Origin of the sequence: Limosilactobacillus coleohominis 101-4-CHN (assembly GCF_000161935.1) — a bacterium.
In the GTDB taxonomy this organism is placed as follows: Bacteria; Bacillota; Bacilli; order Lactobacillales; family Lactobacillaceae; genus Limosilactobacillus; species Limosilactobacillus coleohominis_A.
The window spans coordinates 21,966-79,636 of the sequence record NZ_GG698807.1; the positions used below are offsets into that span (position 1 = coordinate 21,966).

Below are 57,671 nucleotides of genomic sequence, written 5' to 3' on the forward strand. Positions count from 1 at the left end.
ACCACCCGCCTTTTTTATTGGGTCTTATTTAATTTGATGATTACTCTTGAATTGTTTTAGATTTGCCTTAGTTGGATTCAGGTTTAACCATTCCTTAGAGAGAAATGCATCATTCATATGATACTTAGGTTTCGGCTGGGATTGTTCTAAGAACGGTGCAGTTTGACGATCAAAGTCAACCCAACCTGCCCATCCGATATGGATGGTGTCTTGCATGAACCCATCTTGATTACCCTTGTGGGAGTAATCAATGATGTTATTAAATCCTTGAGAGCGCAACTGCGTTTTAATCTTGCGCACTGTGCGGTAATACATCGGCATGGACATCCCTGTGTGTTTTTCCCATTTAGCATTCACCGGTGTAATCATAAAAATTACATTTGTATTGGTTTTATGGAACTGATTTAATACCACTTCCAGATCCCCATATTCTGGTGACTTTGTGTAGTCAAAGTTCTTTTGGGAATTAGCAGTACTCTTGATATGACCACGCATCCGTCGGTTATAGAATGAATTTAATACCCCAAAGTTATTGTTACTAGAGGCCCGGTCATGTTGCTTAATCGCTGCCGCTGTTAAATCAGCATAATTAAGTTGTTCAGGAAGGAGCCGTGCTTTCGGCTTGATTCGCCGACCGTAGTTATCTTTGATAAAGAATCCAGAGAAGAGATTATCCTCATGGTGCAAGAGTGTAATCTTTGAATTGATGACCCAGCGATCCCACTTACTCAGGGATTGACCCTTGCTAATCTTATTGGCGTAGCTACTAATTGATCCATCATCACCAAGCAATTGGATTAGACGTTTGGCAGTATAACGATCGTAGGCCGATTGTGGGTTAGCTTGACGCAACCACATTAAGTTAGCATAGGCACCGTTGTAATATTTAAAGGCTGATGGCATTACCCCACGCTTAACAAACCATTGTGGGGAAATAACGTAAACTGCTTTTTTACCTTGCATTTGTTGAGGCATCATTGTCATGTTAAACAGTTGAGGCAATGATTGTGTCCCCCGGGAACCAAACATAAACGGACGATAGGAATGATACCTTTCAGCCATAACCGCAGGGTGGTAGCGATCCATCCGATTAAATTCGCTAGAACCAAAGAATGGAGCATATTTTGAGCGACGACCACTGAGGGCCTGAACCTTTAATGAACGATTTTTAAAAACCGTTGGACTTAAGGAAACCGCAGCCCGTTGTTCAGTCGCAGCAGAGTGGTGACCAGACCATGGCAAGCAAAAGAAGATGAATGCTAATAATGCCGCAACAATCACTGGGCCAAAAATTGACCACAGCTTTTTCTTGTTAGTCATTTTGTAATTCCTTTACCCGATCCTCAATCTTATCAACAGAACTCCAAGCACTCCGGTCAAATTCTGAAACAGGAACTTGAATATCAAATTCATCTTGAAGAGATAGTAAGAATTGAACAGTGGCCATGGAGTCTAACAGACCATCGGCGTATAAATCAGCAGTGGTATCAGAGAAGTCGCTTGCGTCACGACCAGTTGCTTGTGCTAATAAATCTTGAATTTGTTCTTTCATGATAATTCCTCCAGGTATTTTTATATCAAGTTATTTCATTGCTGCGGGACTGAACCATAATGTGTTCAAGAAACCACAGAAGATTAAAAATCCGAAAACGACAAAATTAAAAGTAATAAATCCGGCAATAAACTTAGTCAGTTTAGTTGATTTAAGGTTTTTATAGTGTTTTCGCTTATAGCGAAGCCACCAGTCATTGATCACTAAGGCTAAGCCATGTAAGAATCCATATAGGATATAATACCATGTTACTCCATGCCAGAAGCCCATGACTACCATGTTTAACATGTAGGCAATGGATGATAAAACATTCCGATTTTTAAACCAACGTTTTTTGGTAGCTAGGAACACAAAACGCATGAAGATGTAATCACGGAACCAGAATGATAGAGACATATGCCAACGGTTCCAGAATTCCTTAATGTTCTTAGAAAGAAACGGCTTATTAAAGTTCATTGGGGTTTCGACACCCATGATGTAACTAATGGCGACTGCAAATAATGAATATCCAGCAAAGTCAAAGTATAAGTCACCGGTATAAACATAAGCAACGCCGACGACCCACCATGAGAGGTGTGGGGCATGTGCCATTGCTTGGCGTTGGAAATAGGGCAGCCATTGTTGAGCAAAGAAATAATCCACAATAAACTTATATACAAACCCGATAAATAAGTACAGGACTGCCTTTTGCAGTAAACTGAGGTATTTTTCCCGACTAGGAACTTTTTGGTAGTCTTTTGAAAAACGACGATACCGATCAATTGGTCCGGAAGTAATGGTTGGCATAAATGCCATGAAACGGACAAACTTCCACCAATTAAGATCCTTAACGGCACCATCCCTTGTTTCAATGATTGTTCCTGCAGCTCGGAAAGTTAAGTAAGAAATCCCTAAGAAGCCGAGGAGCGAATTATGACCAACCATTGCGGGAGTAAATTTAACAATGATGATCGGCAAGAGCGATAAAAAGACGGTTACATAAAAAACCATACTGTTATTTTGCTTTTGCCGGTAATGGAAGTACCACATTACTAAGCAAGTTTGGTAAATGATATAAACAATCAACGAAGCAGCTTGTTTGTAGCTTTGACCATCGAACATGAAGAAGATGAAGATAAAGCTAATGAGTGCTTCATACCATTCGAAACGTTTACCAAAGTAAAGGCCAATGCCCATCGGAATGAGGGCAATTAACAAGTAAATAAAATACGAAGGAGTTCCATAGGCGGAGAAGTTTGGTAAGCTTGCAAACCAATTAATCATTATTTATTAGCCTCCGCGATGAGTTGCTTAACCGCAATCTTGCCATTTGCTGATGTTGGGTAACTATCAACATAGATGAATTGGGTTGGCATCATGTAATCCATAATTTTATCTTTTAAGCTTTCCCGAATGGCCTTTGTTAATTCGGTATCGCTGGCGAAATCGTTTGGTTCGGCGATTACATAGGCAATCAAATGCGTTGCTTTACCATTTTTGTCATACTTTGGTACCGCTACGGCTTGCTTAATGTATTGACTTAACTCCAGACTAGAGCGAACTTCGTCGAGTTCTACCCGGAAACCGTGTAATTTGATTTGGAAGTCCATCCGACCGATGATATGACGAAGACCATCAGCACTGATGTAGCCAGCGTCCCCGGTACGGTATGATTGTTGGCCATTGAACTTAAAGAAGTTTTTGGCAGTCTTTTCTGGATTATTGAGGTAACCAGCGGCAACACTATCACCGGAAATGATGATTTCACCATGCTTTCCAGGTTCAGTGATTTGTTGGTCGCCGTCCCAGATCGTAGTAGTAACTCCAGGTTTATCGTAACCAATCGGCAGCCGTTTAGCATCCTTGAGCATATCTCTTGTGATTTCACAGCTAGTAACTGCTACAGTTGCTTCCGTTGGGCCATAGGTGTTGTAGATGTGGGCATCTGGAAACTTTTGGAACAGCCGTTTAACGGTTGAAACTGATAATTCTTCACCACAAAAGACAAACTTCTGTAAATCAGGCATCTTTTCAGCGTTAAAATCAGGACTGAGTAGTAGCAATTCTGCAAATGATGGAGTACCAAAGAAGACATTGATCTTGAGATCTGGTAAGACTTTAAAAAGCTGACCGAAGTTTTGGACTACCTTAACCGGAATGGCTTTGACAGAAGCGCCCGAGAGCATTCCAACTAACCAGTAGAAATGGGAAATATCAAAAGAAAATGGTGGTTGACCAAGGAAGGTCGCTTCCCGAGGAAGATCAAAATCATCGCCCAACATCCAATTAGCGAAAGTTGTAATATTGTTAGCGCTAATTTCAATGCCCTTTGGCGAACCAGTCGTTCCAGAAGTGAAGAGAATATAGAAAGTATCATCTCCAGCGACTTCATGATCCATATTATAGGAGACTTGCTCGTCCATGATTTTACGTAATTCAAATCGGTTTAGGATTTGTCCATCGTAGTCTAAATCTTGGTCTGGGAAGTCATCAACTGCAATCACCAATTTAGGATCAGCGGTGTTAATGATTGACTGCATTCGGGGAAGGGCCGAACCAGTTTCTACTGGAATATATGCGTGACCAGACTTTAAACCACCAAGAAATCCAGCAACCATTTCAAATTGGTGGTCGCCATAAAACATAATCGGGCTACCAGCCGGAATGTTACTGTAATCAAGCCAGGCCGCAAGTGCATTGGATGCGTTGACTAAATCTTGATAAGTATGGGTCGTCCCCATTTCATCGAAATAAACCTTATCAAGGTGTTGTTTGGCGATTTGATCGATTTCAGGAACAATATTTGTAACCAAAACTCTTTCCTCCATTAAAATTCGTTATAAATGAATGGGGCTTGTCCAGCACCAAAGTAACCATAAAGGTAAATTAAGGCAACTAGAACGACGAAATAAAAAAGCGTCTTTAAGATAAACGTGTACGTTGGATGATCTTTGAGCGCTTTAATCATTAAATTACCATCCTTTCTGACTGGCGAAGACAGCCTTCATAAATAATCGGCATGACCTAGTATAGTCATCATTTCAAATTAAATAATAATTTGAAATTAGAAATTACCTAATTTTAAAAATATCAAACGAAATTATACAACATCTTACAAGGCAGTGTAAACGAATTGGTGTTAAGAAGGTTTAGTTAATTGTAATTAATGAATTATATTTCCTATTAATGATCGTCTTTGATATAATCGATTGGAAACGCAAACAAACGTTTGGAGGACGAAAATGCGATTTTTACATACTGGAGACTGGCATATCGGGAAACACTTGGCTGGCTATAATTTACTGGCGGATCAACATGCGACTTTTGAAAAGATTCGCCAAATTGCTAAAGCAGAACAAGTCGATGCAATGGTCATCGCTGGTGATTTATATGATCGGACAATTCCAAGTGAGGCCGCTACCCGAGAATTGACTAGTGAACTAGCAGAGTTAAATATTCATGATCAATTACCAATTTTTGCGATTAGTGGCAATCATGATTCAGCTACCCGACTAGGTGTAGGGAGTCAGTGGTTTACAAGTAACGATTTCTATTTAAATACAAAATTTAGTCAGGCGTTTATGCCAATTGAATTTGCTGATACCCAGTTATTTTTGTTGCCTTTTTTTGGTTTACAAGAAGTCCGCAATTATTTTGCGGATGATCAAATTAAAGATATCAATACTGCAATGAAAAAGATTGTTGCTGCAATGAAAAAGCGATTTGTAGATGGCAAGCGGCATGTATTAGTTGCCCACTTCTTTGCGGCCGGGAGTCAGCGAACCGCCGATTCAGAGACGATGATTGAAGTAGGGGGATTGAGCGCCGTCAATACTGATCTATTAACTGATTTTGATTATGTTGCCCTTGGCCACTTACATAATAAAAACGCGTTGCAGGAGGCACGGATAAAATATAGCGGCTCGCCAATGAAATTTTCAGTTTCCGAAGCTAATATGGAAAAAGGAGTCTGGATTGTGGATACAGCTCCGTTTAATATTCGCTGGGTTGAGCTTCCTGCGATCCATGAGATTCACGTGATCGAATCCTCAATGGATCAATTGACTGATCCAACATTTGCCAAGCAGTACTCCAAAGAAGATTATTATGCAATTAAACTTACGGATCGACAAATTATTCCAGATGTTATGAATCGTTTGCGGCAATATTACCCGCAAATCATAAGTCTCGGTCGTAAGTATGGGTTTGCAGGGCCTCATGAAAATTATCATCATCTAAACCAACGTCAATCACCTAAGCAATTATTCGCTAATTTCTTTGAAAAAACGGTGGGTACTAAACTGAATGCAGAACAAGAAAAGATTGTTGATACTACATTAGCAGAAATGCAAAAGGGGGATCGCTAGGATGCAACCATTAAAACTACATCTGCAATATTTTGGTCCTTATAAAGATGAAGTAATAGATTTTCAAAAGTTGACAGGAACAGCAGTCTTTTTGGTAAGTGGTAATACCGGAAGCGGGAAAACCACAATATTTGATGCAATGTGTTATGCGCTTTTTGGTCAAACAACTAATGATCAAGACCGTGATGCGACAGCGCTACGTTCGGATTTTGCACCAAAAAATCAAGAAACGTGCGTTACTTTTACCTTTAGCCACAAAGGACAAACTTATCAAATTACCCGCCAGCCGAAACAAACGATTATGGGGCGTGGTAATAAATTAGTCGAACATGGGACAAAAGTTAGTTTAATCTATCCGTTGGAGAATTCAGAGCCAAACGAAATTAGTAAAATCGGTCCAGCTAATCAATTTATTGAACAGTTGTTGAATTTAACTCGAGATCAGTTTAAGCAAATTGTGCTCTTGCCGCAGGGAAAGTTTCGTCAATTTCTAGAATCGAGCAGTTCTGATAAAGAAACATTATTACGCGATCTTTTTAATACTCACTTTTATGAACAGTGGGCAGCAACGTTAAAGAGCCAGCTCACCGAACAGCAACAGGCTTATAAGCAAACGTTAGATAAACTGTCAGTTACAAAGGCAAACTTAGCAGATGTTAATGGTGATCAGTCAACGGCTGAGTGGTTAAGCCAGGTAGAACAAAAAATTAAAGATCGACAAAGTGATATTGAAAATATTTCCCAGGAAATAACCAGGCAGCAATTAGTGACGAATCAACTAAATCAGCAATTAACCAACCAACATGCTTTAGTCCAGGCAATGGGTGAAAAAAAGAAAGCGGCTGCGGATCTTCTGGATTTGCAAGAGCAGGCGCCACAAATTAATCATTGGCGACAAATCATTGAACGGCTAACTTGGTATCAGGAACACCAGGCTGACTATTTAAATTACCAAAGCTTACATACAAAACTGGCGGAAAATCAGCGGCTTATAGCTGACAAACAAGCTGAAGTAAGAAAACTGCGTATTGAGCAAAAAGAGGTCGATACAGTTGCAGAACAACTGAAACAGCAGAACGAACGAATTCGAAAGCTACAGGAGCGGAAAAATGTTTTAGAAAACCAGCTACCACAATATACGCGTCGTGATCAGCTTAAGCAGGCCGTTCAAACTGGAGAAAAGCAGTTCAATGGACAACAACAATTAGTTACAAGTCAAAAAGAAAAATTAGAGTTAACCCAACAGCGGCTACAAAGGGTTACGGATGAACTTGACCAGTTGGGCGAAGTGCACGATCATGAATTAAAATTCGAAAATCAGCGGCATCAACTACAGAAGCTTCAGGAAATAGTTGCGGATCTTCAAAAACACCAGCGTAAATCAAATGAATTATCTAAACAGCAGCGGACTTTACAAAAATGGCTAGACCAGCAACAACAATTAATTACGCAGTCACAAACGACTTATGATGATTTGAAAGATGCTTATCTGCGTGGAGAAATTGCACGACTGGTTCACCAATTAAAACCGGGTTCGCCATGCCCAGTTTGTGGGGCAACTGATCATCCTCACCCTGCACCTTTGCCGAAAGATGATCGCGTGGTATTAAATGATGAAGTTGAAGCCGCTAATCAACGATTAAGTCAATTACAAAGGGAACAAGCAGCTAAAAAATCGCAGTTCGATGATCAAAAACATCAAGTTAATGAAGAAATGGCTACTATCAACGAATTGTTAGTACAGTTAAGCCAATTAATGAATGATGACTTTGCAACAATTGATGAGGCAAAAGAGAAAGTTCGAAGCTTTTCTGAAACTGTTAATAAATTGCGGCAAAATTTACTAAATGAGAAACGGCAAACACAAAAATTACTAACAGAACAGTCTGATTTGAATCAACGTCAAACGGAAGAACAGCAACAATTTACAGAAGCCCAACAAGAGTTAGATAAACTACAGATGCAATTGACGACTGATCGAGCGACCTATCAAGCGGTCGTCAATGATTTGCAAACTGAATATGAAGATGCCCAGAGTGCAACGGCTCAGGTCGGTGAATGGCAAGATGAAATTAATCACTTCCAACAACACCAGCAAAATACTCAACGTAAACAGGTAATGTTAGCAGAACGGGTAACAAATAATCAACAAGAGCTAACGGGACTGAATCAATTAGTTCAAACACTTCAAAAACAGATCATGGAGAGCCACCAAAAGTTACAGCAGCAGTTAGCAGATTATTCTCCAGAATTGGATGATAGTTTTTGGACTTGGGCTGGTGGGCATATCAATGAGTTGACGACTTTGCAAAGTCGTGTGCAAGATTTCCACACTAAACAAACTCGTCTTCAAGCGCTTATTCAGCGCCTAGAAAAACAAATTGGCACTCAATCGATGCCGAATGTTGAACAAACTAGTCAGGAGTTAGCAGAAGAACAGCGACGATTAGCGGAGTTGCAACGACAGAGTGGCCAACTTAGTAATGAACTGCAAAATATTTTAAAAACTCACGATCAAGTTGCGAAAATTAATCGCCAACAAAATTCAGAATTGAAGCGAGTCCAAGATTTGCAGACCGTTAGCGACGTGATGAATGGAAATACTGATAATAAACTTAGTTTAGAACGTTATGTACTGCAAAGTTATCTAACAGAGGTACTGCAGGTAGCAAATGGACGACTAGCAAAACTGACGAATGGACGTTATGCTTTTAAACTCAGCGATGAAGCTGCAAGGGGCAACGGAACGAAGTGGAGCGGTCTTGAAATTAACGTTTATGATGATAATGCAGGACAAGAACGCAGTGTCCGGACCCTTTCTGGTGGAGAAAGTTTTATTGCGTCATTGGCATTAGCTCTGGGACTGGGCGAAGTCATTCAAGAACGTAGTGGTGGCATTAAAGTAGAAACACTATTTATTGATGAGGGCTTTGGATCACTAGATCAAGAAGCGTTGGAGCAGGCGATGAATGCTTTACAGTCAATTAAAGGCTATCAGATGATCGGCATTATTAGTCACGTGACTGAATTAGAAAATCAAATTCCCAACCAACTGCGGGTGATTTCACGCAATGGTGTGAGTCATGTTGAATATCGTCAAGAAATTTCCAGCCTCGAAAATTAGGGATTGCTAATTTAAATTTAATGTAATATGATTAGCATGATTAATAAACACGGGTGCATTTAAAGTAGATTTCCAGAGAGGCAACGGGTGGTGGAAGTTGTCAGTCGAAACTCCGGTGCATGAAATGTGGGCGGGTAATGCCGCACGGTCAATGGCCGTTATCCATTTCGAGGGTGACAGATTGTCAAACTTGGGTGGTACCGCGGAACTAGAGCCATTTCGTCCCAAAATATGAGGATGAAATGGCTCTTTTTGATTGGAGGAAACGTTATGTTAGATATTAAGAAGATTCGTCGCCAACCGGACTGGTTTAAAGAGAAGTTAGCAACCCGGGGGATTGACGCATCAGAAATTGATGAAGTCCTGGAATTGGACCAAAAGCGGCGTGAATTATTACAAAAAGTCGAAGCGCTGAAAGCACAACGCAATGAAGCTTCTAAGAAGATTGGTGAAGCAAAGCGCAATGGTCAATCTGCTGAAGAAGCTATTAAGGAAACACGAGACTTGGGTGACCAAATCAAGGGCCTTGATGAAAAGGTAGAAGCTAATGATGAAGTTTTCTACGATAAAATGTCACGGTTGCCAAACGTTCCACATGATGACGTTCCAGTCAGCTTAACAGAAGATGGTGCGGTTGAATTACGGAAGGTTGGTCAAGTTCGGGACTTTGACTTTGAACCAAAGCATCATTGGGATGTTGGTGAAAATCTTGGGATTTTGGACTTTGATCGAGCGCGGAAGGTTTCCGGAGCACGGTTTGTTTACTACCTTGGTTTAGGTGCGCAATTAGAGCGGGCCGTTTACAATTTCATGTTGGATGAACACATGAAGGATGGCTACACTGAAGTGCTGCCACCATATATTGTGAATGCAAAATCCATGTATGGAACTGGTCAATTCCCGAAGTTTAAAGAAGGAGTTTACCAAGTTAATGGGGAAGACATGACGTTGATTCCGACCGCAGAAGTGCCGTTGACTAATTATTATCGTGGTGATGTAATTCCAGAACAGGAATTGCCAGTTTACGTTACTGCATTAACACCATGTTTCCGTTCAGAAGCAGGGGCTGCGGGTCGTGATACGCGGGGCTTGATTCGGATGCACCAATTCAATAAGGTGGAAATGGTTAAGTACACGAAGCCGGAAGATTCATGGGATGAATTAGAGAAGATGACTGCAAATGCAGAAAATATTCTCAAAAAGTTAGGATTGCCATATCACGTAATTACATTAACCAGCAGTGACATGAGTTTCACGGCTTCTATGACGCATGATTTGGAACTTTGGATGCCAGCGCAAAACAAGTACCGTGAAGTCTCAAGCTGTTCTAACTGTCTTGATTTCCAGGCCCGGCGGATGCATACGCAGTACCGTGATGCGGATGGTAAATTGCATTATGTTCACACCCTGAATGGTTCAGGACTAGCCGTTGGACGGACGGTGGCCGCGATTTTGGAAAATTATCAAAATGCAGACGGCTCCGTTACCATTCCAGAGGTCCTGGTACCATACATGCATGGGGTTAAGAAGATCACAAAAGAAAATGCAGTCCCATTTCGTAATAAACTGAATAAGTAAGATCAAAAAAGACTAGTATGATACACTAAGGGTGGATCATCGGTTAATGATTGGATGAATAAATAGAATGGCGCCGGTGGGCGTCATTTTTTAGGTTAAGGAGCAATTGAAAATGCAAACCAAGTCGCTGCAATTAAAGTGGGTTGTGGCAGCCAGCCTATTTAACAATACGGGAGCCGCTCTACTGTGGCCCTTAACGACTGTCTATATGCATGAATATTTGGGCGAATCAATGACGATTGCTGGGGTCGTTATGTTTGTAATGTCACTGTGTATGATGATGGGCAATTATTTAGGTGGAGTGCTGTATGATCGTTGGAATCCATACTTGGCGGCTGTGATCCCAGTTATTTTTGCCACTGGAGCTGCTTTTCTACTGATCTTTTTCCATCAGTGGCCGTTTTTTGCCATTTGGTTATGTTTAATCAGCTTTGCGGATGGTTCCAGTATTACAGTGATTAACTCATATGGGACCAAGATTGAGGGAAAATCAACCCGGTATGTTTTTAATATGCTTTACATGGCAATGAATATTGGAGTTGTTGTTGGTACCTTATTGGTCGGGGTACTTCTACCAATTAGTCCGGTGCTGGTGTTTATTACTACGGCAGCCTTTTATGCCATTTTTCTATTAATTACAGTACTATTCTTTAACGTACAACTACCGAAAGCGACCCATCAACGAAGACTCAATCGACAAAGTCATCGTGGTGATCGGCGTGGCGTCCGCATTGTATATGCGCTTTGTGGGTGTTTAATGACGGTATATTTAAGCTATGTGTTATGGGAAACGGTCATGTCAGTGCGAATTACCAATATGCATATTCCATTTTTTGCGTATAGTTTACTTTGGACGATCAATGGTGGAGTCATTATTGTTGGTCAGCCAATCGTCAATCAATTAGCTGGTTATATCAGAGTGCGCACACAGATTATTTGGGGAATTGCGATTTTTGCGAGTTCTTTTATCATCTTAATTTTTGCCCGGAACTTTACTATGTTTGTAATTGATTTTTTGATTTTAACGGTAGGTGAAATGACTGGAATTCCAGCCGTTCCTGCGTATATTGATCAGCTAACCGATCCACGCGATACTGGATACTATCAGGGACTCCCGAACATCGCAATGTCGATTGGTCGAGCAATCGGACCATTATATGGTGGATTAATTATCGATTATTTTAATTATGAAGTATTATTTATCACCGTCAGTGGAATGATGTTGACCACCTTGGCGTATGTTGTTTTTTTGACACGATCAAAATAAAGTCAAAAAAATTTAGCGAAAAGGGTTGTATTTTTTTTGACCTATGATATTATTATAGACGTCAAGAGGAATTGACCCGTTGGTCAAGTTGGTTAAGACACCAGCCTTTCACGCTGGTAACGTGAGTTCAAATCTCGCACGGGTCATTAGTAAAGGCTACTTGTTATTACAAGTAGCCTTTTTTTACGAATTCATCATTTTGTGAGTTTTAGGAGAATATAGGAGTATATCAATGAAATCGACAAAAAATCTACTAGGCCGTAGTGCCTTTGACCTCAGCGAGACAAAGTATTTTGAGTCCGTTTCAGTAAAAGACATTGCCTCACACGCCCAAGTCGAGCGGCAGACTTTTTATTACTATTTTTCAGATAAATACCAATGTCTCAGTTTTTATCTTCAGCAATGGGGGACTCTGTTGGCGGAACGGGATGGATCTACTAATCTCCAGCAACACTTACTGAATTTATTGGATGTAATTCGTAAACATAAAGAAGCAATTATTCATATTACATACGGTGACCAAGGATATTCACTACTAAGTGCCTTTTTGGATACTGCATTAAATCAATTTATTTTACAAAGCGAAGGTAAAAAGGCCGCTGATCAACTTGATAAGGGTGCGCAGTTCTTCGCGTACGGTATTCGGGGAATCATTATTGAATGGATTAAAAAAGGGATGGACGACGATCCGTCAACTTTATTAGCGAAAACGTTACCATCATCGACAGAAAGCGTCGATCGTTTGTTTTCAGAAGTATAAAATTATACACATTCCATAAAATGTATATTTCATCTCAAATAGAGACCGTTTACAATGAACATGTAATCAGAACGGATCCCTGATTAGTTTATTATTCCTGCGATCACAAATAGCGCTCACGTGATGGTAGTCAATAAAAAGTAGGAGATGGATTATTTTGGCTGAAAATAAACAAGAAGCCAAAGACCTGAAGGCAGTTAACCAGATTACTGGGTTCCAACTGTTCTCTATGACCACTTCAATGGTTATGACGGTCTATGGATTTGCTTCATTTGCTAAGCAAGGCGCTACGGCGTTCTTCTTCCTGTTCTTAGCTGGTATTTTATGGTTCTTACCTGTTACCCGTGCAGCTGGTGAAATGGCATCAGTTGATGGCTGGTCCAAGGGTGGTGTCTTCACCTGGGTAGGTAAGATGTACAGTGAAAACTCTGGGTTCTCTGCATTGTTCTATCAATGGGTCCACATTACCGTTGGTATGAACACAATGATGATGTTCATCATCGCATGTTTCTCAGCTAGTTTGAGTTTACCTGCAATGTATGACAACCTTTGGGTTCGTTACATTTTAATTTTGATTATTATTTGGGGATTAATTGCCCTTCAACAACGTGGGACAAAGTTTACTGGTAAGATTGCTCAATGGGGATTCACACTCGGTGTTATTATTCCTGTATTCTTCTTACTATTCCTCTTTGTTGCTTACTTGTTAACTGGTCACCACATGTTGATTACAATCAACTGGCACACAATCTTCCCACAAACTTGGTCTGGTAGTGTTCTGGTTGGATTTGTTCCATTTATCCTAGCATTCTGTGGTGCTGAAGGTTCTGCTCCTCACGTTAAGAACTTAAAGAACCCACATGCTTATGCTAAGGTTATGTTGGCATTATGTATTGCTGCGATCTGCTCCGATATCATTGGTTCAATGTCAATTGCCGCTACAATTCCTAACGATAAGATTCAATTGAGTAACGGAATTGTGTTTGCTTATGGTTCATTAGCTTCGATGTTCCACATGTCTGGTGAATTTATTCAACGCTTAACTGGTATTCTGTTAGCACTTGGTGTGTTGGCCGAAATTAGTAGTTGGGTTGTTGGTCCAAACGCCGGGATGCACGAAGCTGCTAAGAAGGGTTACCTTCCAGCACGGTTCGCTAAGTCAAACAAGAACGGTATTGGTACTAATGTCATGGTTCTCCAAGGAATCATCGTATGTATCGTTGGTGCATGGTTAACCTTCGGTGCTGGTGGTTCAAAGAACGACATCAGTTTCCAAACTGCAATGAGTTTAACGGTTGCAATTTACATGTTAATGTACTTAATGATGTTTGCTGCTTACTTCCGTTTGATCAACAAGCATGATGATTTACACCGGACATGGGTTGCTTCACGTTCTAAGTTCTTGAAGAACTTATACGCAATTGTTGGTTTTGTTTTGACCGCATTTGCTTTGATTGTTACGTTCTTCCCACCAAAGGGATACTCAGTAGCACAACAACACACTTACCTAATGCTGTTGATTGTCGGATTCGTAATTGTCTTCTTCGTTCCATTTATCATGCTTCGTTACCACAACAAGTGGACGAAGGAAGTTAAGGACGCAGGGCTTTACGACGAAGATTAATTTATTACAAAATAACATATCGACTATCGTCAAGGTCCCTGAAAGGGGGAATTGGAGAACGAAGTTAGTAGTTGTCTGATTTAGTAAAGTAGTAGTCATATATTTTGTAGCGATAGGTTTTTAACACAAAGGAGGGGAAGGAATTAGTTGGCTGCTAATTCCGAAAACTAATATGGCTGATATTAACGATGCTTTAGAGCAAAACTGGTTAGGTAGCGTTGAATCTGGCGAACATTTACCAGAAGAAGAAATGCCTGAAAAGGCAATGAACCCAAACGTTGCTGAACAATTAATTCAACACTTCCGTTTGAACGAAGCAAAGGCTAACCAAAACTTGGCAACCTTCTGTTCAACTCAAATGGAACCACAAGCTGACAAGTTAATGGCAAGTGCCATGAACACTAACGCCATTGACAAGTCAGAATACCCAAAGACGGCTGCCATGGAAGACCGTTGTGCTGCCATGATTGGTCACATGTGGGGTATTCCAGAAGATGAAAAGTTCCGGAAGGACTTCATCGGTACTTCAACTGTTGGTTCATCAGAAGCATGTATGTTAGGTGGACTTTCCATGTTATTCTCATGGAAGCACCGTGCTAAGGCTAATGGCATCGACATCGATGACTTACACAACCACAAGCCAAACATGATTATTGGTTCTGGTTACCAAGTTGTTTGGGAAAAGTTCTGTACTTACTGGAATGTTGAAATGCGTCAAGTTAAGTTGGAACACGGTACCAACGAATCAAGCTTGAACATTGAAAAGGCAATGTCATTAGTTGACGAAAACACGATTGGGATTGTTGCTGTCTTTGGTATTACCTTTACTGGTGAAATTGATGACGTTCAAGCCCTTGATGCTGAAGTAACTAAGTACAACGAAGCTCACAAGGACATGCCTATTAAGATTCACGTTGACGCTGCTTACAACGGATTCTTCGCTCCTTGGGTTGATGGCTTCAAGCCATGGGACTTCCGTCTGAAGAACGTTGCTTCAATCAACGTTTCTGGTCACAAGTACGGAATGGTTTACCCTGGTTTAGGTTGGACTATTTGGCGTAAGAACGATTACGAACACCTTCCAAAGGAAATGCGGTTCTCTGTACCATACCTTGGTGGTTCAGTTGACTCCATCGCTATTAACTTCTCCCACTCTGGTGCTCACATTGTAGGTCAATACTACAACTTAATCCGGTTTGGTAAGGAAGGCTTCCGTGCAGTTATGGAAAACGTACGGAAGGTATCAACTCACATTAGTGAAGTTTTGAAGGCCACTGGTTACTTCGAAATGATCACCGATGGTTCACTTCTTCCAATCAACACTTGGAAGCTTCGTGATGATGTTGATGTTAAGTGGAACCTTTATGACATGGAAGATGCCCTTCGTTCATACGGTTGGCAAGTTCCTGCATACCCACTTCCAAAGGATCGTGACGACGAAACTGTTGAACGGATCGTTGTTCGCCCAGGAATGAGCATGACGATCGCTGATGACTTTGCTGAAGACCTCAACCAAGCCATTGACGACTTAAACAAGAAGTTTAACTAATTATAATTAATATTCCAGGTGGAAAAGTACCTTGGTTTTTACCAGGGTACTTTTTTTGTACGCCTGGCATGATTAATTAGGGCGACGATGAAAGTCAGTTATGGACCATAATATCAGGAACTATGAGCCGAGAACAAGTGGATCCGCTGTGAGGTGAGATCTTGAAGGAAGCCTAGCAAAGTGCTGCTCCGAAAGTTTATATTCTTACCCGAGGAGACCTGATTTACACGTTTCCGACAAGAGGAATAAATTAATTTCTACAGAAATAAGCGATGCAGTGATGTATAGCTCAGAAGTCAATGAGGCATAGTAGTCTGATTAAGTAGATGAAGGACTGAACGGCGATAACCCATAACCTATATTGGAGGTTTAATTAGGTGCGACAATCACAGGAAATAGAACTGCATGCTGACCGTTTGTCGAGGATAGGTTTGGAAAACAGAAAATAAGGGCACGTATTAATAGCTATGGTGAAGATAAAAATATGAGTGTTACTATTCAAGAACCGTAATAACCTCAATCATGCTTATTTGTGAGTTAGGAGAACGATGACTATTGTTACTTATACCGTACCTTAGAGAAGACGAAATAGAATTAATTGCCAGCCTGCGTGACCGATATAAGCCAACACCAGTCAAATGGGCTAAAATTCCGAAACTCAATGGTGGAATGAGAAAGTTGGGGGATACCAATGGTGGCAGACCGGACAATCCAGCAAGCATGGTTCTAAGTATTTACACTTATAAAAAACTTAATTATCGAGCACCTCCTGAGATATTTATGATTGATGATCAACTTATTTCTAACTTAATTTGGCATTTCAGGAATTATTAAACTAACAATGTGGAGATATCCATAGAATGTTGAAAACAATCAATTATTAGGATTATTATTTATATTAGGAATTATTATAATATATCAAGCTATTAATTATATTAATGTTATTGGAATTTATTTGAATTGATTGAAAATAGAAAATTAGTAATATAATGATATCTTTAAAGTCTATACGGTCGGGGCTATTTGTCGGTTGATAGATCGTTTTTTTATGGAATAAATGCCGAAATGACGGGATCTTTATATTCATCCCTCAAAAATATAAATTACATATTATTTGAAGAGTCATCACTAATTAATATACAATATATATGATGATTAATAAATGATATATAAGGAGGGATTTTAAATGATTTTGTTGTATATTTCGGTTAATTCATCGTCGTGTCGTAAAGCTCGTTTGTGGTTTAATGATCATCATATTAGTTTTACAGAACATAATGTTACATCGGAAGGTATATCGCGAAAACAGCTTTTACGAATCATGGGAAAAACGGTAAATGGAACTAGTGACATTTTATGTACAAGATCCAATGCTTATAAAAGTTTAAAAATTAGAGTTAATAATTTGAGCTTTAATGATTTTGTTAGCTTGATTTGTCGAATCCCTGAATTACTCAAAACACCTATAATTTTAACTAATGATAGTATTCAAATCGGTTTCAATCAGGATGAAATTCGTAGTTTTATTCCACACAACATTCGTGCAGAAGAAATTATGGATCTTGAAAGGAAAAGTGTGGTTTAATTTTATAGCAATTTTAATTGGTTATTTATTATATACAATTTATTCAATCATCAATCGGTTAAAGAATGAAAGAGAAAATGACTTTGATTAGCAATTAAAGCATTGACTAGTTTATAATTATCTATTATTTACAGTATAAGTTGCTTTATGGTTAATTAAGTTACTTGATAAATAAGTCAGTGTTGGTAAAACGCTGGCTTTTTTAAGTTATGTTACCTGAGTATGTAAGTGATAGCGGATGTGCAAGGTAAAAAACTTTTTGTTCTTATAAAGATATATATCTTTAAATCCTAGAAGTGTTCATAACGACTAATCATCATATCAATTTGAGGTAAAAATATGGGAATTGTCATTTCTTGGTAGAAGAATATTACGTTCGTATAATTGAACTAACCTAATCTAGGATTTTAAAGATAAAAAAACATCATCAAGTAGTAACAGTTATATATTTCATAACTTTTAATGGCGGGGAAAGTATTATAAACGCTGACTCCTTGCATCAATTTATTCACTATGTAACTGATGGATTTATTAGTTATGTAGTAATCAACGAAATGGTGATCGGCAAACTTTAACTATCTTAAGACATAATCGATAATCAACGACTGCTGCTTCATAGTGATCAAAGCTTTCAAAGATGCGCGTATAATAATCCATTACAACATGCTATGACCAAGACATGCTATGACCAAGACAGATCTACCAGTTATGAAGCACTTGTCCAGTCCATTGATAAATGCCTTAATTTATGTAATTATCATCGTTATTAAGCAAAATTAAACAGCCTTCATTCAGCTTAATTAAATTATATATTTACTTGTCTATTTATTAACGGAAGCGGGTTCATAAATGCTACTGCTAAGTTAAAATACGAACACATAGTACGTAACGTAAATAGGTTCCAGTGCTCGATAAACGAACTCTGGAACCTATTGTGCTTGTGAGAGCATGAGAAAGAAACTGTCACGCTCTCGATAATTTAAAGTAGGAGAAAAAGAGATAGATTATTCAGAATGAGTCTTTGATTGTTGATCCAATAATCCAGTGTGATGTTTCCGTGTTGCATAATAAATTGCAAACGGAATGATAACGACAATAATAAAGCAAGAAATTAAAATTGTCATGTAAGTACCTGCGGAAGAGGCAGGAAGTGAAGTAGTTGGGAAGAAAGAAATAATAAACGCAAAGAGGGTTACTAAGAATCCGCAAACAGCGATGATCGTCTTACCAACTGTACCACCAGGAACATTGTAAGTTCGTGGTAAATCACGTTTCTTAAATACTAAAACTAAATAACCAATAAAGAATAAGAAGTAACCAACTAGGTAGATAACGACAGTTAAGCCCATTGCTGCGAAGAATGAAACATTACCGCCTCCGCCGCCAAGGGTAAGAACAGCGTCCCAGATAGAAACAATAAGTCCTTGAACCATAATTAAACGGACAGGAATATTATGCTTATTAGTCTTTTGGAAGTATTTTGGAATAATGCCAACTTTAGCAGTATCATAAATTGCTCGAGATGGACCAGTAACCCATGAACTAATTTCAGCAATTACACCACAAGCAAGCATTAAACCTACAATTCGAGTAAGCCAGCCTAGCTTGCCACCGCTTAAATGAATAAATAATTAAATGCTTGTACAACACCAGCACTTAAAGAGAGTTCTTTTTGTGGAATTACAGAAGCAACTGTTAAACCACCAAGTGTATCAAGGCAAATTGCCAAGATGACCAGAATAAACATAACTAATGGATAATTTCGATTTGGGTTCTTTAATTCATTAATGTAGGAAGCAGATGCTTCACCGCCCATGTATGCCAGAATAAATGATACAAAGACAACTAATGTCGTCACTTTAGTGAAGTCCGGAATGAATGCATGTGGAGTAAAACTAATTAGTAGTTTACCGCCAGAGCAAAGATACCAAATTGCGAGAATGAATAAAATTGCTGATGGAATTAAAATCCCAATCATGAAGCCAAATTTGGCAATTTTTTGGGTATATTTAGTACCGCCTAATTGAGAAAATGTTACTAACCAGAAGACAATTAGAACGCCCAAAAATTTAACCCATGGGTTACTTGCTAGTGCAGGCCAACTAACAACGAACGATAAGGCCCCAAGAATGAAATAAATCATTGTACAGAAGTTAACGGTGATTTGGAACCATTGGAAGAAAATAGCAGCGAATCCAAACCGTTGACCGAGAGTATGACTAACCCAGCTGAATTCACCTCCTCCATTATCATTCCATCCTTTTACAGTAGCCATTTCAGCAGCATAAAGGGCAACCGGAATGAACCAAAAAATACCTCCAAGAATGAGGAAGAATACCAGGTGCAACTTTGAAGTAGCAAAAGTTGGGTATTCATAGACGGTTAGAACCATCGCTGCAGTGATGGAAAAGAAGCCCCACATTGTCAGGGTTCTTTTATTTTGCAAAGCACTCATAACATTTCTCCTTTCAGTTATTTAATCATTGACTTTCAATGATTCATTCTCATCATAAGGCGGTAGAAGAAGTTTTACAAAAATAATGTAAATTTTAAATTTAGTATCATTAATTAACAAAAATAATTAATGGATATTGTTGAAGAACGAGATACTTATTATTTGCCTTTTTAAATTTATGCTTGTTACACTCAGGATGAATCATGATTTAAATTCAAGGTATACCTGAATGCGATATGTTTGAAAGGAGGTTGAGGAATTAGCCAGCTACCAATTCCGATACAGATCAATGACAGAAAAAGATCAAGCGTTAGAACAAAACTGGTTGGGGAGTACTGAATCAGGAGAAGACTTACCGGACCAAGATATTCCTGAACAAGCGATGAATCCGACGGTGGCTAAACAATTGATTCAACACTTTCGTTTAAATGAAGCTAAGGCCGATCAAAACTTAACAACGTTCTGTACCACCCAAATGGAGCCGGAAGCCGATGAATTGATGAAGGAAGCAATGAATACTAACGCGATTGATAAGACAGAATATCCTAAGACCGCGGCAATGTGTGATCGTTGTGTGGCAATGATTGGTCATATGTGGGGAATCCCGGAAGATGAAAAGTTCCCTAAGGATTATATTGGGACTTCAACTGTGGGCTCATCAGAAGGATGTATGCTTGGCGGCTTAGGAATGCTGTTTACGTGGAAACACCGTGCTAAGGCTGCTGGAATAAATATTAACGATCTAGACCATCATCGGCCAAACTTGATTATTGGGTCCGGATACCAAGTGGTTTGGCAAAAGTTCTGCACTTATTGGAACGTAGAAATGCGACAAGTACCCTTGAAGAAAGGGTCTGATGAACTGAACCTGAATATTGATGAAGCGATGAAACTGGTTGACGAAAATACGATTGGAATTGTGGCAATTTTTGGGATTACCTATACCGGAGCAATTGATGACGTTCAAGCACTCGACCAGCGCGTTTCAGAATATAATCAGTCTCACCCTGACTTACCATTACGAATCCACGTCGACTCAGCATATAATGGATTCTTTGCTCCATGGGTCTCAGGCTTTAAGCCATGGGATTTTCGCCTGAAGAACGTTGCTTCAATTAACGTTTCTGGTCACAAGTACGGCATGGTTTATCCTGGCATTGGCTGGATTGTCTGGCGCAAAAACAATTATGATTACTTACCAAAGGAATTACGCTTCTCCGTTCAATACTTAGGCTAGACAGTTGATTCGATTGCAATTAATTTCTCCTGTTCTGGAGCTAATATTGTGGGCCAATACTATAACTTAATTCGCTTTGGTAAGGCTGGATACCGAGCATGTATGGAAAATGTCCGGAAAGTTTCAGAAAAGTTAAGTAAAGCAATTAGCGACACAGGCTACTTTAATGTCATTACAGATGGTTCCGAATTGCCAATTATTACTTGGGAGTTTAAGAAAGATACCAACGTAAAATGGACATTATATGATGTTCAAGATGCATTGAAGATGTTTGGCTGGCAAGTTCCTGCCTACCCGCTACCGAAGAATCGTGATGATGAAATTATTCAACGGATCGTTGTCCGGCCGGCGATGGACATGACAATTGCCAATGACTTTATTGATGACTTAGGGCATGCACTTGACTATTTAAATCATAAATAGTGGACAGTTTAAGATAAACTTGACGTTATGGCTTTTAATTTTTCTTACACAATGGTAAAATAGTCATAAGTCTTAGGGATGGGGATTCGCTAGGAGACCCATCTTTTTAGTAAGATTAATTTCTGATGGAGAGAGGATATTACTATGGATAAAAAGGTTAGAGTACGTTATGCTCCAAGTCCAACGGGCTTCTTGCATATCGGTAATGCACAATCTGCACTTTTTAACTATCTGTTTGCTCGTCACTTTAATGGAACAATGGTTCTTCGGATCGAAGATACTGATATTGCACGGAATGTGCCACACGGTGAAGAGTCGCAGATGGAGAACTTGCACTGGTTGGGTGTTGACTGGGATGAAGGTCCAGATAAGCCAAATCCTAAGTATGCCCCATACCATCAAACTGAACGTAACAAGGAAGGTATTTACCACAAGTACGTTCAAAAGTTAATTGACGAAGGCAAGGCCTACTATGACTACACCACTGAAGAAGAACTTCAAAAGATGCGTGAAGAACAAAAGGCCAAGGGTGAAACTCCTCGTTACGGTGGTCACTGGTACAACGCTAGCCAAGAAGAAATTGACGCTGCCAAGGCCAAGGGAATTAAGCCTTCTGTTCGTCTGCACTTACCAAAGGATCACACTCTAGAATGGGATGACTGGGCATTAGGTCACATTTCATTCAACTCTGACAACCTTGGTGGTGACTTTGTTATCGAAAAGAACAACGGAATGCCTACTTATAACTTTGCTGTTGTTATTGATGACTACTTGATGGACATTACCGACTGTCTCCGTGGTGCTGACCATATTGCCAACACACCAAAGCAAATTGCGGTTTACGAAGCCCTCGGTGTTGACCACCCACACTTCTGTCACATTTCACTGATCTTCAACCCAGCAACTGGTAAGAAGTTGAGTAAGCGTGATAAGAATACTCTGCAATTCATTAGCCAATACCACCGTCATGGTTACCTCAAGGAAGCTATCTTTAACTTTATTGCCTTCCTTGGTTGGTCACCAGTTGGTGAAAAGGAAATTTATTCTAAGGAAGAATTAATTAAGGCTTACGATCCTAACCGGATGTCTAACTCACCAGCTTACTTCGATCAACACAAGCTTGATTGGATGAACGCTGAATACATCAAGAAGATGTCAGTAGATGAATTAGCTGACCGGATTATGACCTTAGTTCATGAAAATGATTCTGAAGAAGCTAATAAACTGAATGATTTGAAGATGAGTGATGATGATCTTCGGGCATTGCTCAAGAAGGTTATTCACATTCACCAACGTGATGTTTACAAGTTAATCGAAATCATGGATTACGCTTGGTTCTATGCAACGATCTTAGACCAAGATCTTTCATACGATGATTTTGCAAACTTCGATAAGGATGAAACGCTTGCTGTATTGAACGGCATTAAGGATGCAGTAAAGGACTTGTCTGATGATACGACACCAGATGCTTACAATGACCTGATTAAGAAGGTTGGTAAGGATGTCAATGTTAAGGGACAAAAGCTTTACTTCCCATTGAACATTGCCTTCACTGGTAAGAGTTCTGCTCCACAAATCAACGAAATCATGGCAGTTTACCCAGTAGCTACTACTGTTAAGCTCCTTGATAAGGCAATTGCTTCATTGAACTAATTGCTTAAGGTAGTGAAATAGGCGATCTCAATTTTGAGATCGCCTATTTTTTTGGCATTGCTGCCAGGAGTATAATCTTAGTTTTTTATTCGTTAAAATGTTACATAATTTCAATAGCTATTGAAATTATGTAACAAAAGGATATAATGAAAATGATCAATAATAAAGGAGGAAGCTAGTCATGGAATTAAATCGGTACATTGATCATACTTTATTAGCACCTGATGCAACTGAGGAGCAAATTGATACAGTTATCCAACAGGCGATTGATAATCATTTTCATACGGTGATGGTCAATCCATATTGGGTAACTAAAGTTCATCAAGCATTGCAAGGGACAGATGTTGTAACGGCTTGCGTAATTGGCTTTCCACTTGGGGCCAATACCACGAAGATTAAAGTGGCAGAGGCACAGGACGCAATTGAAAATGGTGTTGACGAAATTGACATGGTTATGAATATTGGTGAACTAAAGTCAGGACATGATGATAAAGTTGCTGCAGATATTCAAGCCGTTGTGAATGCTGGTCATCAAGCAAATAAAATTGTAAAAGTGATTTTAGAGACCTGTTTATTAACGGATGACGAAATTACACGTGCTTCACAAATGGCTGCTGATGCTGGGGCTGATTTCGTTAAGACTTCCACCGGCTTTTCTACTGAAGGAGCAACGGTTCATGCAGTGGAAATTATGGCAGCTGCTGTTAAGGGAACTCGCACTGCGGTTAAAGCCTCAGGTGGCATTCACAGCACGGCGGAAGCAGAGGCGATGATTAAAGCTGGTGCAACACGATTAGGTGTAAGTCATAGTATGGAAGTAATCGGGAAAAAATAACTTATTCACAACACCAGCCAATTTAAGGTATGATAAAACATAGTGATAAGAGGCGGGGTGGAATAAGATGGTATCGCAAAAGCAAATTCGACAAGCAGTAGAAGTTAGCAAATTGTACTACTTAAAAGGCATGACCCAAGCGGAAATTGCTCGTGAATTGAAACTTTCACGGCCAACGGTGTCTCGGGCCATCCAATTTGCCCGTGACCAACGAATTGTTCAAATTAAGATTGATGATCCGTTACATTATGTTCATAGTTTAGGCCAACAGTTAAAGCAAAAGTATCATTTGTCTCAAGCGATTATTGCTGAACCTATTGATGATGAGCCACAATCGATTTTAACGGCACTTGGGGAAGCAACTGCCCAACTTCTACCGACACTTGTCCAAGATAATGATATTATCGGGGTTAGTTGGGGTCAGACTTTGAATGCGGTGGCGAAATATTTACAGCCAAGTGATCGTAAACACATTCAAGTTGTTTACCTCAAGGGGACGGTCGCTAACTCTACTCATAATAATTTTGTGGTCAACGTTACTAAAGCCTTCAATAAGAATTTTCATACACAAGCACAAATTTTACCGTTACCGGTCATCTTTGATAATGCTAAGATTAAATCAATGGTGGTGCAGGACCACTTTATTGATCAAATCCTAACGACGGCTAGGCACGTTAATGTGGCCGTGTTTACCGTTGGTACGACTGAAGATAACGCAACATTATTTAGTTTAGGCTATTTGAATACATCTGAAATAAAAAAGTTACAAAGAACGGCGGTTGGTGATATCGTTTCACAATTTGTTGATGAACAGGGACAGATTGTTGATCCGGAATTAGCCAAACGAACGATGGCCATTCCGCTTGACGTTTTAAAAGCAACCCGTCAATCCATCCTGGTTGCTGGTGGAATGAACAAGTTACCGGTGATCCAAGCAGCCTTAAATGGCAGATACGCTAATGTTCTAGTAACAGATTTACACAATGCTCAAGCATTATTAGATGAAAATGAATAGGAAAATGGCGATCATCTGCTCTGATGATCGCCATTTTTCATTCACGATTAGGTTAATTATTCAAAGTAGTTCAAGCCCATGGCTTCCTTAACTTCATGCAGGGTCTTGTTAGCTACTTGATTAGCTTTTTCAGAACCATGCTTCAGCATGTCGTAAACGGCCGGGATGTCCTTAGCAAATTCTAGACGCCGTTCACGAATTGGGGTTAATTCTTTATTCAAAACTTCAAACAGGTATTTCTTGATCTTTACGTCACCAAGGCCGCCTGCCCGGTAATGGTCCTTGAGTTCTTGCACCTTTTCCTTATCGTCGTCAAAGATGTCTAGGTAAGTGAAGACAATGTTACCTTCAACTTGGCCGGGATCTTCAACGTGGATATGGTTCGGGTCAGTATACATTGACATTACTTTTTTACGTAACGTATCCTCATCATCGGATAGGTAAATACAGTTACCAAGCGACTTGCTCATCTTGGCATTACCATCAAGTCCAGGGATTCGCCCTTGTCCTTTTGGTGGAAAGACCCCTTCAGGTTCTACAAGTACATCACCGTAAATGGAGTTAAATGTTCGAACGATTTCACGTGCTTGCTCCAGCATTGGTTCTTGGTCATCGCCAACCGGAACGAGCTCGGCCTTAAATGCAGTGATATCACATGCTTGGCTAACCGGGTAAGTTAGGAATCCAGCGGGAATGGAACGATTGAAATTCTTTTGCTGAATTTCTGACTTAACAGTTGGGTTTCGTTCCAACCGGGAAACGGTAACTAAGTTCAGATAGTACATGTTGAGCTCAGAAAGCGCCGGGATTTGTGACTGAACGTAGATGGTTGATTTTTCTGGATCAAGTCCCACCGCCAAGTAATCTAGTGCAACTTGGATGAGACTATTACGGATTTTTCTGGATCCCGGGCGTTGTCGGTCAGAGCTTGTTGATCCGCAATCATGATATATGGATCATACTTGCCACTGTTTTGCATTTTGACCCGTTCGCGCAGTGAACCAACGTAGTGACCGATGTGAAGGTGACCAGTTGGTCGGTCACCAGTCAAAATTACCTTTTTTTCTGTCATAATGATCAATCCTTTCGAATAAAACTGGGTAAAAGAAAATCGCCCCATTTTCCACTTGGAAAATAGGACGATTAACCGCGGTGCCACCTAAATTATGTACAGGAGCTGTACATCACTCATTCAATATTTAACTGCTTCTGGCGGCTCCACTTCGCACTTCCGTTGGCTTCTTTCAGCGGGTATCAGCCATCTCTGTTGTTTGGTCATGCTACTATTACCACGTCATTGAATTACTTAAATTGTAACTGATTTAAAAAATCTTGCAACCCTTACTTTGTAACTTTGGCTAAAGTGTAGTGCTTCTTACCACGACGCACCACGACGTACTTACCATCAAAGTGATCTGCCGGGTTAATTTCAGCTTCGATATCCGTAACTTTTTCACCGTTGACGGTAATGGCGCCGTTCTTAACGTCTTCACGAGCCTGCCGCTTGGAAGGTTCAATATTGGTATTGACCAGCCAGTCCACAATGTTAACCACATCTGCCGAAATATCTACTGATGGGGCGGACTTGAAGGCCTGCTCGATATCTTCGGTGGTTAGATCTTTAATGTCACCCTTGAATAACAATTGAGAAATTTCTTCAGCGTGCTTGGTGGCAGCTTCGCCGTGGACAAAAGTAGTGACTTCCCGTGCCAATGTCCGTTGAGCTTCCCGCTTCCAAGGTTCCTTCTCAACCTTTTCAGCCAGGTCATTAATTTGATCTTGATCAAGGAATGTGAAGTACTTGAGGTATTTCACAACGTCGCGATCATCTTGGTTCAGCCAGAATTGGTAGAATTCGTATGGTGACGTCTTCTTCGGATCTAGCCAAACTGCGCCACCAGCAGTTTTACCGAACTTTGTACCGTCGGCCTTGAGCATCAGTGGAATTGTTAGTCCAAAGACCTTGGTTTCGGGACCTTCCACCTTATGAATTAAGTCAATTCCAGAAGTAATGTTACCCCATTGGTCTGATCCACCGATTTGGAGTTGGACGTCATTGTTGCGGTAGAGGTGGAGAAAGTCAACCGCTTGAAGAATTTGGTAGGTAAATTCAGTGAAGGAAATTCCGTTATCCAGCCGACTAGCAACGACTTCCTTATTTAACATCGTATTAACATTGAAGAGTTTACCGTAATCACGCAGGAATTCAATCATAGAAATCTTGGAAAGCCAGGTGTAATTGTCCACGATGGTAAAGTTTTCGGTCCCAAATAACTTTTTCATTTGTTCAGTGAGGGCCTTTTTATTATGTTCCAACTGCGATTCAGTCTGCAGAGTTCGCTCAGTCTTTCGTCCGGAAGGATCCCCAATGGCACCAGTACCGCCACCGATAATGATTACCGGGTGGTGGCCAGCGAGTTGGAATCGTTTCAGCATCATGAATGGAATTAAGTGTCCAATGTGGAGACTATCACCTGTTGGGTCCGTCCCACAGTACAAACTAATTTGTTTTTCATTCGTTAATTCGCGGAGGCCGTCTTCATCAGTAACTTGATTAACTGCACCACGCCATTTTAATTCATCAACAATGTTCATCTAGAATCCCTCCATTTGTTAGTAACAACGAAAAAACGTCCCAAGACACTCAAGTCTTGGGACGAAGTGAACCGTGGTACCACCCATTTTCGTACGTTACGTACCTTAATTAACATTATTTAAAAGATTGGTGATTAATAATGATCAGTTGTAATTCGTCAACCTCCTATGCATTAGCTTCCACATCACCGCTAACTCTCTGCACCAGGGAAGAGGTTCCTACTAGGACTGTTAATCAACCGTTGATTGCATTAAACAATGAATTAACTTAAAAGTCAAGGTAGATAAATCGAATTTTTTTAAATGAAACCGATTTAATGTTCGGAAACGTGTTGACAGGTTATGAGATTTCAGTATAATTATCATTAACTTTTAATAAGAGCGACCAACAGAGAGACTAATCTGAGCTGAAAGTTAGTCGTCGTTCATGGCATTAATTCACGCGTGAAATGGGTGGTTCCATTATTGACCGAGAGGTAAGTCCAAATGGCTTATAAAGATGGGTGGAACCGCGTTGACAAACGTCCCTGGTATTTGTAGTACCAGGGGCGTTTTTTTGTGAAAGGAGATTAAAAGATGGATGAACAACAAGAACAAAAATTATCACGCTCACTAAAAAGTCGTCATATCACGATGATTGCAATTGGTGGTGCCATCGGTACTGGACTCTTCTTGGGATCCGGGAGTGCCATCAAAGCCGCCGGGCCATCAATTATTTTGACATATTTGATTGTCGGAATCTTCTGTTTCTTTATGATGCGCGCCCTTGGTGAACTTTTGCTCGCTGATACTAGTAAACATTCCTTTATTGATTCAGTGAAGGAATATCTTGGCGATCGGATGGAATTTATTGCTGGCTGGACGTATTGGTCGTGTTGGTTGAGTCTTGCGATGGCAGATTTGACCGCGACCGGGATTTACTTAAAGTACTGGTTTCCTAATTTACCACAGTGGATTGGTCCGCTCGTGATTATTATTTTGCTGATGTTGGTTAACATGGTTAACGTGGGGTTATTTGGTGAACTTGAATCCTGGTTTTCCACGATTAAGGTTTTAGCAATTGTCGCACTAATTGTTGTTGGTTTAGTGATGGTGATTTTACAGACACCAACGAAGACAGGTCACGCTAGTTTAGTGAACCTAGTAAGCCATGGTGGATTCTTCCCGAAGGGGCCAATTGGTTTCTTGATGTCGTTTCAAATGGTTGTTTTTGCCTTTGTTGGAATTGAAATGGTTGGTTTAACCGCTGGGGAAACTAAAAACCCAGAGACAGATATTCCTAAGGCAATTAATACTCTGCCAGTTCGGATTGGGTTATTCTACATTGGTTCAATGCTCGCAATTATGTCGGTCTACCCTTGGACGGATATTAAGACGAGCTCGAGCCCGTTTGTTCAAGTCTTTGCGGGAATTGGGGTGACAGGTGCAGCCGCCATTTTAAACTTTGTGGTACTGACTGCTGCTATGTCAGCCACTAATAGTGCTATCTTCTCAACTAGTCGTTCGTTGTACTCACTGGCTGCTGGTGGGAATGCACCAGCTCGTTTCCAAAAATTGAGCGCTAAGGCAGTACCAAATCAGGCGTTGCAATTCTCTTCACTAATCCTATTTGTGGTGGTTATTTTAAACTACGTGATGCCTGCGGGAATTTTCGAATTAATTTCCGGAGTGTCAACCATTAACTTTATTTTTGTATGGCTCTTTATTCTGTGGTGCCATATTAAGTACCGCCAAGCTCATCCAAAGGGAGTGGCTGGGTTCTCAATGCCAGGATTCCCAGTAACGGATTGGTTAACCATTATTTTCTTTGTTGCGGTCCTGATTATTTTGCTCTTTATTCCATCAACGCGTCCAGCGTTATTTGTTTCGGTGTTGTTTTTTATTTGTCTATTTATTGGGTATACGTTTGTGGAACGTTCGCGACAACACAAATAAATCATAACGCTTTCATTACCGTAATGAACGGATTCAATTGCTATTTTAATTCATGAGAATTATAATAAAGATGTGGAAAGATCAGTACCGTTGCCTGATAACAACCTGTAAATAACAGGAATCACTCTTACCCCCACATCACATCAACTAAATAAGGTCAAAAGACTAGTTGTCGAATTATTTCGGGATCTTCGGACCCCCTTAGAACACTAATTTAAGTTACTTAATTGAGATACAGTTTAAAATTGGAACAATGAAGTACGCAACGGCAGATAGTCTTTCCAAAATATAGCACCAAGCAATTGCTTGGTGCTTTTTGTTTATTCGGTGATGTAAAGCGTTATACTTTTGATATTTATTCAGTTCGGTGAATAAATGAAGGGGGACGGCGGAAATCGCTTTACACGGTATCAATCGTCAGGTATAATTATTACAAAGTCGATTGCAAAATCTATGTAATTAGACTCGTTGTGCAATTATTCGATTTCTATACAGAAAGGTGCTGACATAATGTATCTTGCGATTAATATCGTTGGACTATTAGTTTTCTTGCTAATTGGGTTCCTTTTCTCCAAGGACAAGAAAAACATTAATTGGAAAGCTATTGCAGTGATGGTGGTTATCAACATCATCCTGGCAGCCTTTTTGATTGGCTCGCCAGTCGGTCGGCGGGGTGTTCAAGCTGCTGCGGATGGCTTTGTTTGGCTAGTAGACGCTTCAGCTAAGGGGACCACTTTTGCGCTTGGTTCCTGGTATAATGCCAAGAATTTGAACTTTATTTGTTCTGCGCTGATGCCAATCTTGATGGTTGTTCCATTGTTCGATATTTTAACCTACATCGGTTTCCTGCCATGGATAATTAAATGGATTGGTCGGGGGTTGTCATTTATTACCGGTCAACCGAAATTTGAATCGTTCTTCGCAGTTGAAATGATGTTCTTAGGGAACACCGAAGTATTGGCCGTTTCCGAATTACAATTGCGGAAGATGTCTAAGGCACGGAACTTAACGATTGCCATGATGTCAATGTCATGTATTACCGCAGCAATGGTTGGCTCATATGTTGAAATGATGCCTGGTCGTTACATTTTAACGGCGATTCCGATTAACATCATTAACTCACTGATTGCCACTAGTTTGATGAACCCAGTGAAGGTTGATCCGGCCGAGGATACGATTGTGACGGTTAATGACACGGATGCTAAAAAGGAACCATTCTTTAGTTTCTTGGGTGACTCAATTTTGGGCGCCGGTAAGCTGATTTTGATTATCATTGCTAACGTGGTTGCGTTCGTTGCATTAGCCGCATTGATTGATAAGATTTTAGGGCTCTTCTGGAAGCCACTTTCACTAGAAAGTATCTTAGGGGTCATCATGTTCCCGTTCTCCTGGCTAATGGGATTAAATGTCCACGATGCGTGGATTCTTTCTCAAAATATGGGGATGAAGTTGATCACCAACGAATTTGTTGTCATGGGTAGCATGACAAATAAGATCGCGCATTTCGATCCGCACTTCCAAGCAGTCCTGACAACGTTTGTAACTTCATTTGCTAACTTTGGGACGCTTGGAATGATCATTGGTGCCTTTAAGGGACTAGTTGATAAAGATACGAACAACTACATTGCGCGCAATATTGGTTACCTAGTTCTTTCAGGGATTTTGGTCTCTCTGTTGTCAGCTGCAATGGTTGGTTTATTCGTTTGGTAATTAAAAATGATTGATTGGAGGCTGGCGGGAACGACAGTCTCCTTTTGTTACTTAATAGGAAAGGATGCCAGAAAATGACTACGAAAATTATTATGGATACGGATCCAGGAATTGATGACGCAGCTGCTTTGACGATGGCAATCAATAACCCAGAAATTGATTTAAAACTAGTGACTGCAGTTGCTGGAAATGTCAAAGTTGATAAAACAACGGCGAACGCACTTAAAATTGTGCATTTCTTTGGAAAAAACGATACTATTCCCGTGGCTGCTGGGGCGGCTGAACCATTAATCAAACCATTTGAAGACGCTGCTCGGATTCACGGTGAGTCTGGAATGGAAGGGTACGACTTTGGTGATGATTACGGTCAACCAATTGCTAAATCAGCGGTACAAGCACTTCGTGATACAATCATGGCTGAAGATGAAATTACTTTAGTGCCAACTGGTTCATACACTAACATTGCGTTGCTTTTCAAGGAATACCCTGAAGTAAAGAGTCATATTAAGCAGATTGTGGCAATGGGTGGTTCCCTTTCTGGTGGCAATATGACGAGTGTGGCCGAATTTAATGTCTTTACCGATCCGGATGCGGCACGAATTATGTATAATTCTGGCATTCCAATTGTGATGGTTGGTTTAGATGTAACATTGAAAGCGTTGCTGACAGATGACAGTCTCAATCAGCTTAAAGATATGAACGAAACTGGTAAAATGTTGTATGGTTTAATCAGTCACTATAATGATGTCAGCGGTGGAGCCAAGGGTCGGCCAATGCATGACGTCAATACGATTTTCTACTTATTGCACCCTGAGGCCTTCACTACTAAGAATTTATGGATTGACGTCCAAACTAGTGGCCCAGCAATTGGGGCAACGGTCGGTGACATTCGTGGTGCGTACCATGATAGCAAAACTAATGCCAAGGCGTGCGTTGATATTGATGCCGACTTCTTTAACCAATGGTTCCTAGCACAAGTTGCTAAAATGAAATAAAGCCAATTGAAACAATGAATTAGCTCCCGTGAATGCTTGAAACGGGGGCTTTTTTAAGGTAAAGTAAAAAGGTAACGTGAAACAATTTCGTGTTTCACGGAAAGGACGGTAGAATGACTCCAGAAGAATTTCGTCAAGCGTTAGCTAACCAAGGGATTCAATTGACTGATCATCAAATGAATCAATTTGCTCAGTATTATCAAGATTTAGTAGCTACCAATCAGGTTGTTAATTTAACCCGTATTACGGATGAAAAAGATGTTTACTTGAAACACTTTTATGATTCCATTACCGGTAGTTTTGCTCTGCCAGCATTACGGACCGAAAGTCTGAGTTTATGTGATATTGGAGCTGGGGCTGGTTTCCCATCATTACCATTGAAGATTGCGTTTCCCCAATTAAAGGTAACGATTGTTGATTCATTGAACAAACGGATTAACTTTTTACAAGAATTAGTTGCTCGTCTTAATCTGGATAACGTGACGTTAGTCCACTCAAGAGCGGAAGATTTTAGTAAAAAGGGAAGCGCCCATCGGGAAAACTATGATGTGGTAACAGCGCGTGCTGTTGCACGTTTATCCGTACTGAGTGAGCTGTGTTTACCCGCTGCCAAAGTGGGAGGCATTTTTCTGGCATATAAGGCACAAGCAGCCGCGGATGAATTAACTTCAGCGACGCGGGCAATCGCTAAGTTGGGTGGCCAAAAACGGAATGTTTACTCATTAGAATTGCCAACTAAACCAGAACCAGAGGAACGAAACTTATTAATTATTGATAAACTAACCGCAACGCCTCAGCAATATCCGCGACGGGCGGGGACACCTGCGAAAAAACCATTATAGTTATTAAAATGAGGGAGAATGAGTATGGCATTTTCAATTTTTGGCATTGGTAAAAATCATCACGATACAAAAAATGAAGTGGTAGAGATTCCGTTAGATCAAATTGAGCCCAACCGTTATCAACCACGGCAGGTTTTTGATGAAGAAGGAATTCAAGAATTAGCCGCAACTATTGATGCACATGGCTTGCTCCAGCCGATTATTCTCCGTGAATATGAACCAGCAAAATATGAAATTATCGCCGGTGAACGCCGCTTTCGGGCGATGAAGTTATTGCAATGGGAAAAGGCACCGGCGATTGTGGAGAAGATGAACGATCACGAAACCGCATCGTTAGCCTTGATTGAAAATTTACAACGATCTGAATTAAGTTCAGTGGAAGAAGCCCAAGCCTATGAAAAGCTGATGGACTTAAATCATTTAACACAGGCGAAGTTGGCTAAGGGTGTCGGAAAGAGTCAATCCGCGGTTGCCAACAAGCTGCGGCTGCTGAAGTTGATTGTTCCAGTTCAAAATGCCATTCTGGATGGGTTAATTACCGAACGTCATGGTCGGGCACTTTTAAATCTTAATGATGATCAGCAACGTAAAATGTTAATGCGGATTGTGAACGAAAAATTGAACGTTCGGCAAACGGAAGATGAAGTGGCCCGCCTCCAAGGAAAGCCTCTGCCATCTGAAGTAGAAGCCCAAAAAGAGCAGGAACGACTTGCAAACGAAGAAAATGTGAAGGTTAAGAAACCAAAGAAACGGTCTGTTAAACATAAGCCTGCCAAAAAAGCCTCTCCAGCACCTAAAATTAAGATCAGTGATCCGCGAATTGCCATGAACACCATTAAGGAATCCGTGAAAATGATTAATGATAGTGGATTGGATGCTGAATTGTCTGAGCAAACCTTAAAAAATGCTTATAAGATAACCATTAAGATTCCAAAGCAAAAGTAATAACGAAAGGAGCTGACACGATGGGAACAGTAATCGCACTGGCTAATCAAAAAGGTGGGGTTGGTAAAACCACCACCAGTGTCAACCTGGGTGCCTGTTTAGCGGATGCTGGCAAGCGAGTTTTGCTTATTGACTTAGACCCGCAAGGTAACGCCACTAGTGGCCTTGGCATTGATAAAAAGAAGATCGAGCAGAGCGTCTATGATGTGCTAATTAATGATGTGGAATTGAGCGCGGTCATTCAGCCAAGCAGTCATCAGGGATTAGACATTGCACCGACAACAATTGAATTATCAGGTGCAGAAGTTGAGTTAACTTCTATGATGGCCCGGGAGACCCGGTTAAAGGATGGGTTTGCTGACGTTCAGGATCAATATGATTATATTTTGATTGATTGCCCGCCTTCGCTGGGATTATTAACGATTAACGCCTTTACAGCTGCTAATTCTATTTTGATTCCAGTTCAGAGTGAATACTATGCTTTGGAAGGCTTGAGTCAATTAATCAATACGATTCAGCTGGTTCGAAAACATTTCAATAAGGACCTTAAGATAGAGGGAGTTTTATTGACGATGTTCGATAAACGCACTAACCTCGGTCAGGAAGTCAATGCGGAAGTAAAAAAGTTTTTTGGCTCCCAAGTATACGAGACTGTCATTCCACGGAATGTTCGTTTGTCAGAGGCGCCCAGTCATGGTTTGGCCATCATTGATTACGATAAAAGATCGACGGGTGCCAAGGTTTACCAACAATTAGCAAAGGAAGTGTTGGCTGCTCATGGCGAAAAATAAGAAGATGGGTCTGGGACGGGGCATTGAAGCCCTGTTTGAGGATAACAATTTAGAAGAAGCGCAGACGGGCGAAAATGTTGTTGATCTCAAACTATCAGCAATTCGTCCTAATCCGTACCAGCCACGTCGCATTTTTGACCAAAAGGCGTTAAAGGAATTAGCTAAATCGATTAGTGAATCTGGAGTTTTTCAGCCAATCATTGTGCGCCAACCGGATTCGCAAATCGAGCGGTACGAAATTATCGCTGGTGAACGCCGTTATCGGGCTTCGAAGTTGGCTAAGCAGACAACGATTCCCGCCATTGTTCGGGACTTTGATGATGAACGGATGATGGAAGTCGCGGTCTTGGAAAATCTGCAACGGGAAGATTTGACCCCACTAGAAGAGGCGCAAGCCTACCAAACATTAATGGATAAGCTGATGCTTACCCAAGCAGAAGTTGCCAAGCGGCTTGGTAAAAGCCGGCCGTACATCGCCAATTATTTACGGTTGTTGAGCCTTCCTGAAAGTGTTAAAGAATCCTTACAAGCTGGTGAACTTTCAATGGGGCAGGCGCGGACACTACTGGGCCTTAAAGATAAGCAGAAGGTTGCAGTGGTTGCGCGAAAGGCCATTACTAACCGGTTGACGGTTCGTCAATTAGAAGACTTAGTAGCCTCAATGAATAATGACCATGGTCATAAGAACCATAAAAAGAAGGTTCAACATCATAAGTCACCATACTTGCGGGAAGCTGAAAATGAGTTGCAAAGTAAGTTTGGAACCAAAGTGGCGGTGGCTCCCGCAGCAAAAAAGAATACTGGAAAGATTGAAATTCCGTATACTTCTGCTGATGATTTAACTAGGATTTTGGAATTGCTCGGGATTTCATTTGATTAGGACAGGAGTGATCATAATGGAAGATTACGCACTAAACGACATTGTAATGATGAAGAAGCAGCACCCATGTGGCACAAACCGTTGGCAAATTATTCGGGTCGGTGCGGATATTAAAATTCAATGTACGGGTTGTGGGCACATCGTGATGATGAGTCGCTATAACTTTGATAAACGAATGAAGAAAGTTCTCGAAAAAGCAGACCAAGAAAATTAAAAAAAGGAACGTGAAAAGAAAATGTCATTAACTGCAGGAATTGTTGGATTACCAAATGTGGGGAAGTCCACGCTGTTTAACGCAATTACGAAGGCTGGTGCCGAAATGGCAAACTACCCGTTTGCTACGATTGATCCGAATGTTGGGATGGTAGAAGTTCCGGATCCACGTCTGGACCGAATTAACGAATTGATTCCCGCTAAAAAGATTGTCCCAACTACCTTTGAATTCACGGATATCGCCGGAATTGTTAAAGGGGCTTCCAAAGGGGAAGGTCTTGGGAACAAGTTTTTGGAAAACATTCGTCAAACTGATGCTATCGTGCACGTTGTTCGGGCGTTTGATGATAACGACATTACCAGTGTTACGGGTAAGGTTGACCCAATTGAAGATATTGACACCATTAATCTGGAATTAATTATGGCTGATTTGGAGTCCGTCAATAATCGGCTTAGCAAGGTGCAACGGGCAGCCAAGGGTCGTGATAAGGACGCTTTGGCGGAATTAGCGGTTTTGAATAAGATTAAGCCAGTGCTCGAAGATGGTAAGAGTGCACGGACGATTGATTTTTCTGAGGATGAGCAAAAGATTGTTAAGGGACTATTCTTACTAACGACCAAGCCAGTACTTTACGTTGCTAACATTGCGGAAGAAGATATGGCCGATCCAGACAGTAACAAATACATGGATGCCATCAAGGAACACGTGGCTGGCGAAGGTGAAGTCATCGGTGTCGCAGCAGCTGCTGAAGAATCCATTGCCGAAATGGACGATGACGAAAAGGCTGACTTTCTAGAAATGGAAGGGGTCAAGGAACCTGGCTTAAACCGATTGATTCGCGCGGCTTATAAGCTATTGGGCCTCGAAACGTTCTTTACTGCCGGTGGTCCAGAAACCCGTGCGTGGACTTACCGGAAGGGAACTAAAGCCCCTCAAGCGGCAGGAATTATCCACTCAGACTTTGAACGTGGTTTTATTCGGGCTGAAGTAATGAGTTTTAGTGATTTAGACGAACTTGGTTCTGCAGCGAAGGTTAAAGAAGCCGGTAAACTACGTCTTGAAGGTAAAGATTACGTGATGCAGGATGGTGACATTGTTGAATTCCGTTTCAACGTTTAATTGAGGAATTTAACAGCATAGAGAGGAGTAACACTGTGAGTGAACAACCACGGAATGCCGCTGCTGGTCAACGGCAGAAGCAATATATTAAAGAAAATAATAAAGAAGCGGGCAAGACCTTTAGTGAATATGGTTTAACCCGTAAAAACGAAGAGTTTGTTTACCAACTTAATAAGCAATTAGCTGCAAAGGGAATTGCTGCTGATAAAAAGAGCGAATATCTGGATGACACAATTAATAAGCTACAGGCAGGACAAAAGAAGGGGCAAACTGCAAAAGCGATGTTTGGCACCCCAACCGCTTATGTAGAGGAATTGACGAATCCCAAAAAGAAGGAAGCAACGGTTCAGGGAACGAGTAACTTTGGATTATTGGCGTTAGATAATGGAATGATGTTCTTTGCGATCTTCTCCTTCATGTTTGGGTTAATTGCATTTATGAATCCGGGATCACTCAGTCCGAATGGTCATTACGGAAGTTCGGGATTAACTGCAATTCTGATTGTAGCAATTGCTGGAGGTTTGCTTTTCGGTTACATTGCGAAAATTATGGCGCCATACAAGGATAAAAATACCGGTAAGGTTGTTCAACGGAGTCTGTGGGCACGAATTGGGATGATTGTCTTGGCCTTTGCGATCTGGATTGGAATTTACACGTTGACTGCTTTACTGCCGAATAGCATTAATCCGCAAACTAACAAGTGGGTATACATTATTCTAGGGATTGTTGTCTTTGGGGCTGACCTCTACTTACGGACACGGTTCCACATCGTGAATAACGTTTTTGCAGGGCAACCAAGAAATCGTCGGTAAAATTATAAATTCTAAAAATTTATCCTTGACCTGAAATGAATTTCCTAGTAGGTTAAGTACTAACAAAATTTACAAGGGAGTGTCGATTGATGGCAAATTGGGATACAAAGTTCGCAAAAAAAGGGTTAACGTTCGATGATGTTCTCTTGATTCCAGCAGAGAGTCACGTTTTACCAAACGAAGTTGACCTGAGCGTTCAATTAGCCAAGAATATTAAGTTAAACGTACCATTCATTAGTGCCGGAATGGATACCGTAACGGAAAGCTCAATGGCAATTGCAATGGCCTTGCAAGGTGGGATGGGAGTTGTTCATAAGAACATGTCCATTCAAGCCCAAGCGGGTGAAGTTGCCACGGTTAAGGGAGTTTCTTTGGCTGGTAATTTTGAAAAAGCTGCCACGGATGATCAGAATCGGTTGTTAGTTGCTGCTGCCGTTGGGGTCACTTCCGATACTTTTGAGCGTGCGGAAGCCCTCCTGAAGGCGGGTGCTGATGCCATTGTAATTGATACTGCTCATGGACATTCTGCAGGTGTTTTACGTAAGATTGCAGAAATTCGTGATCATTTCCCAGACGTTACGTTAATTGCGGGGAATGTAGCCACTGCTGAAGGAACCAAGGCACTCTTTGATGCAGGGGTCGATGTTGTTAAGGTCGGAATTGGACCTGGTTCTATTTGTACAACTCGCGTAGTTGCTGGTGTCGGAGTTCCACAAATTACTGCAATTTATGATGCAGCTTCTGTAGCTCGTGAATATGGCAAGACCATTATTGCGGATGGTGGAATTAAGTATTCTGGGGATATTGTTAAAGCGTTGGCGGCTGGTGGTAATGCAGTCATGCTTGGTTCCATGTTCTCAGGAACAACTGAAGCGCCTGGAGAAGTTTTCGAAGATCATGGTAAGAAGTATAAGGCTTACCGGGGAATGGGTTCTGTTGGGGCAATGGCCCAGTCCCATGGCTCGTCTGATCGTTACTTCCAAGGTGGTGTGAATGAGGCAAATAAGCTGGTTCCAGAAGGAATTGAAGCCCGAGTTGAATACAAGGGTGATGTGGCCGATATTATTTTCCAAATGGTCGGTGGTTTACGTTCTGGAATGGGTTACTGTGGTGCTGGTGATATCCAGACCTTGATCGACAATGCCCAATTTGTCCAAATTACCAATGCTGGTTTACGTGAATCCCATCCTCATGATGTGCAAATTACGAAGGCAGCACCAAACTATAAATAATTAAATTAGGATAATCGAAAAACAGGATTCGTGGAATGCGGATCCTGTTTTTCAGTTTGAAGTTAAATAAATATTTAAGGCCATCCGCAGATTGAGAATTATTAAGTTAAACAGTGTATAATTATCTCAGTTATATTCTCGTAAAAGGAGGAGCAACGATGAAAATTTTGGTTGTTGACGATGATAAGGAAATCGTTCAGTTACTAGAAATCTACGTTCGGAATGAAGGCTATGAACCAGTTTCAGCTTATAACGGCAAGGACGCCTTAACTAAATTAAATACCACTCCTGATATTGGGTTGGTCATTTTAGATTTAATGATGCCAGAAATGGATGGCATGGAAGTCATTAAGCGAATTCGGAAGGATTCTTCGATTCCAATTTTAGTATTGTCAGCTAAAACCGCTGATATGGACAAGATTCAGGGGTTAATTACTGGGGCAGATGATTATGTCACCAAGCCATTCAACCCGCTTGAAGTCATGGCGCGGGTTCGCTCATTGCTACGACGGAGCGAGGGTCAAATGACCAATGATCAGCCAGATATCCTCAATGTTGGTCCGCTTCAAATTAATAAGGATTCGCATGAAGTAAAGACCATTAATGGTGATCTCATTCAATTAACGGCGTTAGAGTTTGGAATTTTATACTTGTTAGCTTCTCATCCCAACCGGGTTTTCTCAGCTGACGATATTTTTGAACGAGTTTGGCAACAAGAATCGGTTGTCTCTGCCAAGACCGTGATGGTCCACGTTAGCCACCTGCGTGACAAAATTGAAGCGGCCACAGGCGGTGAAAAGGTCATTGAAACCGTTTGGGGTGTTGGCTATAAGGTTGAAGCACATTAGTATTAATTTAAGACTGGGAGACCCCCAGTCTTTTTAATTGGTAAACTATTGAAAAATGCTATAATAAAGCGTGAATTTAAAAAAGCGGGGAAAATACTTTGAAATTAACGGCACGGGAAAAAGGCTCTCTCTTTTTTGAGGGGATTATCACGGTTGTTTTATTAATCTTAATTAATTTAGCCTTAATCGTAATCATTCAAGATGTGATTCAAGATAATCCAGGAGTCGCCAGCGGGATTTTTATTATCAAAAAATCGTTAAAGATCGGACCATTTCAAGCACAGATTTGGTCGTACCAGCGAATTGTCATTGGGCTCTTTATTGTGATTGATATTTTTGTTGTGTGGTGGCGATTACTTCGACGTTATCATCAATATCAAATTAACCATATTATTAAAGAACTGCATTACATTGCGCAGGGACATTTAGATCATCGAATTCCTTTCCGCTTAAAGGGACGAACGCAGCACGTCGTGACCAGTGTAAATGCACTAGTAGATAGTGCGGTTCAATCCATGAATGATGAGCGGCAAATTGAAAAGTCGAAAGATGAACTAATTACCAACGTTAGTCATGATTTGCGAACCCCATTAACGAGCATCATTGGTTACTTGCGCTTGATTGAAGACAAGCAATATCATTCTGAAGAGGATATTCTTAAGTATTCGCACATTGCCTATGAAAAAGCTAAGCAAATGAAAAATATGGTGGAAGACCTATTTGAATATACAAAGGTCCAGCAACATGGGGCTCCAGTTAATTTTATGCCAGTTGACTTGGGACAGCTGTTGGAACAAGTTTGTGCCAGTTTCGAATTAGAAGGGGAAAATCGCGGAATTGAAGTCAGTTCGCAAACAACACCCACACCATTAGTGATTGATGGTGATCCCGAAAAATTAGGACGGGTCTTTAGTAATTTAGTGGCCAACGGAATTAAGTATGGTCATGGGGCTAGTTATATCCGTTTGGATGCCATTCAACACGGCGATCAAGTTACCGTAACGGTCGCCAATGATGGTGAACGAATTCCCGCAGATTCCCTGAGTCACCTGTTTGAACGGTTCTATCGAGTGGAAGCTTCTCGTTCGAAGGCAACTGGAGGGACTGGATTGGGCCTGGCAATCGTGAAAAGTGTGGTCGACCTGCACCATGGTAATGTTGAAGTTCAATCCAACGATAATCAGACGGCGTTTATTGTAACGTTACCAACCAAACAAGAAAAATCAGGAGCATCGAATTATGAAACACATTAAACAAGTGCTAGTTAGTTTCATAATTACCTTGGTGACCGTTTGTGGGGTCTGTTTTAACCGACTGCCAATTGCGCATGCAGCGACGGTGGATGCCCATGCGGCCTTTGCAATTGATGCCCAGACTGGCCAGGTTTTATACAACCATAATGGTGATCAACGATTAGCAGTGGCATCAATGAGTAAGTTACTAACGGTTGCCGTAATTGAAAATGAGATTAGTTCTGGAAAATTAAAGTGGTCAACGAAGGTTAAAATTACGTCGGCAGAAGCTAAGCTGTCAACTGCCAGTGGCTATTCGAACGTTCCTTTGAAGGCTAGCAAACAATACACAGTTAAACAGTTAACACAAGCGGCCTTAATTAAGTCTGGTGATGCAGCAACCATTGCATTAACCAGGGCTCAGGGGCGCAATACGCAACAATTTGTTCAGCAGATGGGGACAATGGCCAAACGGATTGGTTTGAGTAACTACCGTCTTTATAACGGTGTCGGTTTAGAAAATGGTGATATGGCCAGTTTTAAGTTGCCAAAGACTGCAAAAGCCGCGGAAAATCAAATGACTGCTCAGGATGTTGCTAAGGTTGCTCGGTATTTAATTCAAAATTATCCGGCAGTGCTGAAAATCACTAAACAACGAACGTTACGCTGGGACGGTAAAGATTATCCGAATAGCAATGAATTATTGCCTGGCAATGCGGCTGCCCCACAAAAGGTTAAGGTGGATGGTCTCAAAACGGGAACTTCTGATAAAGCTGGTCAGTGCCTAGTTTCCACCGGGACTTACCAGGGACACCGAATTATTACTGTTGTAATGCATGCTAATAATCGTTTTAGCCAAACAAAAGTCCTTTATGAAGAAGTCTTTGCCAATTGGCAACCAGTAAGGGGGAAGCAACGGCAAACCGTGAGTGTTAGTCATGGACAACGAAAAAATGTTCAAGTCGAAACTAAACATGCGGTGACAGTTTGGCAGCCGCAACATCAACCGGTAAAGGCCCAATTTATCGCAGATGCTCATGTGAAGGATGGGCAGAAGATTAAAGCGCCTCTAAAAAAGAATACCCGAGTTGGTAAATTACAGTATCGTAAATTGATGAATATCAATAATCAACCGCTACAATTTGGGGTATACCCAACAAATGAGGTTAAGCGGGCAGGCTTATTTGGCTGGTTTGCGAGTCTCTTTTAAGGATTTCCTTAGTAATTAATTTAATGTAAGTGGTTGCATTGATATTAAGTTAAATTTAAATATGATAAACTAATAGGGAATGTGTGTGTTTGGCATGCATGGTTAATCACAATGTAAAATTTGACTTCATTATCTTGGAGGATTGTTCATTGCAACAAAAAGCCCATCAAATTAATCCAGAAAAACAACCTTGGCTGGAAAATCTGGAAATTGCAATGCCATTATGTTTGAGTTACCTCCCAATTGGGGTTGCCTGCGGGATTCTGCTTCATGCTGCTGGGATGAACTTTTTACTAATTTTATTAGTATCCATAATGGTTTTTTCTGGTGGTGCGCAATTTATTTTGGCATCATTGTTAGTATTAGATGCACCAGTTTCAAGTATTTTTATGACCTTATTTTTTCTTGAATTGCGGTATGCACTGTTAGGGTCTAGTTTGTCGAAATACTTCCGTAACGAGTCACAACGGATGGTATTATTATTTTCGGCTTCAATGAATGATGAAAACTATGCCGTTAACTACCTTAAATTTGCGACCGATAAGAATTGGTCCACTCGTGATGCATTAATGGTTGAACATTATTCATTGATCTCATGGGCAAGCGGGAACTTGATTGGTGGATTAATCGGAAGTGCGGTTTCAATTGATTTTACAATTGTTGACTTTGCCTTGACAGCATTGTTTATCTACATGATCGTGATGCAAATTCAAAACAACATTACCTTTTTGATCTGTTTGCTCTCGGTGATAACGTCATTTTTCTTCCTGTTGCTTACCCGCAACACCATTGGAATTATTCTCTCAACACTGGTCACTTCATTAATTGGGTTTGCAATTGAAAATCGGGTCCGGAAGTATGCTAAGGACCCAGACAAAACGTGGATTTTGGGTAAAATTAAGCGACCGCGGATTACCAAAACCACGGTGGAAGATATGGAAGGGGACAATGCTCCTGATGAAGAACAACAACTCAATTCCGAATTACATGATGGAGATAAATAATGGTTAGTTTAAGCAATAGTCTAGTATTAGCTTCGCTAGTACCTAGTCATCACAATTTGACATACAACCTGATCGTCATTGTCCTTTCGGCATTAGCGGCGTTTATTCCTCGGTACTTTCCGATGCGGTTCTTTACTAACCGTAAAATTCCGGAATGGTTTAACGAATGGATGAAGTACGTCCCCGTCAGTTTATTTACGGCATTGGTGGTTAAAGGAATTTTTGTTGATTCCAAATACCATTTAATTGTGGATAAGCTTCACCTCTTTGGAAATACGATTATGGTATATGGTCTCGCGAGTTATTTAATCGCTACAGTTTGTGTTGGCTTGGTAGCATACTTTACACGTTCCATGCTTTCGTCGGTAATTGTAGGTTTAGGAGTAGTATGGTTATTGTCGATCACGATTGGCGTTTAATAAGATCTTTAGCTGGGGATGACTCCAGTTTCAATCAGTAACTTTATTTTACACGTTATCAGGAGTGAACGGAAAACTTTCGTTCGTGAACTGATTTTTGTTAAAATTGGGGTAATTGATAAAAAGAAGGTTATAGAAAGATGGAAAATGCATGGGCAAAGTTTACCAGCAACGTTCATTTGCACCGGACGGTAGTTTTATTAATGCTGATTGCAGTGCTGTACGTTGCGCGGGGCATGATGAACACGATTTTACTAACGTTCATTTTTACTTATCTAATTGTTCATTGGATCCGACTGGTCCAACGGTGGATTCCAAAATTACCAGTAACGGTTATTGTATTAGTAACATATATTCTCCTGATATGGGGGATCTATTATGTGGTAACGGATTATCTCCCCATGATTATTAATGAACTGGTCAAAATGGTGGATTCACTAATTAAATTTTATCAGGGTGACGATATGAAATGGTTTATGCGCTATGTTAATCGTTACGTCAGCACAGCCACTATTATTGAACAAGCAAAGCACGGGATGAGTTTTGCGGTTGACACCTTAACGCGAATTGGAACACTGACCATTTCACTTTTTATGTCGTTAATTTTAAGTTTCTTTTATACGATTGAACTGAAGCAAATGAATGAATTCTCGCATCAATTTTTAGAAACCAAGTATTTAAACTGGCTGTTTGGCGATATTTATTACTTTGGTAAGACGTTTGTGAATACTTTTGGGGTGGTTTTGGAAGCCCAATTTTTCATTGCCATCTGTAACACTGCGTTAACGATGATCTGTCTATCATTTATGAAGATGCCGCAGATATTTGCGTTGGGATTAATGGTTTTCATCCTGAGTCTGGTTCCGGTGGCTGGAGTAATCATTTCATTAATTCCACTCTGCTTAGTCGGCTACCAATCTGGCGGAATTCGGGACGTTATCTACATTATTATTATGATCATGGTTATTCATGCGCTGGAAGCGTACGTTTTAAATCCGAAATTTATGTCTAGTCGGACCGAATTGCCAATTTTCTATACATTCGTCGTGCTATTGGTAGCCGAACATTTATGGGGCACTTGGGGACTGATTGTTGGGGTGCCAGTCTTTACCTTTTTACTAGATATTTTCGGGGTAAAATCGGTTCAACGACATCGGGGCCCACGATCAATTCGAGAATAAGTATTTACATTTTCGTTAGAATCAACTATTCTAATTATATATTTACGAACTATTGATAGTTCTAAGTAACTAATAGTTCTTGTTTTTAGGGGTTTGTTTTAAGGAGGACCAATTAATGTTAACAGATATTGAAATTGCCGATCGTGCTGAAATGGAACCCATTACGGAAATTGCTGCTAAACTTGGTTTAAGTGAAGATGATATTGAACAATATGGTAAGTACAAATCAAAATTACAGTTGCCGCTAAAAAAGGATGCTAATAAGAAACATCGGTTGGTCCTCGTGACTTCTATTAATCCAACTCCTGCCGGCGAAGGTAAATCCACAGTGCTGGTCGGTCTGGGCGATGCAATGAATAAGTTAAACCACCAAACGATTATTGCAATGCGGGAACCATCTATGGGACCAGTCTTCGGTATTAAAGGTGGGGCCACCGGTGGTGGTTTCAGCCAGGTCGTCCCAATGGAAGATATTAACTTACACTTTACAGGTGACTTGCACGCACTCACGAGTGCTAACAATACCTTAGCTGCCCTCGTTGATAACTACATCATGCGAGATAACGAATTGAATCTGGACCCCCGGCGGATTATTTGGAAACGAGTTGAAGACGTTAACGACCGTGCTTTACGAAACGTGGTGACGGGCCTTGGCGGAGTCATGCAAGGGATTCCCCGGGAAACGGGCTTTGATATTACTGCAGCTTCTGAATTAATGGCCATTTTGTGCCTGTCGACTGATTTGATGGATTTGAAACGGCGGGTTGGACGAATCGTGGTTGGTTACACTCGAGATAAGGAACCAGTAACCGTCAGTCAGCTGGGCTTTGAAAATGCTATTACAATCTTGCTGAAGGATGCGATTAAGCCGAACCTCGTCCAAACGTTGGCTCATACACCAACCATTATCCATGGAGGGCCATTTGCCAATATCGCGCATGGATGTAACTCAGTTTTAGCTACTCAAGCGGCAATGAACCTAGCGGACTACACAGTTACTGAATCAGGATTTGGTGCAGACCTAGGTGCAGAAAAGTTTCTTGATATTAAACGGCGGGTCTTAGGTAAGACGCCAGATGCAATGGTGATTGTAGCTACCGTACGGGCGCTGGAATATAATGGTGGTGCCCAACTGGCTAGTTTGAAGGATGAAAATCTTCCAGAACTAAAGAAGGGAATGGCAAACTTAAATCGGCATATCAAGAATATGCAACGGTTTGGGATTCCACTGGTAGTCGCAATTAATCATTTTGTAACTGATACAGATGCTGAAATTAAAGCGATTGAAGACAACTGTAAGCAACTCGGTGTGAACGTATTGGTTACTGATGCATGGGCTAAGGGTGGTGACGGTGCCCTCGGCTTAGCTAAGGAAGTGGTTAAGCTGGCCGATCAACCAAGTACGTTCCATGAACTTTATGATTTAGATCAAACTCCGGAAGAAAAGATTCGGACGATTGCTACGCAGGTATATGGCGCTAAGGACGTCGTGTTCAGTAAGAAGGCCCAAAAGCAGCTCAAACAATTTACTGATTTGGGCTGGAACAAGCTTCCTGTCTGCATTGCGAAAACGCAATACTCATTTACTGATGATCAAACACAATTGGAGGCACCGACGAACTTTACGTTCCACATTCGAGAACTGGTTCCAAAGCTGGGAGCAGGGTTCATTGTGGCCTTGTCTGGCAATATGATGACAATGCCGGGGTTAGCAAAGACTCCAGCGGCCGTCAACATGACAATTGATGAAAATGGGACAATTACTGGGTTATTCTAAGGTGAATAATTCGATAATTGTAAAAAAAGACATAGAATGTCGTAATGATGTTCTATGTCTTTTATTTATATACGAACTATGATTCGGCAATCAACTATATTGTTCTTGTTTCATTTCGATAAGTTTGGTACCCTAAAGGAGATCTAAGGAGGGAATGACTAATGAGTAAAGTTAGTGTTGTGATGGGGAGTAAATTGGACTGGCCAACGGTTAAGGAAGCCTGTTTGATTTTAGATCAATTTGGGGTTGATTATGATAAACGAGTGATTTCTGCACACCGGATGCCAAATGAAATGTTCGCTTTTGCGCAAAACGCAGTAAAAAATGGCACCGCGGTTATTATTGCTTGTGCAGGAGGGGCCGCTCATCTTCCGGGGATGATTGCAGCTAATACACCATTGCCCGTGATTGGCATTCCTGGCCAAACAAAGGCTTTGGGCGGGATGGACTCACTGCTTTCGATTGTCCAGATGCCGGCAGGAATTCCGGTGGCAACCACGGCAATTGGAGTTCCAGGAGCCAAGAACGCAGCTTTATTAGCGCTCCAAATTTTAGGAATCACTACTTCAAAGATTCAACAACAGATCGTTCAGTATCGGCAACGGATGCACGATGAAGCAAAAGAAAGCGGGAATCATCTTGACTAATTTTATTCAACCGGGATCAACCATTGGGATTATTGGCGGTGGTCAATTGGGCCAAATGCTGGCTTTATATGCAAAACAAACAGGGATGAAAGTCGTTATTTTGGATCCAACGCCACACTGTCCAGCTGGCCAAGTCGCTGATGAACAGATTATTGCTTCTTATGAAGACGTCGCAGCAATTCAAGAACTTGCCCAACGGGCGGATGTTTTAACCTATGAATTTGAAAACGTTGATTTAAGGTCATTAGAAGATGTGGCAGATCATTCGTATGTTCCACAGGGAACAAATTTGCTATACATTACAAAGGATCGTATTCGGGAAAAGACCTTTTTGCATCAAGCAGGATTGAAAACAGCACCTTTTCAGTCTGTTCATAGTTCTCAAGAACTGGAAAATGCAGTGGCAAACATTGGTTACCCATGTGTTTTGAAAACGTGTGAAGGCGGTTATGATGGTCATGGTCAAGTGGTTTTGCATCGAGCAGCCGACTTAGCAAAATGTGCAGAGATTTTAAAGACACAAAATTGTATTTTAGAAGGCTGGGTTCCTTTTAGAATGGAATGTTCTGTAATGGTGGCTCGTAACGAACGGGGAGAGATCACTACGTTCCCAGTAGCCGAAAATATTCATCATAATGAAATTCTGCACATCAGTATTATTCCGGCTCGGATTTCACCAGAATTGCAAAGACAAGCGCAACAGATGGCGGAACAAATTGCGAAGGCAATTAATTTACGGGGAATTTTAGGGGTGGAGATGTTTGTTGGCCAGGATGACCAAATTTACATCAATGAATTAGCACCCCGCCCGCATAATTCTGGTCACTATTCGATTGAGGCATGTAACTTTTCCCAGTTTGCCATTCATAATCGGGCGATTTGCAATTGGCCGCTACCACAAATTAGACTTTTACAGCCTGTAGTAATGGTGAATGTACTGGGACAACATGTTGCAAAAGTCCGTCAGCAAATCGCTCAACACCCTACTTGGCATTTTCATGATTATGGAAAAGCAGAAATTCGTCATAACCGAAAAATGGGTCACGTAACGATTTTGACAGATGACGTTGAACAAACCCTCCATGAAGTGGTTGCCAGTGAAATTTGGCAGAAATAGTTTTCCAAATTAATTCAAATCATTATAGAATAGAACTATTGAGAAAAAGAAAGGATTTTAAACCCATGATTGATCGTTATACTAGTCCAGAAATGAAGCATATTTGGAGTGACCAGACTAAATACCAATGCTGGTTGGAAGTTGAAATTGCTGCAGATGAAGCCTGGAGTAAACTGGGCCACATTCCAGCGGAAGATGTAGAAAAAATTAAGCAAAATGCGAAGTTTACGGTTGAGGGGATTAACGAGATTGAAGCAGTAACTCACCACGATGTGATTGCCTTTACGCGGGATGTTTCTAAGTCGTTGGGACCTGAACGGAAATGGGTTCATTATGGAATGACGAGTACCGACGTTGTTGATACTGCTCAGGGTTACCGTTTAAAAAAGGCGAATGATTTATTACGCCAAGATATTGAAGATTTTATGCAAGTCTTAAAAGAAATGGCGGAAAAATATAAGTACACGGTCTGCATGGGTCGAACTCACGGGGTACATGCTGAACCAACCACGTTCGGTTTGAAGGCTGCCCGTTGGTATTCAGAAATGAAGCGTAATCGGCAGCGGTTTGATGAAGCTGCTAAAGGGGTGGAAGCTGGTAAAATTTCTGGAGCAGTCGGCACTTTTGCTGAAATTGATCCATTTGTGGAAGAATACGTTTGTAAAAAACTAGGTATTCGTCCGCAGGAAATTTCAACCCAAGTCTTAACACGGGATTTACATGCTGCTTATGTTGCCGCGATTGCGCTCGTTGGGACCAGTCTGGAAGAGATGGCTACCGAAATTCGTTCATTACAACGAACAGAAATCCATGAAGTTGAGGAACACTTTGCCAAGGGGCAAAAAGGTTCTTCTGCAATGCCACATAAGCGGAACCCAATTGGTTCAGAAAACATTTGCGGTTGTGCACGGATGCTGCGGGGATACATGGTACCAGCCTATGAAGACGTTTCATTATGGCACGAACGAGATATTTCACACTCAAGTGCTGAACGAATGATTTTGCCGGATGCGACCTCGTTATTGGATTACATGCTGAAGCGCTTTGGTCGGATTTTAAAGAATTTAGATGTCTTTCCAGAAACAATGAAGAAGAATATGGATAAGACGCTTGGCTTGATTTATTCTGGACGGATTTTGCTAAAGTTAGTTAATTCAGGGATGACCCGGGAAGCGGCATATGATTTAATTCAACCATACACCGCTAAGTGCTGGGCTGAACAAATTCCGTTCCGGCCATTGCTAGAAGCTGATTCAACAATCCAAAAGCAATTAACCAAGAACGACTTGGATGATGCGTTTGACTATCATTGGCATTTACGCCATGTTGATGATATCTACAAACGGATTGGGTTAGATTAAAAACGTAGTGCTTTGTAATACCTCTCCGAAACTGTTAGGAGTAACCTAGCAACTTCGAGAGGTATTTTTTGTGAGGAAAATTTGGCTATTTACGTGATGATGGATGGTCACTATTGGGGCCATATTGAATTTCAAGACCAGCTTCGCAATGAAACACCGCAGGCAATTAGCAAGTTACGGGACTGTGGTGTTCAAACGATTATGATGTTGACTGGCGATCAAGACCGAATCGCCCAACGTATTGCAAGTAAAATTGGTATTACGCAAGTCTTTGCGGGATTATTGCCAGAACAAAAGGTCATGCATCTGCAACAGCTTCCTGATCATAAACGGCCCAGCATGATGGTTGGCGATGGTGTGAATGATGCGCCAGTATTGAAAGTGGCCGATGTTGGGGTTGCCATGGGTGCACGTGGTTCGACCGCTGCTAGTGAATCAGCGGACGTGGTGATTCTAGCGGATGATTTACGCAAAGTGGCGAATGCTGTTGTGATCGCTCAAGACACATTACGGATTGCTAAACATGCCGTTTGGATTGGAATCGCGGTGTGTGTGATTTTGATGTTAATTTGTAGCACTGGGGTGGTACCAACGATTATTGGCGCCTTTTTGCAAGAATTTGTTGATACGATTTGTATCTTATGGGGCCTTCGGGCACGGCATGATTTTAAAAATCTAATGTAAATAAAATGACCAACTAGCTGAACAATAATTGGCTAGTTGGTTTTTAATTTTGGCATTTTTAGAAAATCACGAACAATAGCGAATAAATAAAATTAAAAGTTTGGATATTTATTGACAGATTTACAATCAATTGATATGCTCATGATGTTCGATAGCGAACTCAGATAGTTATTTGTTTTATAAAGTTCGTGTTTTATTCAAAAAAGGAGCGATTTTACCCATGGGTGAACTGTTATATTCCGGAAAAGCAAAACAAATGTGGACAACGGAGGATCCGGATTTATTACGCGTTGTCTACCTTGACCAAGCAACCATGTTGAATGGCAAACGAAAGGACCATTTTGTTGGTAAAGGGACAGCTGCCAATGATATTTCAACGTTAGTTTTTGAATATCTGATCCGCAAAGGAATTCCAACTCACTTTGTAAAACGGCTCTCGCCAACGGAAGAATTAGTAAAAAAGTGTGAAATGATTCGATTAGAATTTGTTACCAGAAATATTGTTGCGGGGCATTTTGCCTCACGCTTCGGTTTAAAGGAAGGAACGCCATTAGACCAACCGGTTGAAGAAACATTTTATAAGAGTGATGAACTAGATGATCCCTTTGCTAACGAATCAGATGCGATTGCCATTCAAGCATGCACGGCGAATGAATATCAACAATGTTGGGAGTTAGCACGGCGGTGTAATGTGCTATTGACTGCGCTTTTTGCAAAGGCAGGGATGAAATTAGTTGATTTTAAGCTTGAGTTTGGCAAGTTGGCAGACGGTACTTTGGTTCTCGCAGATGAATTTTCACCAGATAATTGTCGACTGTGGGATCGTGAAACAAATGCCCACTTGGATAAGGATGTTTTCCGAAAGAATCTGGGGGATATTACGACAACTTATGATGAAGTATATGAACGTTTGCAAAAGGTAGTCATGGAGGAAAATGATGATTAAAGTTCGAGTTTTCGTCACCTATAAACAATCAGTTTTTGATCCCCAAGGGGATACGATTGCTAAGACCGTTCACGCCATTGGTCATTCTGAAGTTGAATCTGTGCAGGTTGGTAAGTTTTTTGACTTGAGCTTAAAAACCACCCCAGACCAAGTGGCAACGGTCGTTAAAGATATTGCGACGAATTTATTGGTGAACTTCAATATGGAAACTTACACTTACCAAGTGCTGGAGGGCTAGTTATGAAGATTGCAGTCATTGTCTTTCCTGGTTCTAACTGTGATGTTGATATTTATGAAGCGCTGGCGACCGTTTGCCACGCTGATGTCCAATACGTTTCCCATCGTGAAAAAAGTCTGGCCGGTTTTGATGCGGTGATGCTGCCAGGGGGCTTTTCATATGGTGACTACCTGCGGGCAGGAGCGCTAGCACGGTTTACAAACATTATGCCGGCAATTATTCAAATGGCTAACGAAGGGAAACCAGTCTTTGGGACTTGCAATGGATTTCAAATCTTAACTGAAGCTGGACTATTGCCGGGAGCTTTAAAACACAACAATAGTCAGCAATTTATTTGCAAAACGGTTCCGTTAGAGGTGGTAAATAATCAGACATTGTTTACCACTGAATATCAGGCGCATGAACGAATTGCGTTACCGATTGCCCATGCTGATGGATGTTATGTTGCCAGCAAGGAGACGCTTGACCAGTTGGAACAAAATCACCAAGTGGTCTTTCGGTACGCAGCTGAGAATCCAAACGGCTCTTTGAGAAATATTGCTGGGATTACAAATCAGCGAGGAAATGTCTTAGGGATGATGCCACATCCAGAACGGGCGGTGGAAGCCCTGCTAGGAAATACAGCTGGGCGGCGTCTCTTTGAGTCACTGTTAACAAATGGCACCGTAAAAGCATAGTGAGGGAAAACGATGAAGCAAGCAATGACACCAGAAGAAATCAAAAAGCAAAAGCCTTACCTTGATTGGAGTTTGACGGAAAAGGAATATAACTATATTGCCGATCGACTATTAGGCCGTTTACCAAACTATACGGAAACTGGATTGTTTGCGGCGATGTGGAGTGAACATTGTTCTTATAAAAAATCAAAGCCGGTTTTACGACTTTTCCCGAATAAAAACGCACGGGTTTTGCAAGGCCCGGGTGAAGGCGCGGGAGTAGTCGATATTGATGATGGACAGGAAGTTGTTTTTAAGGCGGAGAGCCATAACCACCCAACGACAGTGGAACCTTATCAGGGTGCCGCAACCGGGGTGGGCGGAATTCTCCGGGACATCTTTAGCATGGGGGGGCTCGCCCAATAGCGTCGCTGGATTCACTACATTTCGGTGAATTAACGGATCCTCAAATGCGGATGAAAGTGGCACAGACAGTTAAAGGCATTGGTGACTACGGAAACTGTATGGGGATTCCCACAGTGGCCGGTGAAACAACGTTTGACCCCTGCTATCAAGGTAATATTTTATGTAACGCCATGAGTGTTGGTTTGATGAATCAAAAAGATCTTCAGCAAGGGAAGGCCGCCGGAATTGGCAACGCGGTGATGTATGTGGGTGCCAAAACCGGACGTGATGGAATTCACGGAGCCACCTTTGCTTCTGCGGACTTTTCTGATGAGAACGCGACGCAACGTTCCGCCGTTCAAGTCGGTGATCCGTTTATGGAAAAACTGCTGATGGAGGCGTGTTTGGAATTAATTCAAAAGCATGCTGATTGGCTGGTTGGAATCCAAGATATGGGAGCTGCCGGAATAGTCTCCTCCAGTGCTGAAATGGCCAGTGAAGGTCAAAGCGGTATGAAATTGAATCTGGATTTAGTACCACAACGAGAAACGGAAATGTCCGCGTATGAAATTATGCTGAGCGAATCCCAAGAACGGATGCTGCTTTGTGTAGTGAAAGGCCATGAAAAAGATGTTCGAGAAATCTTTCACCGGTATGATCTAGATGCGGTCACGATTGGACGGATTATCGAAGGCCACGATTACATTCTCGAACATGACGGTGAAGAGGTTTGTCACATTCCGGTATCAACGTTAACGGATGATGTTTTAGAAGAACCCAGTACTGAACGGGAACCGCAAGTTTGCAAACAGCTCGAGAAGTACCAGCTTGGCAGCCAATTGTGAATGAATCGGGACAAGTGCTTCGACAACTGCTGCAACAAGCAACGATTGCCAGTGATGAAGCTTTAACGCAACAGTATGATACTCAGGTTCGGACTTCAACAGTGGCCGGCCCGGGTAGTGATGCTGGTGTGATTCGGATTCGTGGCTACCATAAAGGTTTAGCAATGACGACTGATGGGAATGGCCGTTTTGTTTACTTGGATCCTGAAATCGGTGGACAAATGGCAGTTACTGAGGCTTATCTCAATATTGTGGCGAGTGGTGCGGAACCATTGGCAATTACCGACTGCCTTAATTATGGTGACCCTAATGATCCGGAGATTTTCTGGGAATTGCACCATTCAATTGAAGGGATGGCGACTGCGTGCCGCATTTTTGATACTCCGGTCATTTCAGGAAATGTTTCTCTTTATAACGAGAACAATGGTCGATCAATTTATCCAACCCCGATGGTGGGCATGGTGGGTTTAATTAAAAATCTTGATCACGTGATTCCGTCATTTGCTACCCATGCCGGAGATGATGTTTACCTCATTGGTCAAACTGGTAATGATTATGCTGGATCGGAACTGCAAAAATTAATGACGGGGCAAATATCCGGCACACTATCAAAAGTCAACTTACAAAGAATCCAGGAATATTGTGGGCGCCTGCATTCTGAAATGGTGGCCGGTCACGTAACTGCTGCACATGATGTCAGTGAAGGTGGTCTTGGCGTCGCATTTGCTGAAATGCTATTTGCTGGTGAGACTGGAATGAATTTAGATTTACGTGATCTCACTGCTACGCAATTGTTCAGCGAAACTGCGGGACGGATGATAGTGACGGTACCATCAGCTTTTAAGACGGAATTTGAAGACGCAATGGGGAATGATGCCCAATGGGTTGGAACGGTTACTAACACTCATTGGTTAGAAGGACACCTGCAAGACGCGGATTTCAACGAAGACTTGGCGGAACTAAAAAGAGAATATAAGGGGGGGCGCTCCCGTGCCAGCTGAAGTTAAAGGATTAAATGAAGAGTGTGGTGTCTTTGGCATTTTTGGCGCACCACATGCGAATCAACTAACCTATCTGGGTTTACATACTTTGCAGCATCGTGGACAGGAAGGTGCCGGCATTGTGACGACTGATCATGAGGAAATGCATCAGCATCGTGACCGCGGACTGTTAGCCCAAGTTTTTAAAAATCAAGCGGATCTGGAAGGCTTGCTTGGCGATACTGCAATTGGTCATGTGCGTTACGGAACGGCCGGACGTGATGCCATCCAAAATGTTCAACCATTCCTCTTTCGCTTTCATGATGGCGATGTGGCGCTAGCCCATAATGGTAACTTAACGAATGCAGTCACATTACGTCGCCAGCTCGAAGATGAAGGGGCTGTTTTTCAGTCAGACTCGGATACGGAGATTCTCATTCACTTGGTGCGTAAGCACATTAAGGATGGTTTTATCCCAACCCTGAAACAAAGTTTGAACGAAGTTAAAGGCGGATTTGCATTTTTACTGTTGCAAAAGGATCGCTTAATTGCTGCTTTAGATCCGAATGGGATTCGTCCATTATGCATTGGCAGGCTCGCGAATGGTGCTTATGTGGTGGCAAGTGAATCTTGTGCACTGGATATCGTAAACGCCAAATTTGTGCGGGATGTTCAACCGGGTGAGCTATTGATTATTGATCGCGATGGTTTACACGAGGATCGGTATACGGACAACACGCAATTAGCGATCTGCTCGATGGAATATATCTACTTTGCACGTCCTGACTCAATTATTCATGGGGTGACGGTTCATAATGCTCGTAAACGAATGGGTAAATTGTTGGCACGTGAACATCCCGTGGAAGCGGATATGGTAATTGGGGTGCCGAATTCATCCCTTTCTGCGGCTAGTGGCTATGCTGAAGAGATTGGCCTGCCATATGAAATGGGACTAATTAAAAACCAGTATGTTGCGCGCACTTTTATCCAACCCACTCAGGCGTTGCGGGAACGCGGGGTCCATATGAAACTGTCGGCGGTACGGGGCGTGGTCCAAGGACGGCGCGTTGCGGTTGTGGATGATTCCATCGTTCGTGGAACCACATCGCGACAAATCGTGCAGATGTTACGAGCCGCTGGTGCCAAGGAAGTTCATATGCTGATTGCTTCCCCACCATTTAAATTTCCGTGCTTTTACGGGATTGATGTCTCCACGCGGGCAGAATTAATGGCTGCCCACTTTAGTGTCGAAGAAATGCGTCAACAAATTGGTGCTGATTCACTGAGTTTCTTATCGGTGCCCAATTTAGTTCAAGCAATCAACGTACCAGATGCAGGGACGGCACCTTATGGCGGACTGACCGTTGCCTATTTTAATGGTGACTATCCAACGCCACTTTATGATTATGAAGCTAAATACCTAGCCTCGTTGAATAAGCAGGAACGTCGTGAACGAAGGGAGCGAGAAGCGTGAGTCGTTACGAAGAAGCTGGTGTGAACATTGAAGCGGGTTACGAATTAGTGAACCGGATTAAAGAAGCGGTTAATAGCACCCATCGCCAGGGAATGATGACTGGAATTGGAAGTTTTGGCGGAATGTTTGATTTAGGTGAACTAAAATTTCGCCACCCGATTTTGATTTCTGGAACCGACGGGGTCGGCACCAAGTTACTGATTGCCCAGCAAATGAATCGACATTATACGATTGGTATTGACGTAGTTGCCATGTGCGTAAATGATGTTTTGGCTCAGGGGGCTGAACCCTTGTACTTTTTGGATTACATTGCAACTGGCCATAATGATCCTGCTAAAATGGCGCAAATTGTTGAAGGAGTAGCGACCGGTTGCCAGCAAGCAAACGCAGCATTGGTTGGCGGGGAAACTGCAGAAATGCCAGATATGTATTCTGAAGATGAGTATGATTTAGCAGGAACGGTTACTGGTGTGGTGGAAAAGGATGCCCTACTAACTAGTGCCAATCCAGAAGCAGGCGATATTTTGGTTGGGTTACCTTCCAGCGGGCTGCACTCAAACGGTTTTTCACTCGTGCGCCAGATTCTCTTTAAAGACCATCAGATTCAATTGAATGATCAACCAGAAATTCTGGGTGGTGAAACGGTGGGAACGACGTTACTGACCCCAACCAAAATCTATGTTCAAGCAGTTTTACCATTACTCAAAGACCATTTAAAGCCATATTACCGGTGGCGGTCTCCCCGAAAATGTTCCACGAATGATTGGTGATGCTTTACAAGCGCGGATCGATCCGCAATGTTGGCCACAATTACCCATTTTTAACTATCTAAAGCAACTGGGGCAATTGGCGGATGACGATTGCTGGAAGACCTTCAATATGGGAATTGGGATGGTACTAGCAGTTGCTCCTGAAAATGTTGAATTAGTTCAGAACCGCCTTGCTGAAGCTGGCGAACGCAGTTATCAAATCGGTCGTTTGATAAAGCGGCCCCAAGGCAGTACCAAGATTGAGATTAAGTGAGGTTGGACGATGAGAGTGGCAATTTTTGCTTCCGGAAACGGAACTAATTTTGAAGTATTAACCAAGCAATTTCAAAACCACCAGTTAGCCGGCAATGTTGTGTTGCTATTTTGTGATCATCCTGACGCTTATGTGATGAAAAGGGCACAACATTTGAATGTTCCAGCATTCAGTTGGACGGTTAAAGAAGCTGGTGGAAAAGAAGCCTATGAAAAGCGGCTTTTAAAGTTATTACAGACGCAAAAAATTGATTTGATTTTATTAGCTGGTTACTTGCGAGTGGTGGGTGCGACGATTTTGGATCAGTATGAGAGACGCATCATTAATTTACACCCCGCATGGTTACCGGAGTATCCTGGCTTACATTCGATTGAACGGGCGTACCGCGACCAAGCTTCTGAAACTGGCGTGACCGTACACTTTATTGATCGCGGCTTGGATACGGGGCCGATTATCATGCAAGAGCGGGTGCCAATCCACTCAGATGATTCACTAGCTGAACTCGAAAACCGGGTGCACGAAGTGGAGCATCGTCTGTATCCCCAAGCAGT

General features: G+C 41.5%; 43 protein-coding genes, 1 tRNA gene and 7 pseudogenes (1 of these 51 only partly in view). 43 read left to right on the forward strand and 8 right to left on the reverse strand.

Annotated elements, in window-relative coordinates; all coding sequences use genetic code 11:
* Nucleotides 1–24 precede the first annotated feature (24 nt).
* The 5 genes from dltD to HMPREF0501_RS08155 are packed head-to-tail and all read right to left on the reverse strand — an operon-like array spanning nucleotide 25 to nucleotide 4,499.
* Nucleotides 25–1,320: a D-alanyl-lipoteichoic acid biosynthesis protein DltD gene (dltD, locus tag HMPREF0501_RS08135; RefSeq protein ID WP_006917527.1), complete on the reverse strand. Its 1,296-nt coding sequence runs from the start codon at nucleotides 1,318–1,320 to the stop codon at nucleotides 25–27.
* Nucleotides 1,313–1,552 carry a D-alanine--poly(phosphoribitol) ligase subunit DltC gene (gene dltC / locus HMPREF0501_RS08140; RefSeq protein ID WP_006917528.1) on the reverse strand — a complete coding sequence of 80 codons (240 nt, stop codon included), beginning with the start codon at nucleotides 1,550–1,552 and terminating at the stop codon, nucleotides 1,313–1,315. Before dltC ends, dltD begins: the two co-directional genes overlap by 8 nt.
* 30 nt (nucleotides 1,553–1,582) lie before the next feature.
* The gene (dltB, locus tag HMPREF0501_RS08145) at nucleotides 1,583–2,815 is read right to left on the reverse strand and encodes a D-alanyl-lipoteichoic acid biosynthesis protein DltB (RefSeq protein ID WP_006917529.1); all 1,233 of its coding nucleotides are present in this window, start codon (nucleotides 2,813–2,815) and stop codon (nucleotides 1,583–1,585) included.
* Nucleotides 2,815–4,344 (reverse strand): D-alanine--poly(phosphoribitol) ligase subunit DltA, encoded by a 1,530-nt coding sequence (gene dltA / locus HMPREF0501_RS08150; protein ID WP_006917530.1) that lies wholly within the window; start codon nucleotides 4,342–4,344, stop codon nucleotides 2,815–2,817. The genes dltB and dltA overlap by 1 nt, the downstream gene beginning before the upstream one ends.
* A 14-nt stretch (nucleotides 4,345–4,358) precedes the next feature.
* Nucleotides 4,359–4,499 carry a teichoic acid D-Ala incorporation-associated protein DltX gene (locus tag HMPREF0501_RS08155; protein WP_006917531.1) on the reverse strand — a complete coding sequence of 47 codons (141 nt, stop codon included), beginning with the start codon at nucleotides 4,497–4,499 and terminating at the stop codon, nucleotides 4,359–4,361.
* Nucleotides 4,500–4,773: 274 nt separating this feature from the next.
* On the opposite strand from HMPREF0501_RS08155, the gene HMPREF0501_RS08160 reads away from it, so the two are divergent.
* The 10 genes and pseudogenes from HMPREF0501_RS08160 to spx all read left to right on the forward strand — a co-directional run bounded on the left by HMPREF0501_RS08160 (nucleotide 4,774) and on the right by spx (nucleotide 17,385).
* Nucleotides 4,774–5,898, forward strand: a complete 1,125-nt coding sequence (locus HMPREF0501_RS08160; RefSeq protein ID WP_006917532.1) for an exonuclease SbcCD subunit D — start codon at nucleotides 4,774–4,776, stop codon at nucleotides 5,896–5,898.
* 1 nt (nucleotide 5,899) lies between these two features.
* Complete coding sequence (locus tag HMPREF0501_RS08165; protein WP_006917533.1) at nucleotides 5,900–9,022, forward strand: AAA family ATPase; 3,123 nt, start codon at nucleotides 5,900–5,902, stop codon at nucleotides 9,020–9,022.
* A 270-nt stretch (nucleotides 9,023–9,292) separates the two neighbouring features.
* Entirely contained in the window at nucleotides 9,293–10,600 is a 1,308-nt protein-coding gene (serS, locus tag HMPREF0501_RS08170; RefSeq protein WP_006917534.1) for a serine--tRNA ligase, read from the forward strand.
* A gap of 112 nt (nucleotides 10,601–10,712) precedes the next feature.
* On the forward strand, nucleotides 10,713–11,867 hold the full coding sequence (locus HMPREF0501_RS08175) for an MFS transporter (RefSeq protein ID WP_006917535.1): 1,155 nt from the start codon (nucleotides 10,713–10,715) through the stop codon (nucleotides 11,865–11,867).
* Nucleotides 11,868–11,940: 73 nt separating this feature from the next.
* A tRNA-Glu gene (locus HMPREF0501_RS08180) sits at nucleotides 11,941–12,013 on the forward strand.
* An 86-nt stretch (nucleotides 12,014–12,099) separates the two neighbouring features.
* Nucleotides 12,100–12,627, forward strand: coding sequence for a TetR/AcrR family transcriptional regulator C-terminal domain-containing protein (locus HMPREF0501_RS08185; protein ID WP_006917536.1), 528 nt, complete (start codon nucleotides 12,100–12,102; stop codon nucleotides 12,625–12,627).
* A gap of 157 nt (nucleotides 12,628–12,784) precedes the next feature.
* Nucleotides 12,785–14,251 carry an amino acid permease gene (locus HMPREF0501_RS08190; RefSeq protein WP_050755783.1) on the forward strand — a complete coding sequence of 489 codons (1,467 nt, stop codon included), beginning with the start codon at nucleotides 12,785–12,787 and terminating at the stop codon, nucleotides 14,249–14,251.
* Between the two features lie 172 nt (nucleotides 14,252–14,423).
* The gene (locus HMPREF0501_RS08195) at nucleotides 14,424–15,800 is read left to right on the forward strand and encodes a glutamate decarboxylase (RefSeq protein ID WP_006917538.1); all 1,377 of its coding nucleotides are present in this window, start codon (nucleotides 14,424–14,426) and stop codon (nucleotides 15,798–15,800) included.
* 377 nt (nucleotides 15,801–16,177) lie between these two features.
* Nucleotides 16,178–16,521: pseudogene (locus tag HMPREF0501_RS09205) on the forward strand (group II intron reverse transcriptase/maturase); the annotation flags it as partial.
* A gap of 465 nt (nucleotides 16,522–16,986) precedes the next feature.
* Nucleotides 16,987–17,385 (forward strand): transcriptional regulator Spx, encoded by a 399-nt coding sequence (gene spx, locus HMPREF0501_RS08205; protein ID WP_006917539.1) that lies wholly within the window; start codon nucleotides 16,987–16,989, stop codon nucleotides 17,383–17,385.
* A gap of 1,004 nt (nucleotides 17,386–18,389) precedes the next feature.
* Here spx and gadC read toward each other — a convergent pair.
* Nucleotides 18,390–19,840: pseudogene (gene gadC / locus HMPREF0501_RS08210) on the reverse strand (glutamate:gamma-aminobutyrate antiporter).
* 289 nt (nucleotides 19,841–20,129) lie between these two features.
* Between gadC and HMPREF0501_RS08215 the strand changes: the two are divergent.
* From HMPREF0501_RS08215 to HMPREF0501_RS08230, 4 genes and pseudogenes are all read left to right on the forward strand, one after another.
* Nucleotides 20,130–21,500: pseudogene (locus HMPREF0501_RS08215) on the forward strand (glutamate decarboxylase).
* Nucleotides 21,501–21,644: 144 nt separating this feature from the next.
* Nucleotides 21,645–23,153 carry a glutamate--tRNA ligase gene (gene gltX / locus HMPREF0501_RS08220; protein WP_006917543.1) on the forward strand — a complete coding sequence of 503 codons (1,509 nt, stop codon included), beginning with the start codon at nucleotides 21,645–21,647 and terminating at the stop codon, nucleotides 23,151–23,153.
* Between the two features lie 181 nt (nucleotides 23,154–23,334).
* Nucleotides 23,335–23,988, forward strand: a complete 654-nt coding sequence (deoC, locus tag HMPREF0501_RS08225; protein ID WP_006917544.1) for a deoxyribose-phosphate aldolase — start codon at nucleotides 23,335–23,337, stop codon at nucleotides 23,986–23,988.
* Between the two features lie 67 nt (nucleotides 23,989–24,055).
* Complete coding sequence (locus HMPREF0501_RS08230) at nucleotides 24,056–25,003, forward strand: sugar-binding transcriptional regulator (protein ID WP_006917545.1); 948 nt, start codon at nucleotides 24,056–24,058, stop codon at nucleotides 25,001–25,003.
* 56 nt (nucleotides 25,004–25,059) lie between these two features.
* Here HMPREF0501_RS08230 and trpS read toward each other — a convergent pair.
* Both trpS and tyrS read right to left on the reverse strand, forming a co-directional pair.
* Nucleotides 25,060–26,075: pseudogene (trpS, locus tag HMPREF0501_RS08235) on the reverse strand (tryptophan--tRNA ligase).
* Between the two features lie 269 nt (nucleotides 26,076–26,344).
* Nucleotides 26,345–27,598 (reverse strand): tyrosine--tRNA ligase, encoded by a 1,254-nt coding sequence (gene tyrS, locus HMPREF0501_RS08240; RefSeq protein WP_006917547.1) that lies wholly within the window; start codon nucleotides 27,596–27,598, stop codon nucleotides 26,345–26,347.
* Between the two features lie 576 nt (nucleotides 27,599–28,174).
* Between tyrS and HMPREF0501_RS08245 the strand changes: the two genes are divergently transcribed.
* The 29 genes and pseudogenes from HMPREF0501_RS08245 to purN form a co-directional block, all read left to right on the forward strand.
* Nucleotides 28,175–29,533 (forward strand): amino acid permease, encoded by a 1,359-nt coding sequence (locus tag HMPREF0501_RS08245; RefSeq protein ID WP_006917548.1) that lies wholly within the window; start codon nucleotides 28,175–28,177, stop codon nucleotides 29,531–29,533.
* A 510-nt stretch (nucleotides 29,534–30,043) separates the two neighbouring features.
* On the forward strand, nucleotides 30,044–31,243 hold the full coding sequence (locus HMPREF0501_RS08250) for a NupC/NupG family nucleoside CNT transporter (protein WP_006917549.1): 1,200 nt from the start codon (nucleotides 30,044–30,046) through the stop codon (nucleotides 31,241–31,243).
* Nucleotides 31,244–31,317: 74 nt separating this feature from the next.
* Nucleotides 31,318–32,238 (forward strand): ribonucleoside hydrolase RihC, encoded by a 921-nt coding sequence (gene rihC / locus HMPREF0501_RS08255; protein WP_006917550.1) that lies wholly within the window; start codon nucleotides 31,318–31,320, stop codon nucleotides 32,236–32,238.
* Between the two features lie 113 nt (nucleotides 32,239–32,351).
* Nucleotides 32,352–33,080, forward strand: a complete 729-nt coding sequence (gene rsmG, locus HMPREF0501_RS08260; RefSeq protein ID WP_006917551.1) for a 16S rRNA (guanine(527)-N(7))-methyltransferase RsmG — start codon at nucleotides 32,352–32,354, stop codon at nucleotides 33,078–33,080.
* A 24-nt stretch (nucleotides 33,081–33,104) separates the two neighbouring features.
* A complete protein-coding gene (locus HMPREF0501_RS08265) occupies nucleotides 33,105–34,025 on the forward strand; it encodes a nucleoid occlusion protein (protein WP_040456262.1) in 921 nt (306 codons plus the stop codon).
* 20 nt (nucleotides 34,026–34,045) lie between these two features.
* A complete protein-coding gene (locus HMPREF0501_RS08270) occupies nucleotides 34,046–34,816 on the forward strand; it encodes a ParA family protein (RefSeq protein ID WP_006917554.1) in 771 nt (256 codons plus the stop codon).
* Nucleotides 34,803–35,696: a ParB/RepB/Spo0J family partition protein gene (locus tag HMPREF0501_RS08275; RefSeq protein WP_006917555.1), complete on the forward strand. Its 894-nt coding sequence runs from the start codon at nucleotides 34,803–34,805 to the stop codon at nucleotides 35,694–35,696. The genes HMPREF0501_RS08270 and HMPREF0501_RS08275 overlap by 14 nt, the downstream gene beginning before the upstream one ends.
* 16 nt (nucleotides 35,697–35,712) lie before the next feature.
* Complete coding sequence (locus HMPREF0501_RS08280; RefSeq protein WP_006917556.1) at nucleotides 35,713–35,910, forward strand: DUF951 domain-containing protein; 198 nt, start codon at nucleotides 35,713–35,715, stop codon at nucleotides 35,908–35,910.
* Between the two features lie 21 nt (nucleotides 35,911–35,931).
* A complete protein-coding gene (ychF, locus tag HMPREF0501_RS08285) occupies nucleotides 35,932–37,029 on the forward strand; it encodes a redox-regulated ATPase YchF (protein WP_006917557.1) in 1,098 nt (365 codons plus the stop codon).
* A 35-nt stretch (nucleotides 37,030–37,064) separates the two neighbouring features.
* Complete coding sequence (locus HMPREF0501_RS08290; RefSeq protein ID WP_006917558.1) at nucleotides 37,065–37,841, forward strand: DUF1129 domain-containing protein; 777 nt, start codon at nucleotides 37,065–37,067, stop codon at nucleotides 37,839–37,841.
* An 89-nt stretch (nucleotides 37,842–37,930) separates the two neighbouring features.
* On the forward strand, nucleotides 37,931–39,073 hold the full coding sequence (gene guaB, locus HMPREF0501_RS08295; protein WP_006917559.1) for an IMP dehydrogenase: 1,143 nt from the start codon (nucleotides 37,931–37,933) through the stop codon (nucleotides 39,071–39,073).
* A gap of 158 nt (nucleotides 39,074–39,231) precedes the next feature.
* Nucleotides 39,232–39,921, forward strand: coding sequence for a response regulator transcription factor (locus HMPREF0501_RS08300; RefSeq protein ID WP_040456265.1), 690 nt, complete (start codon nucleotides 39,232–39,234; stop codon nucleotides 39,919–39,921).
* A 98-nt stretch (nucleotides 39,922–40,019) separates the two neighbouring features.
* The gene (locus HMPREF0501_RS08305) at nucleotides 40,020–41,174 is read left to right on the forward strand and encodes a sensor histidine kinase (protein ID WP_006917561.1); all 1,155 of its coding nucleotides are present in this window, start codon (nucleotides 40,020–40,022) and stop codon (nucleotides 41,172–41,174) included.
* Nucleotides 41,161–42,363 carry a D-alanyl-D-alanine carboxypeptidase family protein gene (locus HMPREF0501_RS08310; RefSeq protein WP_006917562.1) on the forward strand — a complete coding sequence of 401 codons (1,203 nt, stop codon included), beginning with the start codon at nucleotides 41,161–41,163 and terminating at the stop codon, nucleotides 42,361–42,363. Before HMPREF0501_RS08305 ends, HMPREF0501_RS08310 begins: the two co-directional genes overlap by 14 nt.
* A 215-nt stretch (nucleotides 42,364–42,578) precedes the next feature.
* Complete coding sequence (locus HMPREF0501_RS08315; protein WP_223206803.1) at nucleotides 42,579–43,367, forward strand: AzlC family ABC transporter permease; 789 nt, start codon at nucleotides 42,579–42,581, stop codon at nucleotides 43,365–43,367.
* A complete protein-coding gene (locus HMPREF0501_RS08320) occupies nucleotides 43,367–43,786 on the forward strand; it encodes an AzlD domain-containing protein (protein WP_006917564.1) in 420 nt (139 codons plus the stop codon). The genes HMPREF0501_RS08315 and HMPREF0501_RS08320 overlap by 1 nt, the downstream gene beginning before the upstream one ends.
* Nucleotides 43,787–43,926: 140 nt before the next feature.
* A complete protein-coding gene (locus tag HMPREF0501_RS08325; RefSeq protein WP_006917566.1) occupies nucleotides 43,927–44,967 on the forward strand; it encodes an AI-2E family transporter in 1,041 nt (346 codons plus the stop codon).
* A 115-nt stretch (nucleotides 44,968–45,082) separates the two neighbouring features.
* On the forward strand, nucleotides 45,083–46,744 hold the full coding sequence (locus tag HMPREF0501_RS08330) for a formate--tetrahydrofolate ligase (RefSeq protein ID WP_006917567.1): 1,662 nt from the start codon (nucleotides 45,083–45,085) through the stop codon (nucleotides 46,742–46,744).
* A 161-nt stretch (nucleotides 46,745–46,905) separates the two neighbouring features.
* On the forward strand, nucleotides 46,906–47,391 hold the full coding sequence (purE, locus tag HMPREF0501_RS08335) for a 5-(carboxyamino)imidazole ribonucleotide mutase (RefSeq protein ID WP_006917568.1): 486 nt from the start codon (nucleotides 46,906–46,908) through the stop codon (nucleotides 47,389–47,391).
* Complete coding sequence (gene purK / locus HMPREF0501_RS08340) at nucleotides 47,357–48,508, forward strand: 5-(carboxyamino)imidazole ribonucleotide synthase (protein ID WP_155801181.1); 1,152 nt, start codon at nucleotides 47,357–47,359, stop codon at nucleotides 48,506–48,508. The genes purE and purK overlap by 35 nt, the downstream gene beginning before the upstream one ends.
* A gap of 65 nt (nucleotides 48,509–48,573) precedes the next feature.
* Nucleotides 48,574–49,869 carry an adenylosuccinate lyase gene (gene purB, locus HMPREF0501_RS08345; protein WP_006917570.1) on the forward strand — a complete coding sequence of 432 codons (1,296 nt, stop codon included), beginning with the start codon at nucleotides 48,574–48,576 and terminating at the stop codon, nucleotides 49,867–49,869.
* 84 nt (nucleotides 49,870–49,953) lie between these two features.
* Nucleotides 49,954–50,553 (forward strand): annotated as a pseudogene (locus HMPREF0501_RS08350) (HAD-IC family P-type ATPase); the annotation flags it as partial.
* Between the two features lie 220 nt (nucleotides 50,554–50,773).
* Entirely contained in the window at nucleotides 50,774–51,499 is a 726-nt protein-coding gene (gene purC, locus HMPREF0501_RS08355) for a phosphoribosylaminoimidazolesuccinocarboxamide synthase (RefSeq protein WP_006917572.1), read from the forward strand.
* Nucleotides 51,492–51,737, forward strand: coding sequence for a phosphoribosylformylglycinamidine synthase subunit PurS (purS, locus tag HMPREF0501_RS08360; protein WP_040456268.1), 246 nt, complete (start codon nucleotides 51,492–51,494; stop codon nucleotides 51,735–51,737). The genes purC and purS overlap by 8 nt, the downstream gene beginning before the upstream one ends.
* Before the next feature lie 2 nt (nucleotides 51,738–51,739).
* Entirely contained in the window at nucleotides 51,740–52,414 is a 675-nt protein-coding gene (gene purQ, locus HMPREF0501_RS08365; RefSeq protein WP_006917576.1) for a phosphoribosylformylglycinamidine synthase subunit PurQ, read from the forward strand.
* 12 nt (nucleotides 52,415–52,426) lie between these two features.
* Nucleotides 52,427–54,658, forward strand: a pseudogene (gene purL / locus HMPREF0501_RS08370) (phosphoribosylformylglycinamidine synthase subunit PurL).
* Entirely contained in the window at nucleotides 54,634–56,097 is a 1,464-nt protein-coding gene (gene purF, locus HMPREF0501_RS08375; RefSeq protein WP_006917578.1) for an amidophosphoribosyltransferase, read from the forward strand. Before purL ends, purF begins: the two are co-directional and overlap by 25 nt.
* Nucleotides 56,094–57,120, forward strand: a pseudogene (gene purM, locus HMPREF0501_RS08380) (phosphoribosylformylglycinamidine cyclo-ligase). The gene purF and the pseudogene purM overlap by 4 nt, the downstream one beginning before the upstream one ends.
* 9 nt (nucleotides 57,121–57,129) lie before the next feature.
* Nucleotides 57,130–57,671 carry the 5' portion of a phosphoribosylglycinamide formyltransferase gene (gene purN, locus HMPREF0501_RS08385; protein WP_040456270.1) on the forward strand. It continues 37 nt past the right edge of the window, so the window shows 542 of its 579 coding nt (coding positions 1–542); its start codon is at nucleotides 57,130–57,132; its stop codon lies beyond the right edge, outside the window.

What these genes read in the sequence shown, in the direction of transcription:
- HMPREF0501_RS08250 (WP_006917549.1), top strand. Translation starts at nt 30,044, where the DNA reads ATGTATCTTGCGATTAATATCGTTGGACTATTAGTTTTCTTGCTAATT.
- rihC (WP_006917550.1), top strand. Translation starts at nt 31,318, where the DNA reads ATGACTACGAAAATTATTATGGATACGGATCCAGGAATTGATGACGCA.
- purC (WP_006917572.1), top strand. Translation starts at nt 50,774, where the DNA reads ATGGGTGAACTGTTATATTCCGGAAAAGCAAAACAAATGTGGACAACG.
- ychF (WP_006917557.1), top strand. Translation starts at nt 35,932, where the DNA reads ATGTCATTAACTGCAGGAATTGTTGGATTACCAAATGTGGGGAAGTCC.
- purS (WP_040456268.1), top strand. Translation starts at nt 51,492, where the DNA reads ATGATTAAAGTTCGAGTTTTCGTCACCTATAAACAATCAGTTTTTGAT.
- dltC (WP_006917528.1), bottom strand. Translation starts at nt 1,552, where the DNA reads ATGAAAGAACAAATTCAAGATTTATTAGCACAAGCAACTGGTCGTGAC.
- HMPREF0501_RS08175 (WP_006917535.1), top strand. Translation starts at nt 10,713, where the DNA reads ATGCAAACCAAGTCGCTGCAATTAAAGTGGGTTGTGGCAGCCAGCCTA.
- HMPREF0501_RS08155 (WP_006917531.1), bottom strand. Translation starts at nt 4,499, where the DNA reads ATGATTAAAGCGCTCAAAGATCATCCAACGTACACGTTTATCTTAAAG.
- dltD (WP_006917527.1), bottom strand. Translation starts at nt 1,320, where the DNA reads ATGACTAACAAGAAAAAGCTGTGGTCAATTTTTGGCCCAGTGATTGTT.
- purK (WP_155801181.1), top strand. Translation starts at nt 47,357, where the DNA reads ATGAAGCAAAAGAAAGCGGGAATCATCTTGACTAATTTTATTCAACCG.
- HMPREF0501_RS08280 (WP_006917556.1), top strand. Translation starts at nt 35,713, where the DNA reads ATGGAAGATTACGCACTAAACGACATTGTAATGATGAAGAAGCAGCAC.
- HMPREF0501_RS08230 (WP_006917545.1), top strand. Translation starts at nt 24,056, where the DNA reads ATGGTATCGCAAAAGCAAATTCGACAAGCAGTAGAAGTTAGCAAATTG.
- HMPREF0501_RS08265 (WP_040456262.1), top strand. Translation starts at nt 33,105, where the DNA reads ATGGCATTTTCAATTTTTGGCATTGGTAAAAATCATCACGATACAAAA.
- purE (WP_006917568.1), top strand. Translation starts at nt 46,906, where the DNA reads ATGAGTAAAGTTAGTGTTGTGATGGGGAGTAAATTGGACTGGCCAACG.
- rsmG (WP_006917551.1), top strand. Translation starts at nt 32,352, where the DNA reads ATGACTCCAGAAGAATTTCGTCAAGCGTTAGCTAACCAAGGGATTCAA.
- HMPREF0501_RS08315 (WP_223206803.1), top strand. Translation starts at nt 42,579, where the DNA reads ATGCCATTATGTTTGAGTTACCTCCCAATTGGGGTTGCCTGCGGGATT.
- HMPREF0501_RS08270 (WP_006917554.1), top strand. Translation starts at nt 34,046, where the DNA reads ATGGGAACAGTAATCGCACTGGCTAATCAAAAAGGTGGGGTTGGTAAA.
- HMPREF0501_RS08275 (WP_006917555.1), top strand. Translation starts at nt 34,803, where the DNA reads ATGGCGAAAAATAAGAAGATGGGTCTGGGACGGGGCATTGAAGCCCTG.
- HMPREF0501_RS08320 (WP_006917564.1), top strand. Translation starts at nt 43,367, where the DNA reads ATGGTTAGTTTAAGCAATAGTCTAGTATTAGCTTCGCTAGTACCTAGT.
- HMPREF0501_RS08325 (WP_006917566.1), top strand. Translation starts at nt 43,927, where the DNA reads ATGGAAAATGCATGGGCAAAGTTTACCAGCAACGTTCATTTGCACCGG.
- tyrS (WP_006917547.1), bottom strand. Translation starts at nt 27,598, where the DNA reads ATGAACATTGTTGATGAATTAAAATGGCGTGGTGCAGTTAATCAAGTT.
- gltX (WP_006917543.1), top strand. Translation starts at nt 21,645, where the DNA reads ATGGATAAAAAGGTTAGAGTACGTTATGCTCCAAGTCCAACGGGCTTC.
- HMPREF0501_RS08195 (WP_006917538.1), top strand. Translation starts at nt 14,424, where the DNA reads ATGGCTGATATTAACGATGCTTTAGAGCAAAACTGGTTAGGTAGCGTT.
- HMPREF0501_RS08185 (WP_006917536.1), top strand. Translation starts at nt 12,100, where the DNA reads ATGAAATCGACAAAAAATCTACTAGGCCGTAGTGCCTTTGACCTCAGC.
- purQ (WP_006917576.1), top strand. Translation starts at nt 51,740, where the DNA reads ATGAAGATTGCAGTCATTGTCTTTCCTGGTTCTAACTGTGATGTTGAT.
- purB (WP_006917570.1), top strand. Translation starts at nt 48,574, where the DNA reads ATGATTGATCGTTATACTAGTCCAGAAATGAAGCATATTTGGAGTGAC.
- serS (WP_006917534.1), top strand. Translation starts at nt 9,293, where the DNA reads ATGTTAGATATTAAGAAGATTCGTCGCCAACCGGACTGGTTTAAAGAG.
- HMPREF0501_RS08160 (WP_006917532.1), top strand. Translation starts at nt 4,774, where the DNA reads ATGCGATTTTTACATACTGGAGACTGGCATATCGGGAAACACTTGGCT.
- HMPREF0501_RS08300 (WP_040456265.1), top strand. Translation starts at nt 39,232, where the DNA reads ATGAAAATTTTGGTTGTTGACGATGATAAGGAAATCGTTCAGTTACTA.
- dltB (WP_006917529.1), bottom strand. Translation starts at nt 2,815, where the DNA reads ATGATTAATTGGTTTGCAAGCTTACCAAACTTCTCCGCCTATGGAACT.
- HMPREF0501_RS08330 (WP_006917567.1), top strand. Translation starts at nt 45,083, where the DNA reads ATGTTAACAGATATTGAAATTGCCGATCGTGCTGAAATGGAACCCATT.
- HMPREF0501_RS08165 (WP_006917533.1), top strand. Translation starts at nt 5,900, where the DNA reads ATGCAACCATTAAAACTACATCTGCAATATTTTGGTCCTTATAAAGAT.
- HMPREF0501_RS08245 (WP_006917548.1), top strand. Translation starts at nt 28,175, where the DNA reads ATGGATGAACAACAAGAACAAAAATTATCACGCTCACTAAAAAGTCGT.
- HMPREF0501_RS08310 (WP_006917562.1), top strand. Translation starts at nt 41,161, where the DNA reads ATGAAACACATTAAACAAGTGCTAGTTAGTTTCATAATTACCTTGGTG.
- deoC (WP_006917544.1), top strand. Translation starts at nt 23,335, where the DNA reads ATGGAATTAAATCGGTACATTGATCATACTTTATTAGCACCTGATGCA.
- guaB (WP_006917559.1), top strand. Translation starts at nt 37,931, where the DNA reads ATGGCAAATTGGGATACAAAGTTCGCAAAAAAAGGGTTAACGTTCGAT.
- spx (WP_006917539.1), top strand. Translation starts at nt 16,987, where the DNA reads ATGATTTTGTTGTATATTTCGGTTAATTCATCGTCGTGTCGTAAAGCT.